53 protein-coding genes and 2 tRNA genes (2 of these 55 running past the window's edge) are annotated in these 57,671 nt (G+C 42.9%); 22 read left to right on the forward strand and 33 right to left on the reverse strand.

Annotation, left to right across the window (positions count from 1 at the left end):
* Positions 1-679, forward strand: partial view of a 2,3,4,5-tetrahydropyridine-2,6-dicarboxylate N-succinyltransferase gene (gene dapD / locus TAO_RS06640; protein ID WP_096527175.1) — the 3' portion only. 143 nt of this gene lie to the left of the window's left edge; 679 of the gene's 822 nt are visible here — the last part of the coding sequence; its start codon lies off the left edge, out of view; its stop codon occupies positions 677-679.
* An 87-nt stretch (positions 680-766) separates the two neighbouring features.
* The gene (dapE, locus tag TAO_RS06645) at positions 767-1,897 is read left to right on the forward strand and encodes a succinyl-diaminopimelate desuccinylase (protein WP_096527176.1); all 1,131 of its coding nucleotides are present in this window, start codon (positions 767-769) and stop codon (positions 1,895-1,897) included.
* An 18-nt stretch (positions 1,898-1,915) separates the two neighbouring features.
* Here dapE and TAO_RS06650 read toward each other — a convergent pair whose 3' ends face one another.
* The 3 genes from TAO_RS06650 to TAO_RS06660 form a co-directional block, all read right to left on the reverse strand.
* Positions 1,916-2,959 carry a chorismate transformation enzyme, FkbO/Hyg5 family gene (locus tag TAO_RS06650; RefSeq protein ID WP_231910614.1) on the reverse strand — a complete coding sequence of 348 codons (1,044 nt, stop codon included), beginning with the start codon at positions 2,957-2,959 and terminating at the stop codon, positions 1,916-1,918.
* A 28-nt stretch (positions 2,960-2,987) separates the two neighbouring features.
* Complete coding sequence (locus TAO_RS06655; RefSeq protein WP_096527177.1) at positions 2,988-4,163, reverse strand: pyridoxal-phosphate-dependent aminotransferase family protein; 1,176 nt, start codon at positions 4,161-4,163, stop codon at positions 2,988-2,990.
* Positions 4,164-4,306: 143 nt separating this feature from the next.
* The gene (locus tag TAO_RS06660; protein WP_096527178.1) at positions 4,307-5,404 is read right to left on the reverse strand and encodes a kinase; all 1,098 of its coding nucleotides are present in this window, start codon (positions 5,402-5,404) and stop codon (positions 4,307-4,309) included.
* 55 nt (positions 5,405-5,459) lie between these two features.
* On the opposite strand from TAO_RS06660, the gene TAO_RS06665 reads away from it, so the two are divergent.
* Entirely contained in the window at positions 5,460-6,947 is a 1,488-nt protein-coding gene (locus TAO_RS06665; RefSeq protein ID WP_096527179.1) for an FAD-linked oxidase C-terminal domain-containing protein, read from the forward strand.
* A gap of 5 nt (positions 6,948-6,952) precedes the next feature.
* Here TAO_RS06665 and TAO_RS06670 read toward each other — a convergent pair whose 3' ends face one another.
* The 3 genes from TAO_RS06670 to TAO_RS06680 form a co-directional block, all read right to left on the reverse strand.
* Positions 6,953-7,858: a 5'-nucleotidase gene (locus TAO_RS06670; protein ID WP_096527180.1), complete on the reverse strand. Its 906-nt coding sequence runs from the start codon at positions 7,856-7,858 to the stop codon at positions 6,953-6,955.
* Positions 7,859-7,933: 75 nt separating this feature from the next.
* Positions 7,934-8,248 carry a hypothetical protein gene (locus tag TAO_RS06675; RefSeq protein WP_096527181.1) on the reverse strand — a complete coding sequence of 105 codons (315 nt, stop codon included), beginning with the start codon at positions 8,246-8,248 and terminating at the stop codon, positions 7,934-7,936.
* On the reverse strand, positions 8,238-8,495 hold the full coding sequence (locus TAO_RS06680; protein ID WP_096527182.1) for a hypothetical protein: 258 nt from the start codon (positions 8,493-8,495) through the stop codon (positions 8,238-8,240). Before TAO_RS06680 ends, TAO_RS06675 begins: the two co-directional genes overlap by 11 nt.
* Before the next feature lie 389 nt (positions 8,496-8,884).
* On the opposite strand from TAO_RS06680, the gene TAO_RS06685 reads away from it, so the two are divergent.
* The 8 genes from TAO_RS06685 (at position 8,885) to TAO_RS06720 (ending at position 19,192) form a co-directional block, all read left to right on the forward strand.
* Positions 8,885-9,976 carry a phytoene/squalene synthase family protein gene (locus tag TAO_RS06685; RefSeq protein ID WP_096527183.1) on the forward strand — a complete coding sequence of 364 codons (1,092 nt, stop codon included), beginning with the start codon at positions 8,885-8,887 and terminating at the stop codon, positions 9,974-9,976.
* 16 nt (positions 9,977-9,992) lie between these two features.
* Positions 9,993-12,002 carry a squalene--hopene cyclase gene (shc, locus tag TAO_RS06690; RefSeq protein ID WP_231910615.1) on the forward strand — a complete coding sequence of 670 codons (2,010 nt, stop codon included), beginning with the start codon at positions 9,993-9,995 and terminating at the stop codon, positions 12,000-12,002.
* Positions 12,002-12,763, forward strand: a complete 762-nt coding sequence (locus TAO_RS06695; protein ID WP_096527184.1) for a phosphorylase family protein — start codon at positions 12,002-12,004, stop codon at positions 12,761-12,763. Before shc ends, TAO_RS06695 begins: the two co-directional genes overlap by 1 nt.
* Positions 12,764-12,896: 133 nt before the next feature.
* Positions 12,897-13,463: an NADPH-dependent FMN reductase gene (locus tag TAO_RS06700; RefSeq protein WP_096527185.1), complete on the forward strand. Its 567-nt coding sequence runs from the start codon at positions 12,897-12,899 to the stop codon at positions 13,461-13,463.
* 243 nt (positions 13,464-13,706) lie between these two features.
* On the forward strand, positions 13,707-14,168 hold the full coding sequence (locus tag TAO_RS06705; RefSeq protein ID WP_096527186.1) for a hypothetical protein: 462 nt from the start codon (positions 13,707-13,709) through the stop codon (positions 14,166-14,168).
* A gap of 269 nt (positions 14,169-14,437) precedes the next feature.
* Positions 14,438-15,592, forward strand: coding sequence for a phosphonopyruvate decarboxylase (gene aepY / locus TAO_RS06710; RefSeq protein WP_096527187.1), 1,155 nt, complete (start codon positions 14,438-14,440; stop codon positions 15,590-15,592).
* Positions 15,593-15,670: 78 nt separating this feature from the next.
* Positions 15,671-18,322 (forward strand): aminopeptidase N, encoded by a 2,652-nt coding sequence (gene pepN, locus TAO_RS06715; RefSeq protein ID WP_096527188.1) that lies wholly within the window; start codon positions 15,671-15,673, stop codon positions 18,320-18,322.
* 21 nt (positions 18,323-18,343) lie between these two features.
* Positions 18,344-19,192 carry a M48 family metallopeptidase gene (locus tag TAO_RS06720; protein WP_096527189.1) on the forward strand — a complete coding sequence of 283 codons (849 nt, stop codon included), beginning with the start codon at positions 18,344-18,346 and terminating at the stop codon, positions 19,190-19,192.
* Positions 19,193-19,283: 91 nt separating this feature from the next.
* On the opposite strand, the gene TAO_RS06725 is transcribed toward TAO_RS06720, so the two are convergent.
* Entirely contained in the window at positions 19,284-19,535 is a 252-nt protein-coding gene (locus TAO_RS06725; RefSeq protein ID WP_456297764.1) for a hypothetical protein, read from the reverse strand.
* A gap of 295 nt (positions 19,536-19,830) precedes the next feature.
* A complete protein-coding gene (locus TAO_RS09660) occupies positions 19,831-20,055 on the reverse strand; it encodes a PEP-CTERM sorting domain-containing protein (RefSeq protein ID WP_172419078.1) in 225 nt (74 codons plus the stop codon).
* A gap of 225 nt (positions 20,056-20,280) precedes the next feature.
* Between TAO_RS09660 and TAO_RS09665 the strand changes: the two genes are divergently transcribed.
* Together TAO_RS09665 and TAO_RS09670 are read left to right on the forward strand one after the other, a co-directional pair.
* Entirely contained in the window at positions 20,281-20,439 is a 159-nt protein-coding gene (locus TAO_RS09665; protein WP_172419079.1) for a hypothetical protein, read from the forward strand.
* Positions 20,440-20,448: 9 nt separating this feature from the next.
* Complete coding sequence (locus TAO_RS09670) at positions 20,449-20,646, forward strand: hypothetical protein (protein WP_172419080.1); 198 nt, start codon at positions 20,449-20,451, stop codon at positions 20,644-20,646.
* Positions 20,647-21,166: 520 nt separating this feature from the next.
* Here TAO_RS09670 and TAO_RS06735 read toward each other — a convergent pair.
* Together TAO_RS06735 and TAO_RS06740 are read right to left on the reverse strand one after the other, a co-directional pair.
* Positions 21,167-22,906 (reverse strand): NADPH-dependent assimilatory sulfite reductase hemoprotein subunit, encoded by a 1,740-nt coding sequence (locus TAO_RS06735; RefSeq protein WP_096527191.1) that lies wholly within the window; start codon positions 22,904-22,906, stop codon positions 21,167-21,169.
* A 13-nt stretch (positions 22,907-22,919) separates the two neighbouring features.
* Entirely contained in the window at positions 22,920-24,743 is a 1,824-nt protein-coding gene (locus TAO_RS06740; RefSeq protein ID WP_096527192.1) for an assimilatory sulfite reductase (NADPH) flavoprotein subunit, read from the reverse strand.
* Positions 24,744-25,035: 292 nt separating this feature from the next.
* Here TAO_RS06740 and TAO_RS06745 point away from each other — a divergent pair, with 292 nt between their 5' ends.
* Positions 25,036-25,308, forward strand: coding sequence for a DUF2024 family protein (locus tag TAO_RS06745; protein ID WP_096527193.1), 273 nt, complete (start codon positions 25,036-25,038; stop codon positions 25,306-25,308).
* A 132-nt stretch (positions 25,309-25,440) separates the two neighbouring features.
* On the opposite strand, the gene TAO_RS06750 is transcribed toward TAO_RS06745, so the two are convergent.
* From TAO_RS06750 to TAO_RS06760, 4 genes are all read right to left on the reverse strand, one after another.
* Positions 25,441-25,914 (reverse strand): BsaWI family type II restriction enzyme, encoded by a 474-nt coding sequence (locus TAO_RS06750; RefSeq protein ID WP_145955151.1) that lies wholly within the window; start codon positions 25,912-25,914, stop codon positions 25,441-25,443.
* A 40-nt stretch (positions 25,915-25,954) separates the two neighbouring features.
* Entirely contained in the window at positions 25,955-26,122 is a 168-nt protein-coding gene (locus TAO_RS09675; RefSeq protein WP_172419081.1) for a hypothetical protein, read from the reverse strand.
* 48 nt (positions 26,123-26,170) lie between these two features.
* Positions 26,171-27,229 carry a DNA (cytosine-5-)-methyltransferase gene (dcm, locus tag TAO_RS06755; protein ID WP_096527194.1) on the reverse strand — a complete coding sequence of 353 codons (1,059 nt, stop codon included), beginning with the start codon at positions 27,227-27,229 and terminating at the stop codon, positions 26,171-26,173.
* 238 nt (positions 27,230-27,467) lie between these two features.
* Positions 27,468-27,728: a hypothetical protein gene (locus TAO_RS06760; protein ID WP_096527195.1), complete on the reverse strand. Its 261-nt coding sequence runs from the start codon at positions 27,726-27,728 to the stop codon at positions 27,468-27,470.
* A 515-nt stretch (positions 27,729-28,243) separates the two neighbouring features.
* Here TAO_RS06760 and hrpA point away from each other — a divergent pair.
* The 4 genes from hrpA (at position 28,244) to TAO_RS06780 (ending at position 35,986) form a co-directional block, all read left to right on the forward strand.
* Positions 28,244-32,134, forward strand: a complete 3,891-nt coding sequence (gene hrpA / locus TAO_RS06765; protein WP_269459387.1) for an ATP-dependent RNA helicase HrpA — start codon at positions 28,244-28,246, stop codon at positions 32,132-32,134.
* Between the two features lie 18 nt (positions 32,135-32,152).
* Complete coding sequence (locus tag TAO_RS06770) at positions 32,153-34,045, forward strand: RelA/SpoT family protein (RefSeq protein WP_096527197.1); 1,893 nt, start codon at positions 32,153-32,155, stop codon at positions 34,043-34,045.
* Between the two features lie 37 nt (positions 34,046-34,082).
* Positions 34,083-34,586, forward strand: a complete 504-nt coding sequence (locus tag TAO_RS06775) for a YchJ family protein (protein ID WP_231910616.1) — start codon at positions 34,083-34,085, stop codon at positions 34,584-34,586.
* Positions 34,587-34,702: 116 nt separating this feature from the next.
* Positions 34,703-35,986, forward strand: coding sequence for an APC family permease (locus TAO_RS06780; RefSeq protein WP_096527199.1), 1,284 nt, complete (start codon positions 34,703-34,705; stop codon positions 35,984-35,986).
* A gap of 10 nt (positions 35,987-35,996) precedes the next feature.
* Here the strand turns inward: TAO_RS06780 and TAO_RS06785 are convergent, their stop codons facing one another.
* The 3 genes from TAO_RS06785 to lpdA all read right to left on the reverse strand — a co-directional run bounded on the left by TAO_RS06785 (position 35,997) and on the right by lpdA (position 38,143).
* Complete coding sequence (locus tag TAO_RS06785) at positions 35,997-36,374, reverse strand: YajD family HNH nuclease (RefSeq protein WP_096527200.1); 378 nt, start codon at positions 36,372-36,374, stop codon at positions 35,997-35,999.
* An 81-nt stretch (positions 36,375-36,455) separates the two neighbouring features.
* Complete coding sequence (locus TAO_RS06790) at positions 36,456-36,689, reverse strand: hypothetical protein (RefSeq protein ID WP_096527201.1); 234 nt, start codon at positions 36,687-36,689, stop codon at positions 36,456-36,458.
* Positions 36,690-36,724: 35 nt separating this feature from the next.
* Entirely contained in the window at positions 36,725-38,143 is a 1,419-nt protein-coding gene (gene lpdA / locus TAO_RS06795; protein ID WP_096527202.1) for a dihydrolipoyl dehydrogenase, read from the reverse strand.
* Positions 38,144-38,447: 304 nt separating this feature from the next.
* Here lpdA and gndA point away from each other — a divergent pair, with 304 nt between their 5' ends.
* Positions 38,448-39,899: an NADP-dependent phosphogluconate dehydrogenase gene (gndA, locus tag TAO_RS06800; protein WP_096527203.1), complete on the forward strand. Its 1,452-nt coding sequence runs from the start codon at positions 38,448-38,450 to the stop codon at positions 39,897-39,899.
* A gap of 6 nt (positions 39,900-39,905) precedes the next feature.
* On the forward strand, positions 39,906-41,423 hold the full coding sequence (gene zwf, locus TAO_RS06805; protein ID WP_096527204.1) for a glucose-6-phosphate dehydrogenase: 1,518 nt from the start codon (positions 39,906-39,908) through the stop codon (positions 41,421-41,423).
* A gap of 24 nt (positions 41,424-41,447) precedes the next feature.
* On the opposite strand, the gene TAO_RS06810 is transcribed toward zwf, so the two are convergent.
* Both TAO_RS06810 and TAO_RS06815 read right to left on the reverse strand, forming a co-directional pair.
* Positions 41,448-42,731: an alpha-amylase family glycosyl hydrolase gene (locus TAO_RS06810; RefSeq protein WP_096527205.1), complete on the reverse strand. Its 1,284-nt coding sequence runs from the start codon at positions 42,729-42,731 to the stop codon at positions 41,448-41,450.
* Positions 42,732-42,824: 93 nt separating this feature from the next.
* Positions 42,825-43,139 (reverse strand): TrbM/KikA/MpfK family conjugal transfer protein, encoded by a 315-nt coding sequence (locus TAO_RS06815; protein WP_096527206.1) that lies wholly within the window; start codon positions 43,137-43,139, stop codon positions 42,825-42,827.
* 239 nt (positions 43,140-43,378) lie between these two features.
* On the opposite strand from TAO_RS06815, the gene TAO_RS10090 reads away from it, so the two are divergent.
* Positions 43,379-43,513: a hypothetical protein gene (locus tag TAO_RS10090; protein ID WP_269459388.1), complete on the forward strand. Its 135-nt coding sequence runs from the start codon at positions 43,379-43,381 to the stop codon at positions 43,511-43,513.
* Positions 43,514-43,662: 149 nt separating this feature from the next.
* On the opposite strand, the gene TAO_RS06820 is transcribed toward TAO_RS10090, so the two are convergent.
* Together TAO_RS06820 and TAO_RS06825 are read right to left on the reverse strand one after the other, a co-directional pair.
* Entirely contained in the window at positions 43,663-45,087 is a 1,425-nt protein-coding gene (locus TAO_RS06820) for an ATPase domain-containing protein (protein ID WP_096527207.1), read from the reverse strand.
* Between the two features lie 18 nt (positions 45,088-45,105).
* The gene (locus tag TAO_RS06825) at positions 45,106-45,510 is read right to left on the reverse strand and encodes a DUF3293 domain-containing protein (protein ID WP_172419082.1); all 405 of its coding nucleotides are present in this window, start codon (positions 45,508-45,510) and stop codon (positions 45,106-45,108) included.
* 164 nt (positions 45,511-45,674) lie between these two features.
* Between TAO_RS06825 and TAO_RS06830 the strand changes: the two genes are divergently transcribed.
* Positions 45,675-46,874 carry a class I SAM-dependent rRNA methyltransferase gene (locus TAO_RS06830; protein ID WP_096527209.1) on the forward strand — a complete coding sequence of 400 codons (1,200 nt, stop codon included), beginning with the start codon at positions 45,675-45,677 and terminating at the stop codon, positions 46,872-46,874.
* Between the two features lie 5 nt (positions 46,875-46,879).
* Here the strand turns inward: TAO_RS06830 and TAO_RS06835 are convergent, their stop codons facing one another.
* The 12 genes from TAO_RS06835 to uvrB form a co-directional block, all read right to left on the reverse strand.
* A complete protein-coding gene (locus TAO_RS06835; RefSeq protein ID WP_096527210.1) occupies positions 46,880-48,076 on the reverse strand; it encodes an O-succinylhomoserine sulfhydrylase in 1,197 nt (398 codons plus the stop codon).
* A 266-nt stretch (positions 48,077-48,342) separates the two neighbouring features.
* A tRNA-Pro gene (locus TAO_RS06840) sits at positions 48,343-48,419 on the reverse strand.
* 48 nt (positions 48,420-48,467) lie between these two features.
* On the reverse strand, positions 48,468-48,824 hold the full coding sequence (locus tag TAO_RS06845) for a MerR family transcriptional regulator (RefSeq protein WP_096527211.1): 357 nt from the start codon (positions 48,822-48,824) through the stop codon (positions 48,468-48,470).
* Entirely contained in the window at positions 48,808-49,104 is a 297-nt protein-coding gene (gene ihfA / locus TAO_RS06850; RefSeq protein WP_096527212.1) for an integration host factor subunit alpha, read from the reverse strand. Before ihfA ends, TAO_RS06845 begins: the two co-directional genes overlap by 17 nt.
* Before the next feature lie 3 nt (positions 49,105-49,107).
* Complete coding sequence (pheT, locus tag TAO_RS06855) at positions 49,108-51,492, reverse strand: phenylalanine--tRNA ligase subunit beta (RefSeq protein WP_096527213.1); 2,385 nt, start codon at positions 51,490-51,492, stop codon at positions 49,108-49,110.
* 26 nt (positions 51,493-51,518) lie between these two features.
* Entirely contained in the window at positions 51,519-52,541 is a 1,023-nt protein-coding gene (gene pheS / locus TAO_RS06860; protein ID WP_096527214.1) for a phenylalanine--tRNA ligase subunit alpha, read from the reverse strand.
* A 95-nt stretch (positions 52,542-52,636) separates the two neighbouring features.
* Positions 52,637-52,996: a 50S ribosomal protein L20 gene (gene rplT / locus TAO_RS06865; RefSeq protein WP_096527215.1), complete on the reverse strand. Its 360-nt coding sequence runs from the start codon at positions 52,994-52,996 to the stop codon at positions 52,637-52,639.
* A gap of 11 nt (positions 52,997-53,007) precedes the next feature.
* Positions 53,008-53,205, reverse strand: a complete 198-nt coding sequence (gene rpmI / locus TAO_RS06870) for a 50S ribosomal protein L35 (protein WP_096527216.1) — start codon at positions 53,203-53,205, stop codon at positions 53,008-53,010.
* A 77-nt stretch (positions 53,206-53,282) separates the two neighbouring features.
* Complete coding sequence (gene infC, locus TAO_RS06875; protein WP_096527217.1) at positions 53,283-53,801, reverse strand: translation initiation factor IF-3; 519 nt, start codon at positions 53,799-53,801, stop codon at positions 53,283-53,285.
* Positions 53,802-53,804: 3 nt separating this feature from the next.
* On the reverse strand, positions 53,805-55,739 hold the full coding sequence (thrS, locus tag TAO_RS06880; protein WP_096527218.1) for a threonine--tRNA ligase: 1,935 nt from the start codon (positions 55,737-55,739) through the stop codon (positions 53,805-53,807).
* A gap of 80 nt (positions 55,740-55,819) precedes the next feature.
* Positions 55,820-55,896: transfer RNA gene (locus tag TAO_RS06885), tRNA-Val, on the reverse strand.
* Between the two features lie 62 nt (positions 55,897-55,958).
* Positions 55,959-57,671, reverse strand: partial view of an excinuclease ABC subunit UvrB gene (gene uvrB / locus TAO_RS06890; RefSeq protein WP_408607634.1) — the 3' portion only. Its footprint extends 264 nt past the window's final position; only the last 1,713 of its 1,977 coding nucleotides appear in the window; its start codon lies beyond the right edge, outside the window — the gene reads right to left on this strand; it ends in the stop codon at positions 55,959-55,961.

The following is a 57,671-nucleotide window of genomic DNA, read 5'->3' on the forward strand; positions in this document are numbered from 1 at the left end:
AAAAAATGGTCAATGGGAAGTCAACGAGTGGCTGAAAAAAGCAGTTCTTCTCTCGTTTCGTCTCTCGGATAATACTTTTATCAAAGGTGGCTTTACAAATTACTTTGACAAAGTTCCTTCAAAATATGCAGATTATAGTTCCCGAGATTTCCGCAAAGATAGTGTTCGTGTTGTACCGCCTGCCGCTGTACGTAAAGGTGCTTTTATTGCCCCTAGCGTCGTTCTGATGCCCTCTTACGTGAATATTGGCGCTTATATTGATCAAGGAACCATGGTAGATACTTGGGCAACAGTAGGATCTTGTGCTCAGATTGGAAAAAATGTACATCTCTCTGGAGGTGTTGGTATTGGGGGTGTACTGGAACCTCTCCAAGCTAAGCCTACCATTATCGAAGATAACTGCTTTATTGGTGCTCGATCAGAAGTTGTAGAGGGAGTCATTGTAGAAACGGGATCAGTACTTTCAATGGGAGTATTCATTGGCCAAAGTACTAAGATCTACAATCGAGAAACAGGGGAAATTAACTACGGCCGTGTTCCTGCAGGATCAGTGGTTGTACCAGGCAATCTACCCTCTCAGGACGGGAAATACAGTCTTTATTGCGCAGTTATTGTCAAACAAGTTGATGAGAAAACCCGTAGTAAAGTAGAGATTAATGATCTGCTTCGGGATATTTAGGTATTTAACGCTCATAAAACTTAATTAAAACCCATTAATACTATCTTTACTTTATTTCTTTACGTAATCCACTAATTACCCATCCATATGTCTGCTACCCTAGATCTCACTAAAAAACTCATTGGCTGCGCTTCTGTAACCCCTAATGATGCGGGCTGCCAAACCATTTTAGCTCAACGTCTAATGGCTATAGGTTTTCAGGCTGAACCTATGCCTTTTGGTGAGGTGGAGAATATCTGGCTACGACGCGGCCAAAAAGCGCCATTATTTGTTTTTGCAGGCCATACTGATGTTGTACCTTCTGGGCCGCAAAATAAATGGCTGACTGATCCTTTTATCCCAAAAATTCATGATGGAATGCTCTATGGTCGTGGGGCTGCGGATATGAAAGGAGGTCTTGCGGCTATGATAACTGCCAGCGAGCAATTTATTACTACCCATCCAGATCATCTAGGATCTATCGCTTTCCTGATTACTAGCGATGAGGAAGGTCCAGCAATCGATGGAACTGCTAGGGTGGTGGAAATCTTAGAAGCCCGGGGTGAAAAAATCGACTATTGCTTAATAGGAGAGCCTACGAGCTATCTACAAGTAGGAGATAGGGTTAAAAATGGACGACGAGGATCTCTCAATGGCCGACTAACCATACAGGGAATACAAGGCCATATAGCTTACCCACAACTTGCTGATAATCCAATACATCATTTCGCGCCAGCCTTGGTGGCGCTATGTGCAACTGAATGGGATCAAGGAAACAAGGATTTTCCTCCAACAAGTTTCCAAATTTCAAATATTCATTCAGGGACAGGGGCTGCTAACGTCATTCCGGGGGAGTTAGAGGTATTATTTAATTTTCGCTACTCTACTGAGGTCACTTATCAGCAGCTCCAAGAGCGAACTGCTGAAATATTATCCCAATACGATCTTAAATATAAAATTGACTGGGCTTTATCTGGTAAACCATTTCAAACCAAGGAAGGTAAACTGATAATTGCAGTATCCCAAGCTATAAAAGATATTACTGGACTTAAAACAGATCTCTCTACAACCGGAGGTACTTCAGATGGAAGATTTATCGCCCCCACAGGCGCTCAGGTCATAGAACTTGGGCTGGTTAACGCCACTATTCACAAAATAGACGAACATATTGCTATAGCCGATCTTGATAAATTATCGCAAATTTACCATCGTATACTGGAAATCTTGCTGGCTCATTAAAAGATTTGAAATAAGATACTATTTATTTACTATTAGCGACTCTATATAAAATGCTTCGATTTCTAGCAGCAAATCATGTCTACAGATATCCCCTTGAAGAAATAATGCAGGCACACTATCGCCAAGGCGATCCTGTAAACGATGGGCAACGGATACCCAATCCACTCCCTGCCGTAAATATACCTTTAATGGACCAAGATCATTCAAGGTTTTAATTTTTAACCCATGCAACCGCTGCGCATTCTCTACTAACGCCTGTAGGTTATTAAGTGTCTCATCTAATTGAGCTATAGGATCGCCCACATGTTGAGTTTCATGTCCAACAATACTCGCTGTTCCAGAAACATAGAGATGAACCTCATTGCTCCATTGTTTTAAGGTAGCACGGGAAAAAGAAGGGCTGCGAGGCGCATAACGAAATGGATAATGAAAGGCGCTAACTTGCCGTGGGTTTTCCACTCGAATTCCTGGCTCAGTAGCCGCCAAAAAATAAATCAGCATGCGCGAGGCTTCAGTGCCTATTGCGGTCGCTGCTACCAAGTAACGCTCAAAATTTGGAGTTGTTTCAAGAACTTGATAGCGACCTAGGCAAAAAGCACGGTAGCGCTCCAATCCCCCCTCCTCTCGATGAATATCAGGCAGGTAATTCCATATCCGCAAAAGATAAGGATAGCCTAAGCGTTCCTGGCAGCTAAGAATTGATTGGTAAGCATCATAAGCCGCCTGCTCTAGCCCAGAGAATTCATTTTCCTCAAACTGCAAGTAACCAAACAATATTGAATCCGTTCGGCTATAGTAAATGCCTCCCTTGCTATCATACCCTATCTCCGGTATGGAGGGGGCTCGCCAGACTTCCACGTTACCCCCCTCATTTAACTCTGGTAATTCAACAGTGATTATTCGAGGATCATATATTTCTGTCTTCTGGCGACCAAAGTAAATAAGCCCTAAAAGACACCTCTCCTTTAGAATATCCGGGATATGGGCTATATTTTCATAGCTGATCTGGAACGGAGATTCATGGGCGCTTAAAGTTTGCAGCGGATGATTATTGCTCCCCACCGGCAATCTCCTCCTAGAGAAGGTATTTCTAAGCTGCCTCAGCAGCTACTCTAGTTGCAACTCCAAGCTCAATATTAGCACCTAATTCCTTAAGCACTGTTTCCAGTGCACTTAGAAAGATCAAAACATTACGTAGATTAGAGCCATAACCCATGATCCCAATCCGCCAAATTTTCCCTGCCATTTCTCCTAACCCTGCACCAATTTCTAATCCATATTTCTGTAGCAACTGCGTACGCACTACAGCATCATTAATACCCTCAGGAATAATAATAGCATTGAGCTGAGGAAGACGGCTTTCTTTCTTGACCGCAAACGCTAATCCCATTGCTTCAATCCCAGCCCGTAGTGCTTGATGGTTACGTTGATGCCGTGCCCATGACTCCTCTATTCCTTCTTCTTGTAAAATAACCAAAGCCTCATGTAATCCATAAAGGGCATTAATAGGCGCCGTATGATGATAAGCCCGTTTACCTGCTCCTCCCCAATAACTCTTAACCAATCCTAGATCAAGAAACCAACTTTGTGCTTTAGTCTTTCGAGCTTGAATACGCGCCACAGCCCGTTCATTGAAACTCACTGGGGATAACCCTGGTGTACAGGAAAGACATTTCTGGCTACCTGAATAAACCGCATCAACACCCCATTCATCAATTTTCACTGGACTACCCCCCAAGGAAGTCACGGTATCTACAATGGTCAGACAGCCATAACGATGAGCTAGTTCTACTAAAGTTTTTGCATCAGATTGAGCGCCAGTAGAGGTCTCTGCATGGACAAAGGCAACTACTTTGGTATCCGGGTGAGATTTAAGCGCCTCTTCAAGCTTATTAGGATCTACCGGATCTCCCCAAGAATCCTGAACCATAATGGGAATAGCACCGCAGCGCTCAGCGTTCTCCTTCATACGCCCGCCAAATACGCCATTTTGGCAGACAATCACCTTATCACCCGGCTCCAGTAAGTTTACAAAGCAGGTTTCCATTCCAGCGCTACCCGGTGCGGAAACAGCAAAAGTCAGATCATTTCGAGTTTGAAACGCATACTGCAACAAAATCTTCATTTCATCCATCATTGTAATGAAAGACGGATCTAAGTGGCCAATAGTGGGACGAGACAAAGCCTCAAGAATCCGGGGATTCACATCAGAGGGCCCTGGTCCCAATAAAATACGAACAGGTGGATGAAAGGAAGTAATAGGCATTGGATTCTCCTCTAATCTGATAATAATTGCTAAAAATTAAATAATTGCACTCTAATAAAAATGCTTTACCATAATACTCATACTGGATAGGTTAATTTACCATGGATTGAGCTGTCCTATGAAAACAAATCCCCAACGCTCTGTTAAGATAATATTCTTTTCCGAGCCTTAAGAAACTGCCGATCTGCATTAATCTTTAGAACCAAATCAGCACGCACCGACATCTCATCCAGCATATATTCTGTCAGCCGCTGAAAATGCATGATAAATCGCTTCAGTTCATCCGTATCCATTATTCGTCGTGCAGAATTTGCCCCACCCTCTTTCAAAAGCCTACGAGCAAGCTGCTGCTCCTGCTCCAGCCGCTGGGCATAAGCCACCTTAAATTCTGGTATCTCAAGTAAAAGAAGCTTATCTAATAGGCTGAATAACTGAGCATATTGCCTTCCCAAAGCTCGATTTACATAATATCGCCATACTCCATCTGGATCCTCTTCTGCTTCTAATCTATTGATCGATCTTGCTAGCTGATGATCAGGTTCAGGTCGAGCACCCACGCACCATCCTTCAAATAAAACAATATCTGGTCGCCCCTGAAAAATAAGCTCTTTTTCCTCGGGTAACTGATCATCTAACGCTTTATCAAAAATGGGTAGCCTAATTGAAGAATTTGGGCGCGCTGCTTTTAGTGATTTAAAAATGCTAATAGCAAGCACTACATTATGAGTACCCGGAACCCCTCTGGTAATCAATAACGGATGAACTTCAGCTGCTAACCGTTGGCGCTCAGATCGAGTAAGATAAAAATTATCAATCGATACGCTGACCGCCCGCTGGCTAAAACCTGTCTCAAGAATCACCTGGAGCAAAGCACAGAGCGTTGATTTTCCAGACCCTTGAGCACCATTAATACCTAATATAAATACATCTTTCAAAACTCGCTTTCGTTCTTCAACTACCCATTCAGCCAATGGTAGATAAACGCGCCATATCACCTGTGGGTCTATGGTTATCCCTAGCTGTTGGCATTTCGCTTCAAAAACGGGATAAACACACTGTAATTGCTGGCATTTTTGCTCCAACTTATGGTAGATATTCGCATATGTACCCCAGAAATTATCAGTAGCAGCCTCTAAGCGCTCTAAAGCATATCGGATAGTGTGGTCGTTGAAATTCCTTTCTTTTCTTCCTAACTGGTGAAGGATATTAGAGATAGATGGGTATATACTTATGGCTACCATAGATAAGTTATCGATTATAGAATAAATTATTCACTACCTCATAGGAGGGTAAAATCTGTTATCTATATTAGAGCCTGCTATCCATAACATAGATAGAAAGAGGCTAATTAAAGAGTTTTGTACTTTTCTCCCAGCGGGGGCTATCTTCTCTGAAGAAGAAGATTTACGACCCTATGAGTGCGATGGACTTTCCGCCTACCGAACTCTTCCATGGCTAGTAGTACTACCAGAAACCATAGCCCAAATCCAGAAGATCTTGCAAATTTGCCATCGCTGGAATATTCCCGTAGTACCTCGGGGGGCTGGTACTGGGCTTTCTGGCGGCGCTCTACCTTTAAGTAATGGTGTGCTGTTAAGCTTAGCTAAATTTAATCATATTCTTGCCATTGATCCTCACAACCGTACCGCCAAAGTACAACCGGGCGTACGTAACCTAGCTATTTCCAAAGCAGCAGCACCTTATAAACTTTATTACGCCCCCGATCCCTCCTCGCAAATCGCTTGTACTATTGGCGGTAATGTAGCCGAAAACTCCGGCGGTGTTCACTGCCTTAAATACGGGCTTACGATCCATAATGTTTTAGCGCTCAAAATACTCACCATGGCTGGGGATCAGATCTCTCTTGGTGGGACAGCTTTAGATTCCCCAGGCTATGATCTGATGGCTTTAACGATGGGATCAGAAGGATTGCTTGGGGTGATTATTGAAGTTACAGTAAAACTACTCCCTCTTCCTGAGCGCGCTCAGGTGATTTTAGCTGCCTTTAATGAGATAACTAAAGCAGGGGCTGCTATAAGCGGTATTATTAGCGCAGGGATTATCCCAGCTGGGCTAGAAATGATGGATAATTTAGCTATCCGTGCAGTTGAAGACTTTGCTCATTCTGGCTACCCGCGGGATGCCACTGCCATATTATTATGTGAATTAGATGGCAACAATGTAGAAGTTTCCTATCAAGTCCATAAAGTCAAAAAATTATTATCTCATTATGGGGCAACCGAAATTCGAATTGCTAAAGACGATCAGGAGCGGGCAGCTTTATGGAAAGGACGTAAATCCGCTTTTCCTGCTATGGGTCGAATTTCGCCTGATTATTATTGTATGGATGGCACTATTCCTCGCAAACGTTTACCTGAAGTTCTAGCGCAAATTAATAAACTGTCACAAGAATACAAATTACCGGTAGCTAACGTATTTCACGCGGGTGATGGGAATTTACACCCACTTATTCTTTACGATGCCAATCAACCCGGAGAATTAGCCCGCGCTGAACAGCTAGGGGCTAAAATCCTAGAACTTTGCCTTGCTGTTGGCGGTACGATTACCGGTGAGCATGGGGTGGGTATAGAAAAGATAAACCAAATGTGTATTCAGTTTAATGCGGATGAGTTACAGCAATTTCATGCGCTAAAAGCGGCCTTTGATCCTAAAGGGCTGCTAAATCCAGGAAAAGCGATCCCTAGCTTACACCGATGCGCTGAATTTGGAGCTATGCATGTACACCAAGGTAAGATTCCCTTCCCCGATTTGGAGAGATTTTAAATCCTTTAAGACTGGTTAGCGATCCCATGGGGCACGTGACCCGTTGCCACATGCTGGCTAGCAGAATCGCAATGCTTTTGTTGATCATCAAAAAAAATATCAGCGCCAAAAGCTTTAAGAAAATCGCCTTTATCTAATCCACCTAGAAATAAAGCCTCATCAATACGAATATTCCAAGCACGTAGCGTGCGGATCACCCGTTCATGGGCAGGGGCCCCTCGCGCTGTGACTAAGGCCGTTCGAATAGGTGATTTCTCTGGCGGGTATTCCTGCTGAATACGCTGTAGTGCTGTTAAAAAATTATGAAATGGTCCATCAGAAAGCGGCTGTCGGGCAGAAATTTTCTCACTTGTTTGGAAAGCAGCTAAGCCTTGCTCCTTAAATACGCGCTCTGCATCATCAGAAAATAAAACAGCATCACCATCAAATGCAATCCGAAGCTGCTCCGGATAGATGAACTGCTCTACTTTTGAACGAACAATCGTTGCAGCTGCCACCCCCGCCTTTAATGCCTTTTTAACATCGCCCGGATCGGCGGAAAGAAACAGATGAGCACCAAATGCAGAAACATAACGATAAGGGCTTTCTCCAGAGGTAAAAGCTGCACGAGTCACCTCAAGCCCATGATGCTGAATAGAATTAAACACACGTAATCCCGTATCTGCACTATTTCGGGAGAGTAAAATCACCTCTACTCGCGGCCGATCTAAACGGCCTTGGTTAAGTGCGAGCAATTTACGCACCAAGGGAAAAGCTACCCCAGGTTCTAAAAATACGTCCTCCCGCTCAATCTGATATTGGCAATATGAATCAATGCCCTGTTCTTCAAATACTTGATGACTCTCATCCAGATTGAATAAAGCCCTCGAAGAAATAGCAATGACTAATTTATCATCCAGCGCTGTAGGCATAGCTTTGGCCGCCTAATATAAAGATAATACAATTTTTATACTTATCAGCGAATAAATCATCTCGCACCAGTAACACTATTTTGGCTCCACATCGCTATCTGTCCAACTGTAAATTAGCGCTCGCCCCTTGGTATGATGAGATCTTCCATAAATAGGGCCGGAGAAAGTATTTAACACACCGTTTTTAACATCATAGGCAAAGAGTGAAAACCTAACGATTACACGCAGATTCACCGTTTTATACAAGGCAATTTCTGGAAATTTAAAACTTCCCGCCAAAGGAATTGGAATAGAAAAACTTGGAATACCCAATAACCGTTCTACCCTATCAATAGAAAGCGCGCCTGAGCGAACTTCTACTATAAGATCGGCTTCCTTTTTATCTAACATCAAGAGCTCTTTTTTTTAACAACTGTTCCTTGATAGCGCTAATGGCGTATTTATCATCTCTATTTTTAGGATCAGCCCTTACAAAATTGCTAGAATCAAGATAAATTTTTACCCCTAGAGGAATATTCGTCAGAGGTAAACGCTCTACAGCCTGCTCTATAGCAACAGAGGTTAATAACTGTTCAGTTGCCGTCCGTGCCGGCAAAGCTTCGCGTATAGTGATTGTACAGCTAGTCACCAGTATCATCAGAGCTAAAGTAATAACGCTAGCAGAAAAAACATATAGGCTATATAGAATAGCGAGCTTTTATTAAAGTAAAGTTTAAGGTTAAAATAAGAAATACAGTTTCAGTATACTTATAAGCTATTGCTAAACTTACACATTACTAAATATTAGTTTTTTTTAGCGAATAGAAAAGGGTAGTAAGTGGTTTTAAAAACGTTACATCGCAAAAAACGGAAAGGCTGATCTTGAAATACTTGCAGCTTAGCTATAAATCTATATCCTACAAATATTGACAAAAATTTAGTATCCCAACCTTGCGCATATCCTGATACCTAGGGTTTGAAATAAATTTTCATACACTCTACTCTTAAATTACTAACAAGAAAAATCACCTCCTTGTAAAGATCAACATGAGTTCTTATAGCGTAAGCTACGATACTCTTGACGATAAAGCTTATCAGAACCATATTCTCTTAGGCGTCTCTCGTACATTCGCACTTACCATACCGCAACTGCCCCCTAAACTAAGAGAAATAGTTGCTAACGGCTATTTACTATGCCGGATTGCTGACACTATTGAAGATGAACCTACTTTAACCCTTGAGCAAAAGAAATCCTTCTCTAACGCTTTTACCGCAGTGGTCAAAGGGCAAACCTCTGCCCAATCCTTTGCCCAATCTTTATATCCTCTCCTATCCGATCGTACCTTAGCGACTGAGCGAGAGCTGATTAAAAACACCCCCCGTATTATTCAGATTACGCACGGCTTTACTCCTCGCCAACGTACTGCTATAGAGCGTTGTGTACGTATCATGTGCGAAGGCATGCCTCAATTTCAGAATACAGCCAGTCTACGAGGGCTAGCTGATATGGAGGCTATGAATAAATATTGTTACTTTGTGGCTGGTGTAGTTGGGGAAATGCTTACCGAGTTATTTTGCGACTATTCTCCTGAAGCTAATCATCACTGTGAGGAACTACGCCGGTTAACCCTCTCCTTTGGCCAAGGTTTACAAATGACCAATATTCTCAAAGATATCTGGGACGATCGAGAAAGAAGGATCTGCTGGTTACCTCGCAGCATCTTTGAGCAAGTGAATTTTGATCTAGAAAATTTGAATCCAAATCACTATCACCCGGCTTTTGGTGATGGCCTCCAATATCTTATTGGTATCACCCATACCCATTTACGCAACGCACTCACCTATACCTTACTTATTCCTCCTAAAGATGTAGGTATCCGACGTTTTTGCCTCTGGGCTATCGGGTTTGCCATTTTAACTTTACGCAAATTACATCAAAATCTGGATTTCTCAACGAGCCAGCAGGTTAAAATCTCTCGCCGTAGTGTAAAAGCTACCATACTCCTAACAAACATTGCCGCTAGCCATAATAAAGTATTAACGCTTTTATTTAATCTTGCTGCTAGAGGCATACCGTTAATACCTTTAGATGCTACCAAAATTGACGGTAAACAATCATCGGTATTAAAAGCCCCATAATAAAAACAGGAATCTAATGGAACTAAACGCAAAAAACCCAACTGCTATGACTCGTACCCTTAAACAAACTTTAGACTCTAGCGATACTTCAAATATCACTACAACTTCTTCAGTAGCTGAGGCTTTACTCCAAGGAATAAGTCATAACGAATTAAAGGCCGCTATCACTGCCGCTAAAGATGCGCTACTTAAACTACAGCATGCAGATGGCCATTGGTGTTTTATGCTGGAATCAGATTGCACAATTCCAGCTGAATATATTATTTGGACTCATTTTACTGGCGAGCTAGAACCTGAGATTGAGCGTAAATTAGCTGCTTTTTTACGCACTAAACAAGCGACTCATGGGGGTTGGCCGCTCTACCATGGAGGGGATCTGGATATCAGTTGCTCAGTAAAAACCTATTACGCCCTTAAGCTGGCGGGCGATGATCCAGATGCCCCTCATATGATTAGGGCTAGAGAGGCCATTCTTACCCATGGAGGTGCTGCCCGCGCTAATGTATTCACTCGTTTTATGCTTGCTATGTTTGCCCAGATTCCCTGGCGAGGCGTTCCCTTCGTGCCAGTAGAAATCATGCTTCTTCCCCGTTGGTTTCCCTTTCATTTAACTAAGATCTCTTACTGGTCACGGACAGTTGTAGTTCCTTTATCCATTCTCTATAGCTTAAAAGCTCAAGCTAAAAACCCTTTAAAAGTAGATATTCAAGAGCTTTTCACTACCCCACCAGCGCAAGAACGTCATTATTTTCTGATCCGATCACGCCTTAATAAAATATTGCTGTATATAGAGCGTAGCGCCCGCTTATTTGATCCCTTGATTCCCTCTTCTCTACGACAACACGCGATCAAAAAAGCAGAATCTTGGTTTATAGCCCGTCTAAATGGCGAAGATGGCCTCGGCGGCATTTTCCCAGCCATGGTAAATGCTCACCAATCCCTTATCTTACTTGGCTATCCTCCAGATCACCCTGACCGGATACAAGCGAAGAAATCTATCCAAAACCTTGTCATCGATAATGGGGATTCAGTCACCTGCCAACCTTGCCTCTCGCCTGTTTGGGATACCGCCCTTGCTTCTCTCGCCCTCCAAGAAGCTGAAGAAGGACATACCAGTGTATCGGTAACTCAAGCTCTCGATTGGCTCAAGGATAGGCAAATACTCGATCACCCCGGAGATTGGCAGGATCAGCATCCAAATCTCAAAAGTGGGGGCTGGGCTTTTCAATACAACAATAGCTACTATCCTGATCTTGACGATACCGCAGTAGTCGCTTGGGCCATGGATCAGGCCGCAGCTCCAAATCGCTATCAAGAAACCATACAGCGGGCAAGCGATTGGTTATGTGGCATGCAATCTTGCAATGGCGGGTTTGCCGCTTTTGACTCTGATAATACCTATTATTACTTAAATGAAATTCCATTTGCAGATCATGGTGCCCTTCTAGACCCCCCCACTGCTGATGTCAGCGCCCGCTGTATCGCCCTGCTAGGACGGTTAAATCAGCCTCAGTGTGCAAAATCTCTAAACCGCGCCCTAAAATATATCCGTCAAGAACAAGAACCTAATGGCTCCTGGTTTGGGCGTTGGGGAACAAACTATATTTACGGCACTTGGTCAGTGCTTACGGCATTAGAGCAAGCCAATATCAACCCTCAAGAAGCATTTATTCGCAAAGCCGTGATCTGGTTAAAACGAATCCAAAATTTAGATGGCGGTTGGGGCGAAGATAACTATTCCTATTTCGATCCTACTTTCGCCGGTCGCTATCAAGAAAGTACGCCGGTTCACACTGCTTGGGCCTTACTTGCTTTAATTGCCGCTGGTGAAGTTCGTAGTACCGCAGTGGATAAGGGGGTTGAATACCTGTTACAAACCCAGCAAGAAAATAATCTATGGGAGCATCCTGCGTTCAATGCTCCTGGGTTTCCTCGGATATTTTATCTTAAATACCACGGCTACGATAAGTTCTTCCCCCTCTGGGCCTTAGCTAAATACCGCAACTGTATTCATCATCCGTATTAATGCCTAGTGTTAACCGTACACAACCTCAAGCTATAATTACACTCTCATCTCCAATTCGAGCCGGTATCATCGCTGCCCTACCTATGGAGGGGCGTTGTCTGACAAAGCAGTACTTACCTCCCCAGGGTGATGCCCAGCTACCAGAGTCCCTTTATTTACAACTCTCCGGCATAGGCCCAGATCATGCCTACCGAGCCGCCGAAATGCTTTTATCTGCGGGCGCTAAAGCCTTAGTGAGTTGGGGAGTAGCCGGCGGCTTAGCGCCTCAACTAGCACCGGGTACTTTGCTCTTGCCAAAACAAGTGCAGAAGATTAACGGAGAAACGTATTATCCTGATTCACAATGGCGACAACGTATTATCAACTACTTAAACTATAAATTACCTTTCTCCGGCGATACACTTTGCCATACAGAAACTGTCATCGCCTCAGTGGCAGAAAAAGAGCGCCTCTACCATCAAACCCAATGTGTAGCAGTGGATATGGAGAGCGCAGCAGTGGCCAAGGCGGCCACCGATGCCAAGGTTCCGTTTATTATTATCCGGGCCATTGCTGATCCAGCTGGGATCTCTTTACCCATCACTGCACTCAAAGCCCTTAACACTGAGGGACAGTTACAGAGATTAAGCTTGCTGATAAGCCTGCTTAAAAACCCAAAAGATATAATTGCTTTATGGCAGCTCGCTAAACATTCCCGCGCCGCATGCACCTCATTACGAACAGTAGTGACCCATGTAGGCCCTGCGCTGCTAGCCCCGTAAAGTTTAGAAACTGTTTAGATCATAAAATACCAAGTTGCTGCTACACTACTCTGCTGATAGTTAATCCCTACTCTCTTTAACCCTCGGGGTCTTTAAAACTAACTCCGAACGTTCCTCACAAGGAATAAAATCAATGACACTCAAACTTCATATCATTATTTGCAGCACCCGCCCTAGACGCATAGGTCCTTCAGTAGCCCATTGGTTTCATGAATTTACGCAAAAACATGGGAAGCTCAACGCTGAACTCATTGACCTAGCCGACTTTAAACTGCCTTTGTACGATGAACCCGTGCATCCCCGCATGCAACAGTATGAACACGAACATACTAAACATTGGAGTAAAAGCGTAGCTGCCGCTGATGCCTATGTATTCGTCACCCCTGAATACAACTATAATCCTCCCCCTACCTTAGTCAATGCTCTAGATTTTGTGTATAAAGAATGGAACTACAAACCCTGCGGATTCGTCAGCTACGGAGGTACTTCAGGGGGATTGCGTGCCGTCCAGATAGCAAGGCTACACGTCACCACCCTGAAGATGGTGCCTCTGATGGAAGGCGTGGCCATACACATGGTCGCTCAAAAAATCGGAGATGATGGGGCATTTATATCTAACGAATCCATTGAATCTTCAGCAACGACAATGCTAGATGAGCTACTACACTGGGCTAGAGCCCTAAAAACTATGAGAGCTTAAAAATATACTTATTGAAATTAAATAAGGATGTTTAATTCCATAGATTATGTGACACCGCTCACATTCTTTATATCTTTATATCTTTATATCTTGATTCTTGTGATAAGGCGCTTAATCATGTTCTTTGTAGAGAAAATTGCTATTTTTATAATTTTTGAACAGTTTTTTGACTAACACTATATCACTATATTGAATTATGCTTACTAGCATATAAAAGGATAGAAGACATACAAGGAGAGTTAGATGACTACAATGCATGACAATGAGTTCGATTTTAATGCATCAACAAATGTTACTTCTGTTTCATTCAAATTCAGCGGTGAGTATATTATTACAGATGGTCAGCCATGGGGGGGAGTCTCAGCAAACAGCGGTAAGATTACAGTAAAAGCTGGTAGAAAAGGGTCAGAAAAATGCGCTAAGTGGTTTAAAGATTATGTTGCTAGTGAATATCAGAACATGATTCATACTGTTGGCGGTGATAATCTTCCAGATGAGCTAAATTTCGCAATAAAAGGAGTTCTTACTATTGACGGAGCAGATTATGAAATATGCTTAGGGCAAGGGCATCGCTCAAGCACTGGGCAAAACAATTGGCATATTGCATCAAAAAGCATTATAGCTGACCAAGACGCTAAAAATGGGACACTTGGAATTAGAATGCTACAGAATGGAACGCATGCTTTTGATCTATCTAAGGGCTAATATTATCAATAGAAACAGGCTACTATAGAGTCCAGTTTTTTAATTAAGCTATAAATTAATTCTCTTTTCTCGGAGGTGACAGCTCTCGCACTTGCATCCCTTGGCTGTCACCTACACATCATCAAACCACTCCACTAAAATATCTGTTTTATTTGGCTCTCAATATAGGTAGCTCGTGAGCTGAAGGAGATTGAGAGGCGACTATCCCATGATAATATTCTAAAATAGATTATTTTATTCACGATCCTCAATCATCATTTTGACTCACCATGATAGAAGCCCACGAGTTTATCGATAGCGCCCGTAAATTTGGCTATAGCTACTATGCGGGAGTGCCCTGTCCTTTTTTAGATCCTTTTATTAATTATGTCACCGAATGTCACAACCTCACCTATATTTCTTCGGCCAATGAAGGAGATGCTGTTGCCTTAGCAGCAGGGACTTACTTAGGTGGGCAACCCGCTATGGCCATCATGCAAAACTCTGGTCTTGGCAACGCCATTAACCCGCTGACCTCCTTAACCCATACCTTCCGTATCCCCGTACTGCTTATCATTACCTTAAGGGGAGATCCGGAGCTTAAGGATGAACCGCAACATGAGCTGATGGGACGCATTACTGGATCACTATTAGAGTCTATGAAAATTCCGTGGGAGTATTTTCCCACAGCATCGGATCAAATTCTCCCAACGCTAACCCGAGCGAGCCAGCATATACAAAAGAGCAATCGACCTTATGGGTTGATTATGCGTAAAGATTCCCTAGCGCCTTATGAAAAAAAGGGCAGTAAAACTCAGGGGCGCACCTTACATTTAAAGCATCAAACTTCATCCTATTACCTTCAAACTGGCGCTCTTTATTCCCGCACTGAGGCTTTGGCTTATCTTCTCCCCCAGACAACCCCACAGAACAACACGGTGCTCATTGCCACTACGGGCTACACGGGTCGGGAGCTATTTGCCCTTGAAGATCGACCGAATCAGCTGTATATGGTGGGATCTATGGGGTGCGCTTCATCCCTTGGGCTTGGGTTATCGCTAGTTCGTCCTGATTTAAAAGTGATAGTGATAGACGGAGATGGGGCTGCATTGATGCGAATGGGGAACTTTGCCACTATTGGTATGTATGGTGGCTCCAATCTGATTCATATCTTACTGGATAATGAGGTCCATGATTCCACCGGGGCACAAGCTACCATTTCCAGTAATTTCTCTTTCGCTCAAGTCGCCAGTGCTTGTGGTTACCCTCTAGTTTTAGAAGGTAATCAGTTAACATTAATAGATGAGCTGCTTGCCCCCTCAGCTGGAAAAGGCCCTCGGTTTGCCCAACTCAAAATACGCTCGGGTACCCTTGAGGATCTTCCCCGCCCTAGGCTTAGTCCTCCAGAGACTAAACAGCGGTTAATGGCCTACTTACAACTATAAAATTGTTACCTATTATTATCTCGCTAGGCTTAAAATTGAGCCCTCCGATTATTGATAAGTAAACTTGGGAGTATATCCGTGCTAGAGACAAAAAATCTCAACTCACCGAAAATCGTCTATCTAAAAGACTATAAAATCCCTGATTATCAGATAACTACTATCGATCTGCATTTTCACCTTAAAGCAGAACATACAACTATTCGCTCTCAGCTTGCTATCTCTCGCTATCTAGGCGCTAAACCCTCCCCGTTAGTGCTTGATAGCGAGGAGTTAGAACTGCTGTCTATTAAATTAAATGGCCAAATCTTAACTGAAAAGGATTATCAACAAGACACAAAATCCCTCACCCTTCACTCAGTACCTGATCAGTTTACGCTAGTGATTGAAACTCGGATTTATCCCCAGCATAATACCGCTCTTTCCGGCTTATACATTTCAAGTAATAACTTTTGCACTCAATGTGAGGCGGAAGGATTTCGCCGCATTACTTATTTCCTTGATCGCCCGGATATTATGGCTCGCTATACCACTACGATTGTCGCTAATAAGGCAAGCTACCCCGTATTACTCTCTAATGGCAATTTAATTGCCCATGGTGATCACGCCCATGGCGATCACTTTGCCAAGTGGGAAGATCCTTTCCCCAAGCCTTCCTACCTTTTTGCTTTAGTGGCGGGTACTTTATCAAAAATTGAAGATGAGTTTATAACTTCATCAGGCCGTAAGGTTACGCTATCTATCTATGTACAACCCCACAATATTGATAAATGCGAACACGCCATGGCTTCCCTTAAACGGGCAATGGCTTGGGATGAGCAAGTGTATGGTCGGGAATATGATCTGGACAACTATATGATCGTAGCGGTAGATGACTTTAATATGGGTGCCATGGAAAACAAAGGGCTTAATATCTTTAATTCTAAATATATATTAGCAAAACCAGAAACAGCTACTGATACGGATTACCAGTACATTGAAGGAGTCATCGGTCATGAGTATTTTCATAACTGGTCAGGTAATCGAGTCACTTGCCGTGATTGGTTTCAACTTAGCTTAAAAGAAGGCTTTACTGTGTTTCGCGACCAACAATTTAGTGCTAGCCGAGGATCGCCCACTGTTAAACGCATCCAAGATGTCAACCATCTACGCACCTACCAATTCAAAGAAGACTCTGGCCCCATGGCCCATCCTATACGCCCTGAATCCTATGCAGAAATCAATAATTTCTATACCACCACCGTATATGAGAAAGGGGCTGAAGTCGTTCGTATGCTGTATCAATTATTGGGGCCTAAAGGTTTTCGTAAAGGTACAGATCTCTACTTTAACCGCCACGATGGTCAAGCAGTTACTACTGATGAGTTTGTGAGATCTCTTGAAGACGCTAATAACGCCGATTTTTCTCAATTTCGGCTTTGGTATCGCCAAGCGGGGACACCTGAATTACACGCTAGCGGCGTTTATGATCCTAAAAAAAATACTTATACCCTTACCGTAAAACAAACTTGCCAGGCTACCCCAAGTCAGTCCCATAAAGATCCTTTTCACATCCCGTTAGCCCTAGGCTTACTCGATTCCAAAGGCAATGATCTACCCTTACGTCTTGCCGGAGAATCAACACCCATTGCGGGCACTCGGGTTATGGAATTACGCCAAGCGGAGGAAGTCTTTATCTTTAAGGATATCCCCCACAAACCAATCCCCTCTTTGCTACGGAATTTTTCTGCACCCGTTAAACTCCACCTTAACCTGAGCGATGAAGAACGCTGCTTTCTGCTAGCCCATGACAGCAATAACTTTAATCGCTGGGAAGCCGGCCATCAGCTCGCGGTCAAGATATTGCTTAATCTCATCCGGGATTATCAACAAGGAAAACCCTTTCAGCTTAACTTAACCTTCATCGCGGCTATTGGCAAGATTCTCACTGGCAATGAGCCTGATAAAGCCTTTGTAACCCACGCTTTAACTTTGCCTTCAGAACATTACCTTTCCGAGTTCATGGCGATCATCGATCCAGAGGCTATTTATCAAGCCCATCGTTTCCTTCGTCAAAACCTTGCAGAAAATCTAAAAGATTCTTTTAGCGCTATGTATGAAAGCCTGAGACAAACTGATCCCTATCGCTTTACTCCTAAAGATATAGGGCGGCGGGCACTACGTAATACCTGCTTAGGCTATCTAATGGAACTTAATGATCCTGATATTTATCACCAATGTTTTCAACAGTTTATCCAAGCTGATAATATGACGGATACTATCGCGGCGCTCTCTACTCTCGTCCATACAGAAAGCCCAGAGCGAGACAATGCGCTTCATATTTTTTATGAAAAATGGCATCAGGACCCCCTCGTTATGGATAAATGGCTCAGTATTCAAGCCATTTCCAGACGGCCGGATACCCTCAAGATAGTCAAACAACTCACGCAGCGCTCGGTCTTTAAACTCACTAACCCAAATAAGGTTCGGGCACTTATTGGTGCTTTTTGCCAGCATAATCCCGTTAACTTTCATGCCACTAATGGCGAAGGTTACAGTTTTCTTGGGGATTATATCCTTAAACTTGATCCCCTAAATCCTCAAATCGCAGCTCGACTCGTTAGTGTGTTTAATCTTTGGCGACGTTACGATAACAAGCGACAAATACTCATGAAGGAACAGCTGGAGCGCATTGCTAACGTGTCAAAAATTTCAAAAGATGTGCAAGAAATTGTAATAAAAAGCCTAAATTAACGATGAAATCCCATTTCCACTATGAGATCAAAGATAAATATGGCGCGTAAGACCATTAAAATTATTCTTGCAAACTTGACCGGCTTATTCTTGGTGATAGGGTGTACAGTTTCGCCCACTGGCCGCCATCAACTTGCTCTATTTCCGACTAAACAAATGGCTGAGATGGGAAATACTTCTTATGCAAAGATTAAACAAGAAACCCCAATCTCGGAAGATCAAGGCGTTAATCAATACGTGCAATGCATCGTTAATGCTTTAACAGCGGTAATACCCGCACCCCCCAGCGGGGATCAGTGGCAGGTGACCGTCTTTCAACAGGATCAAACCGTTAACGCTTTTGCGCTACCTGGGGGAAATATTGGGGTTTATACGGGTATTCTCAAAGTAGCTAAGAATGCGGATCAGCTGGCTGCCGTCATTGGCCATGAGCTGGGCCACGTGATTGCCCAGCATGGTAACGCGCGCCTATCAACTCAGTATGCAACACAAACAGGGCTAGAGCTTATCCAAGTTCTTACAAGAGGCGCTGGGGGTGCTGCTGAAAATCAGCTCATGGCTTTATTAGGAGTAGGTGCTCAAGTGGGTATTACTCTCCCTTTCAGTCGTGCCGATGAAAGTGAGGCTGATCTACTGGGTTTACGCTATATGGCTGAAGCCGGCTTTGATCCATCCCAGAGCATTGTACTCTGGCAAAATATGACTCAAGTAGAACACTCGGCTCCTTCTGAATTTCTATCAACCCATCCATCAAATCAAAACCGCATCAAGAACCTAGAGCGGCACTTACCTGAGGCAATGGAGCTCTACCAACAAGCGCTTACTAAAGGTAAACGGCTAAAATGCAATCCACCGAAAGGAGGAGGATGAAACATGATAAATAGCTAAGTAAGCTGGAATGAACCTAGCTACCCGGCGTTTATCAGCGAGTAAGGTATCCTAAAAAGCAGGCATTTGCCTTTCAGCCGTATTGATTACTTACTTTATTAGGCCGCAAGGTCATCCGTAGCAAGTAGGGCTTGGTTTCCTTGTAGCCCTTGGGGAATTTCTTTTTAAGAACTTCCGGATCTTTAATTAATGGAGAGAACACGCAATCATCACCATCTTCCCTATTTACAGGCATCACCACACTATAATCATCTGTTAATTGCAACGAATCTATTACTCGTAGGATTTCATCAAAATTGCGCCCTATGCTAGGGGATAACCGCACGTACCTTTATCAACACTCAGAGCTACCACTTTGACTTTACGCTTTTTAAGTTTTTCTGCCAGTTTAGTTACCCAACTCTGTGGTGCGCAATACTCAGATCAGAGCAGTTGCCAAAGTAAAATCACGCTGAAACTTAAGCCTAACTGAGCTGAGCCGCAACCCGTGGTACCTAGGATGCGGCCCAACCTGTTATTGCGAACTGCCTGCTTCTTTACCGGAAGCAGACAAATTAGACTAGATGGGAGAATTCATTCGTGCTGACAGTGATCAACGAGCAGCGAAGGCGCTAAAGACTCTAGGCTAGCCCCTCGGTGCGTGATAGCCCCTCTGGTGAGCCAACAACAAGCGTATAGCTCAGTAGCGCCGCAAGTCCAATTACCAGCAGCGCAATGCTCGTGGGCTCGGGTACTGAGTTTACCGCCACGATCTCGCCCGCAGCGATTGGTAGCAGCGGATCGTACACCATAGGGCCACTACCCGTTATTCCATCGACCTTCGCTATACTTGAGGGTACTGTCATGCCGTGCAGCGCGATCTCACGGAAGTTCAACGGCATAAGATCCGCCTTGGTGAAACTATCCGCGAAGGTCTTGGGATCATTGAGGTCATAAGTTTGCATAAAGTTAATGGTACCGGTGGATGATGCAGTGGGGAAGTTCGCCAATGCCCCACCCGGTGGCGAGGTCAGCGGGATCATAATGGGACCATAAGCTATCGCCCCCTCGGCCATCTCAATGTAACCATCGTGATTCGTATCATCCTGAGCCAACGTGGGGGTAGTCGACTTTATAATCTTGCCGTTTACGTCGAAGAACCCATGGATGTGCTGTGGATGGATCTCATTGGGCTCCAAGCCAGTCGCATTGATTTTCACCGTGAGCTCATTACCATCCAAGGTAAGTAATGCAGAGCCTTGAACACCGGAGCTGTTGAGTGGCGTAAAGTCCGCCTTGAACAGCATCGGCACAGCAAAGGCGATGGCCGGGAGCAAGCCAGCAGCAACTGCAAGCGCAGCAGCCCAAAGAGATCTCATAGGCATCCCAGTTCTCTTTTCCGTTCCCCATTTATGGGGATAAGTTTTTCTCCTGCACATCCAGTCATCAAAGTGTAAGTCCATTGTCCATCGTAGATTCTTGGGTGAAATTGGTATGATATCGCTAATGGATAGTATCATGATGTTTTCCTCCGTTAGATTATTTCCTATTAGTTATCTCTAGATACTAGCCTTAAAAATATAGCCTAAAATTATTGCTATGCTACTGATCTTGTCTTGTTTAACAAATTTACGGAATTCCTCATCCATAGGAGCATTAGGTAGCTTGATGTTTTGGATGGAAAAAAGGCTCTGCCAAGAGCGCTAGGCAAAAGCGGAAGGTTGCTATCGTCCATGAGCGTATAGCTAATCGCCACTACGGCTTTATGCGATCAGGGAACGATAAAGCAAGCTATCATCAGTTGTAGGGTATTTCTCTTAACATTAGAGTATAAGTATCGCTGTAACAGTAGGAGCCTGATTCATAATGGCCGATCCAACCAAGCGCATAAGTTTGTAATGGTTATGGCTATGAATCTGAATCAATACCCTTGGCAATTCGTAAATGGAAGGGCTTCATCTGTTATCAAATAGCAGATTAAGCGATTTGCACTGTTTTTTCCGGCCGAATACTATGGAATTCTCGTCCAGCCTTAACCTCATCAACATAACCCGCCCGAATTACAAAATCTCCAAAATGCTCACCTTTTTGCCGATCTTGGGCATAGTGAGCCAAGATAGGCGTTAGTACAGTAATAATGTCATCTTCTGTGAGGGACTCTCGATATAACTTATTCAGACGTTCACCCGCAAAACCGGCTCCTAAATAAAGATTATAATGGCCTAATGATTTACCCACCAAAGCAATTTCGCTTATATAGGGACGGGCACAACCATTTGGGCAACCAGTAACACGAACCGTGATCGAATCATTAGCAAGCCCTACCTTCGCCATGACTGCCTCTAGTCGCGTGAGAAACTCTGGTAACATGCGCTCACTTTCAGCCATAGCCAAACCACAGGTAGGTAATGCTACGCAGGAGACTGCATCTCGCCATACGGCACTAAACTGATCAGGCGTAGGAACACAGTGTTGCTCTAGTAGGGCCTCAATGCGAGGTTTATCTGCTTTAAAAATATTAGCAATAGTTAAGTTCTGGTTGGTCGTGAGCCGAAAATCCCCTCGATGGATTTTAGCGATCTCTCGCAGGCCGGTCATTAAAGGCTGATCAGGTATATCTCTAATACGGCCACTTAATAAGCAAAGTGTCAGATGCCAGTATCCTCTGGTATCCTGAACCCAACCAAAAGAATCGCTATTACGCTCAAAATAAAACGGATGAGCAGGCAATAAAGCCCAGCCTAATCGCTGCGCCAACTCCGCTTTAAACCAATCAATACTACGGCTATCAATTGTATATTTCAGCCTTGCCTGCTTACGATCCGAACGATTACCAAAATCACGCTGAATCTTAACTACATTTTCAGCAATTTCTAATAACTGATCAGGGGTACAAAAGCCGATGATATCTCCTAAGCGTGGGTAGGTGATCGGCTCGCTATGAGTCATCCCCATTCCACCTCCAACACAAACATTAAATCCTTCAAGGCGCTCATTTTTAGCAATGGCAATCAGCCCAAGATCTTGAGAAAAAACATCAATATCATTGCTGGGAGGAAGGGCAATACCTATTTTAAACTTACGAGGCAGGTAAGTTTCACCATACAGGGGTTCCTCCTTCTCAGGGAAAGTGCCTACTACCTGTTCTTTATCCATCCAGATCTCATGATAGGCATGAGTTTTGGGCAAAAAATGATCACTTAACCGTTTTGCCCACTCATACACTTCTCCATGAAGAGGTGAAAGATAAGGATTATTGTGGCAAACCACATTACGGTTAACATCACCACAGGCAGCGATAGTACTGAGTAGCGCTTGATTAATCCCGGCAATAGTAGATTTCAAATGGCGCTTAACAACGCTATGGAACTGAAAAGTCTGCCGAGTAGTAATACGCAAAGAGTTATTAGCATATTTAAGCGCTAACTCATCGAGTTGTAACCATTGCGTTGGCGTACAAACGCCCCCAGGCATCCGAACACGCACCATAAATGAATAAGCTGGCTCCAATTTTTGCCGCATCCGTTCTGTGCGCAGATCTCTATCATCCTGCTGGTAAGTACCATGGAATTTAAGCAGCTTAGCGTCATCTCCGGTGACAGATCCGGTCACTGGATCAGCTAAACTTTCTTTAATCGTTCCTCGCAGATACCGACTTCCTTCCTTGAGTTTTTCTTCTGCGCTAAGTTTGCTTTTTTGCTGCAAGTTATGAGTCATCGCCCTTACCTCGTCAATATACATCCCGTTGATAGCGCCTGCCTTGCTGTAAATCTCTCATATACTCAATGGCTTTATCGCGAGAAACCCCTCCTTCCTTTTCAACAATAGTCAATAACGTTTCGTGCACATCTGGCGCCATACGTTCAGCATCTCCACATACATAAAAATAGGCACCCTCCTCTAACCATGCATAAAGTTCTCGGCTATTTTCAAGCATTCGATGCTGAACATAGGTTTTTTTCGCTCCATCTCGCGAAAAAGCCACATCAATTCTGGTTAGCAAACCGTTTTTGCGATAATCAAGCCATTCCTGCTGGTAGAGAAAATCAGTATGAAAACATCTATCTCCAAAAAATAGCCAATTTTTACCATAAGCTTCAGTGACTTCCCGCTCTTCTAAAAAAGCGCGAAAAGGCGCTACTCCCGTTCCCGGGCCTACCATAATGATAGGGGTATTAGGATCTTTTGGCAGGCGAAAATTTTTATTACTATCCACATAAATAGGTACTGCTTCATCTTCAGGCACCCGTTCTGCTAAAAAGGTAGTGGCAACCCCTTTGCGAAGGCGCTCATGGCTTTGATAGCGAACTACAGCTACCGTCAAGTGAACTTCATCAGCGCTGGCTTTATAGCTAGAAGCAATAGAGTAAAGTCTTGGGGGGAGCTTCCGCAGCAACCCCACTAACTGCCCAGCGGTAATTCCAAGCAAAGGATACCCATAGATAACATCAATAATCTCTCGGCCATAGAGAAAATCCCGAAGCTGAGCCCGATTCTCTTCTTCTAATAACTTACTAAGTTCTTTAGACTCAGTAAGCGCCGCATATTTCTCTAAGAATGGTCGGGTAATTGTCGTGATTTCATAATCATGGAATAAAGCATTCTCTAAAGTCTGAGTTTCTCCTTTAGCATCTGAAATAACTGATTTAGAATCAAGTTTTACCGCGTCTATAAATTCTGCAACTAATTCCGGGCAATTACTCGGGACAATTCCCAAGGAATCCCCAGGTTCAAAAGAAAGCGATGAACCTTCTATTGATAACTCAATATGCCGAACATCCTTACTAGAGCCTCGCCCGGTAATTTTAAGATTTTCTAGTAAACTGGCTGGAAAAGGGTTTTTTCTAGAATAATGAGCGCTCTCGGCCTGATCTAATACCCTCGCACCAGAGATCACCGTAGCGGAGCTGCTAAATTCTTTAGCAAGGGCTTCCACGATTCCGGTAACCCAAGCCTCAGCAACATCATCATAATCCACATCACAATCCACACGCTCAAAAAACCGCCGACCACCTAAAGTATCTAGGCAGATATCAAAATCCCGGCCCGTCTTGCAAAAATGCTCATAACTACTATCTCCAAGGGCTAAAACGGAAAATTGCAAGCCTTCTAGTTTAGGCGCTTTTTTACTATGAAGAAACTCATAAAATACCTCAGCATTATCTGGTGGATCTCCTTCTCCATGGGTACTGACAATAATAAAAAGATAATTTTCCCGTTTTAGCTGCCGACTCTTATAGCTTCCCATGCTTTGTAAGCTAGGCGCAAAACCGGCTTTTGAAAGCTGCTGGTGTAATTTCTCTCCTAATTTTTCAGCATTTCCAGTTTGAGAGCCAAATAAGATAGTAATTGCTTGCGTAGCATCAACACTTGTAGTTGCTATTGCTAATTGTGCTGCTGATGCTGTAGAGCTGGCTGCTGCATTAAAACCAGCAAGATAACCACTTACCCATGTAAGTTGTTCCGTAGAAAGCGCTGAGATCAGCCGGTTTAGAATTTCTGCCTGTTCTGCAGTAAGAGGACTATTTTGAACACTAAATAAATCGTTTCCCATGACAATGTTAAAGCCAGCCTCTTAGCAGTCCCTGTTCCTAACTCAATTTAATGATGATAATTAAGAATTATAAAAAAGTACCACTAAAAAATAACAGATGCTTTTTATAATGTAAAAGAATAAAAAATTATTTATTATGATATTTTTTTATATAACTATATCAGACAATCTCTAAAGATTTCTACCGAAGAAAATAACTATTCACTTACACCAGCATTGCTAAATAGTAGATAATTTAAACAGAACTGCCTACCCGTCTTAAGATTATTTTCTATCCAAAAAGGAGGTTTTTATGCAAATTGATGTATACGATACTTATGTAACCACCACAGATAATAAGCGGCTTCATTTTGATGTCTTCCTTCCTACAGGAAAACCAGAAGAGATAGCACAGCAGCACGCCAAAAAATGGCTTGAAAGTATCGGTATTCAAGCGAAAGATATACGACAGGAGTCCTGTCGTTATTGTCATAGTGAGACCGCTAAGCCTCATGTACAGGAGCATATTAAACAGCATGGGCACTATATTTATCAGATGGAAGGCTGCCCATCACCGGCTCGATAGTTTCAAACTCCTTAAAGTCTAACTAACTGAATCAGGCCCTAGCTTATGAAGCTATCCTCGCTAGGGCCTAACAGACCTTTCCTTCAAAGAAAAAAAGAAAAATTGAATTTAAAGATCTCGTACTGAATCTAGCTAGCTAAGTTTATTATTCGCAAAATCTATAAGACTAGACAAATTATCTATAAAATCTGCTTTGATGGGCTTCCCAATAAATGATTTATCGAAAAATTTGAACATACCTCTATGCTGCGGGTTGTTTATTTCGTTATAAAAATTAATGGTTGCGAAACATACTATGGGGATCTTATTGAGAGGATAGTTAATATTGTACTTAGTTTTTATTGGATTATCAGAAGTGGCAATCTCAAGTAACAGTTTCCATTTATACGTTTGACCTGCCCGTTCTCTCAAAGAAGTTTTCAACGAAATTATCATCAGGTCTTTAATTGCATCATCCTTACCCACCCCATATAGCACCAAATCCATATCTGGCTTTTGGGTTTCTCCATCAACATGGATCGCAACTAACTTTTTAAACTTGCTCAGCTTAGTGGTAATAAATACGTTTTCTTTTATTAGCCCTGCTTCTTTGGCTTTAATGAACAAATACACAATCGAATTTGAGAAAACGGCACCTACTACTGTTTTACTCGCTTAAGAAACATCTCGAATAACCCCAAGTATCCCTTCTAGCGCAGATAATATCCATTACCGCTTCTCTAGCGTCCAATATAGAAGCGTGCAAGAAGGACATCGCTTCTTTAGGGCCTTTTTCAATCATCAGCTGATCTAACCTTACAAGTACGGGAGGCATATAGTATTTATGCCTTTATTTCTTCTAAAGTTTTTAATTCATCAGTATTTAGCATATAACAGCGCCCTCGCCAAATAGAGTGAGCTGTTTACTTGCCACAAACCCTTTATCTTCCACTATCTTTGCCCCGCCTAATTTATATTCTTTTATGGTTTTTATTATTTGTTCAGCAGTATGGGCTATTGCCGGAACAATGACGCTATTGCCAAATTGCCTATAAGCTTGCGTATCTGACACCGGTATCACGAAATCATCAGGATACCCAAAGAGCTTTCTGGCTTCATTGGGAGTCAGTCTACGCGGATTTTTATTGACCCCTTGATAAATCAATATCTCTGATCCGTCCTTGTAGTAACGGGCGCTCATGGTTCTGGTCCACATATCATTTTTCGGATCAATTAAACCATAACCAAAACCGTTACCCTTCTTAGCGCTATTTTCCTTATGCTGCTGCAAATATGACCAAAGTTTATCTGATAGCGTATATTTATTATCAACGTGCTTCTCAATCACATCTTGTAGCTCAAGCTTGCGCTTAGCGGGGTATTCAGGAAAATCAAATTTAATATTAGGAAATACCTTTCTATCAAAGCAGACCATAAAAACACGCTGTCGTTTTTGGGGTACATAATAACTACCGTCTACCACCTTAAAAAATACTACGTAATCATTCTCCAATAACGTATTGTAGATAACTTTCCATGTATTGCCCTTATCGTGAGATTTTAAGTGCTTAACATTTTCAAGAAACATTATTTTGGACCGCTTCATCTGAGCAATCCGAATAATCTCAAAAAACATATTGCCCTGTATCTTATCTTCAAAGCCGTGCTTTTTTCCTAATGAATTTTTTTTAGAGACACCCGCTATTGAAAAAGGCTGGCAAGGGAATCCGGCACAAAGTACATCGTAATCTGGTAGCTGAGCAGCCGTAATTTGCTGAATATCTCCGAGAGGAGTCAGAGAATAATTTACTTCATAGGTTTCCCTTGATTTATCATTCCAGTCGCAAGCCATCGCACACTTTCCCCCTTGATTTGCAAGCGCTTGATGAAAACCGCCTATACCAGAAAATAAATCAATAAACTTAAAATTATGTATATCCATACACTGATAGGGCTAGATAGAGATATTTATCATCCCTTTTTGTAACAAGGGGCGTAATAGCTCTTGGTTTAATCACCCATTAGCCGTGTTTGAAATATAATTAAGAATAACCGCTTAACAAAAAAGCGGTTATTATGAGCAGAATAATTACAGTAAAAACTTCTAAGCGTTTATGTAGTAATCATATTTTATAAAGATAAAGTAAAACACTGGGCTAAAACCCCTCAGGGTAAAGAGGCTAAGAGAAAGCCCTTTTCCATTTCTTTATCTTTTTTTTCTTTCTACAGCGTTTCTGTTTTAGAGAAGTAGTAGAAGAAGGCAACTGGCGTATCACGCCTACTGCCCACATTCCCCACGAAAAAACTTTCGCGGCTATTACAGCAAATGCAACTTGCTCTAATTTCCAAGTAAAAATAAGTAATGTCGTCACAGCTGAAAATACCCATGCCAGTGCACCGAGAGGGCCGCCAATCATTATTTTTATCTTATTTTTACTCATATAATTAGTTTCCACTTCTAATTCACTAAAAATCCATACTGACCATGTAAAATCCTATTATTCCCATACTAATCTAAATCATTAGGTTATTTGTTATCTTGGCTAAGTCAATCAGTCTAAGCCGATATGAGCTAGATAGCCAGTGGATATAATGGAATATTATTGTAAAATAAGCGCTGGCTAAATTATCAATATTTTTTAACCCTTTAGAATATTTTTTCTAACCTTAGCTGGGTTTATCTTTAAAGCTAAATAAGATCAAACCCATCGCCCGTATTATCAGGGTAAGTGGCTTTCCAAATTATAACTTTTGGTATGTAGGGATAAAATATTAATACCTCCCTATAATACCTATGGGAAGAAATATTTAAATCTGCAGAATCTTAAGCTTAAGCGATCTAGATAGTTTCTTAAATGCTTAGATTTTATTGATAGTTTTATAATAAACCCCTTTCTTAAATTCTCTTAAGATCATAGAGTTAACTTAGGCTTTCAGATTTATTGGTTATATTATCTTGCAGCAACAACTACATACCTTAGCATCAAAAATTCCTTACTGCATGCAACGGGATCAATATCCATTGGAACGTCGCTTGCAGCAATTAACTAAGAAAAATTCAGCTCAAAGCTTAAATGCTTTAGCTCAGGCTATTGAGCATTCTTGTGTACAGCGGGAACAGCGTCAAAAACGACTACCCATACCCATCTTTAATCAACCACTACCTATTATCGAGCGACGAGCAGAGATTAAAGCGGCAATCCATGATCACCAAGTCGTCATTATCTGTGGTGAGACCGGATCGGGAAAAACTACTCAGTTACCGAAAATATGCTTAGAGCTAGGCCGTGGTATTACTGGACTCATCGGCCATACTCAGCCACGCCGAATTGCAGCTCGCAGCGTGGCTACTCAAATTGCAAGAGAGCTTAACAGCGATCTAGGGCAAATTGTGGGCTATAAAGTACGGTTTCATGATCGTATCAGTCCAAATACCTATATTAAATTAATGACAGACGGTATCCTCTTGGCTGAAACTCAAGGAGATCGTTTTTTAACTCAATACGATACCCTAATTATTGACGAAGCCCACGAGCGTAGCCTGAATATTGATTTTCTCCTTGGGTATCTAAAACAGCTACTCCCAAAACGATCCGATCTTAAGGTTATCATTACCTCTGCCACTATCGATACTGAACGGTTTTCTAAGCACTTTAATCAAGCCCCTATCCTCGAAATTTCTGGTCGCACCTACCCAGTTGAAATCCGTTACCGTCCTCTATGTCATCAGCAAGAGCGAGATTTATCACAGGCTGTTTTAGACGCTGTTGACGAGTTATCTCGCTTAGGATCAGGGGATATTCTGGTTTTCCTCCCCGGAGAGCGAGAGATTCGCGAAACCACCGAAGCATTACGTAAGCATCACCCTCCCCATACAGAGACATTACCTCTCTATGCTCGGCTTTCCGCTGCAGAGCAAAATAAAATCTTCAAACCCCATCTGGGAAGACGCATTATTCTAGCTACTAATGTAGCTGAAACTTCCCTCACTGTACCTGGCGTTCATTACGTGGTGGACTCAGGACTAGCCCGCTTAAGCCGCTATAGCGTACGCAGTAAAGTACAACGATTACTGATTGAAAAAATATCCCAATCCAGCGCTAATCAGCGCTCTGGTCGCTGTGGCCGCATTGCTAAAGGGGTTTGCATCCGGCTTTATGATGAAGAGGATTTTCTAAACCGCCCTATATTTACTGACCCTGAAGTCCTAAGAACCAGCCTAGCTTCAGTCATTCTGCAGATGAAAACCCTAAAACTAGGGATGCCTCAGAATTTTCCTTTTATTGATCCCCCGCCGATTAAAATGATTAACGATGGGTTACGACTATTGGAAGAAATAGGTGCACTGGATAAAACTCAAAACCTAACCTCTATAGGTCAGCAGCTAGCGCAATTACCCATTGACCCTCGAATTGCTAGGATGGTCATTGCAGGCGGTGAATTTCATTGTCTAAAAGAAATTCTCATTATTGCCAGTGCACTGAGTATTCAGGATCCTCGTGAACGCCCCTTAGATAACCAGCAAGCCGCTGATAACGCCCAGACTCTTTTTCAGAATGAACGATCGGATTTCCTTTCCTATCTAAAATTATGGGAAAATTACCATCATCAACGAACCCACCTATCGCGAAATAAGCTGCGAATTTACTGTCGGGTACATTTTCTCTCCTATCTACGTCTGCGAGAATGGCAGGACATCCATCAACAGCTGCAGCTACTCGCCAACAGTCTCGGTCTTCGTTCTAATCAAGTAACTGCTGAATATGAGGCCATTCATCGGGCACTACTCTCTGGGCTACTCAGCAACATTGCTTTTAAATCAGAGAAAGAGATCTATTTAGGGGCAAGAAACATTAAATTCCAGATCTTTCCCGGATCTACACTTTTTAAAAAAAATCCTCCATGGATCATGGCTGCGGAGTTAATAGAAACCACGCGGCTTTACGCTCGCTGTGCTGCTAAAATTGAGTCAGAGTGGATCGAACCCTTAGCCGCTCATTTAGTTAAACGCAGTTATTTTGATCCTCACTGGGAGAAGCGCCCAGCTCAAGTAATGGCTTATGAGCAGGTTACTCTGTATGGCCTCATCATTACTCCCAAGCGTCGTATTCACTATGGACCTATTGATCCAAAAGAATCTCGGGAAATTTTCATTCATCAAGCATTGGCTAACGGCCATTATGAAACCCAAGCACCCTTTTTTCATCATAACCAGCAGCTACTGCAAGAAATTGAAACGCTAGAGTATAAAAGCCGTCGACGAGATATATTAGTTGATGAGGAAACCCTTTACCAATTTTATGAAAACCTAATTCCGCCAACTATTTATAATGGGGTTAGTTTTGAGCAATGGCGCCAACAAGCTGAACTAAAATCTCCTCAGCTACTGTTTCTTAGCCGAGAAGATTTGATGCGCCATAGCGCAGTAGCCGTAACAACAGAGCAATTTCCTGACCAACTTCTCATAAAAGGCATTCCTCTTGCCCTTTCTTATCACTTTGAACCTAATCATCCTTTAGATGGCCTCACGCTCACTATTCCCATTGCCATACTTAATCAGCTTGAACCTAGCCGCTTTCAGTGGCTAGTTCCTGGGTTGCTAAAGGAAAAAATTACTCACCTCATTAAAGCCTTACCTAAAACCCTGCGCCGTAATTTTATCCCAGCTCCTGATTTTGCTGCAGCTTGTACCCAGGCCCTTCACCCTGATCAAGGACCGCTGTTAGAAACATTAGCTCGCCAGCTTCAGGGAATGACTGGAGTACCGCTCTCTGCTACCGTTTGGCAAGATACAGCGCTACCCCCTTATCTATTAATGAATTTTCGCCTCATAGACGACGCAGGGAAAGAGCTAGCCATGGGTAGGGATCTTATTGTGCTACAACAGGAATGGGCTGATAGAGCTCAGCGTAGCTTTCAGGGACAAAGTAATCAAGATTTCATCCGAGATGGGATCACGCAGTGGGATTTCGGTCCTCTACCCGATCAGATTGAATTAGATCACCATGGACTAAAACTTATTGGTTATCCTGGGCTACAGGATAAAGGAAATTCTGTCTCCTTAGTCATGATGGATTCGGCTGAGGTGGCTCAGGAGATAACTGTCTTAGGGTTGCGGCGCTTGTTTATTTTATCCCTACCTCAGACAATCAGCCGCCTACGAAAAAACTTGCCAAATCCTCAAGGAATGTATCTACACTATGCCCGTATTCCTCCTGCACCTTGGAGGCAAGATCATTCATTTCAACCCACTTATGAGCACTTTAAAGAGGAATTACTTCAAGGAGTAATAGATAGGGTTTTCATTCTAGATCAGCTGCCAATTCGTAGCAAAGAAGCATTTACCGCGCGTAAAGAAAAAGGCACCGGTAATCTACTGGCTGCAGCGAATGCCTTTTGTCATTTAATAGGGGAGATCTTGTCTGAATACCATCAAATCTGTAAAAAGCTTAATAGTAATCTTCCTCTGGCATGGCTAGGTTCTATTAACGATATGAGATCACAGTTGAATCACTTAGTTTATCTAGGCTTTATCAATCAGACCCCCGCGACACAACTACCGCATTTTCTACGTTACCTCAAGGCTATAAAGCTAAGACTTTCCAGATTGGAGGAAAACCCTAGCCGAGATCAACAACGGCAAACAGAAATCAAACCCTTATGGTTAAATTATCAACAAAAACTAGAGACACAATATAAAGATAAAGAAGATAAAACGAGCGCTGCATTGGCAAATTATCGCTGGATGCTTGAGGAATATCGCGTTTCCCTGTTCGCCCAAGAGCTTGGAACCTTATACCCAATCTCAGCTAAGCGGCTAAAAAATCAATGGCAAGAGATCAAGTAACTCACATTATACAAAAATATGATCTCAAAACGGCATCATTTCAACAATATGCAACCTCAGATCTCTTTCAAGTTAGATGAGGCTAGGCAATTACTAATACATAAAACAGAAGGCAATCAAACGCTATTAGCGCAGGGCAATGCCCTTATAGAATCCTTAGCTCATTTAGAAGTAGATACCGCAACTCAAATTGCTGGATTACTACTACCCGCTGTAGAAAGCGGGCGGCTTGACTATGCTAGCATTACCCACACATTAGGATCGACAATTACCAAGCTGCTTCAAGGTATTGAGCGTCTAGGAATACTTAGGCATTATCACAGTGGCATAAAATCACCTACCCAAACCGAAAAACTTCGGAAAATGCTATTGGCTATCGTAGAAGATCCACGAGTCGTCTTAATAGGGTTAGCCGATCATCTCTACCGTCTACGTAGCGCTAAAAATGCAGCCGAAATAACCCGCCAGATTTTAGGCCAAGAAACATTGGATATCTTTGCTCCGCTCGCTAACCGTCTAGGTATTTGGCAACTTAAATGGGAGCTTGAAGATCTTGCGCTATATTATCTAGAGCCTAAAGTTTATAAAAAATTAGCTAAGGCGCTTAATGAGCGACGAGCCGATCGAGAACAATACATTGCTCAAATAAAAGAGCAACTCAGAAACGCTTTAGCCCGAGAAAATATTTATGGTGAAATTAATGGCCGTCCTAAGCATCTCTACAGTATCTGGAAGAAGATGCAGGCTAAAAACCTAGATTTTCATCAATTATTTGATGTACATGCATTTCGGATAATCGTTGAGGATGTTAACACTTGTTATGCTGCGCTAAGCGTAGTTCATACCCTCTGGCAACCCATTTCCAAAGAGTTTAACGATTATATTATTCATCCTAAACCCAATGGCTATCGCTCTTTACATACAGCCGTTATCGACTCAAAAGGAAAGCCGATGGAGGTTCAAATTCGTTCTTTTCAAATGCATCAGGAGTCTGAGCTGGGTATTGCTGCTCATTGGCGTTATAAAGAAGGAACTACCTTAGATAAGGGTTTTGAGCAACGTATCGCTTGGCTCAGAGCCTTCCTAGACCAAAAAGGAGGAAACTCAGCAAATCACGATATCATCGAGCAGTTTAAATCTAAAGCTTTCCATAATCGAATTTATGTACTTACCCCCCGGGGCCAAGTTATCGATCTACCAGAAGGGGCAACACCTCTAGATTTTGCCTATGCTATTCATACCCAAGTAGGCCATCGTTGCCGAGGCGCTAAAGTAGATGGGGTAATAACCACCTTGACCCAACCACTCACTAGCGGCCAACAAGTAGAAATCCTGACTACTCGAGAGGCAAATCCAAGTCGAGATTGGCTTAATGCACGCTTAGGCTATCTACATACCTCTATAGCTCGGGCCAAAATTCAGCGCTGGTTCAAACAGCAAGATTATAGCTTACATATAACTAGAGGTCGTGCTTTACTAGAGCGGGAGCAGCAGCGGGTTGGGCTTGCTGAAATAGATTTTAAACCACTGTTAAAGCGATTCCATCATCATCACTCAGATAACTTACTTGCAGCCCTAGGGTGTGGTGATATCAGCGCTAACCAGCTCCATGCTGCAATGCGAGAACAGCTGCCTAAAACGTCCATATCTACTCTACCTGCTCCAAGTATCCATCCTGTTCCAATTCCACCTGTTGAACCAGCCATTCAAATACTAGGCGTTAATAACTTACTATCTCGACTAGCTCGCTGTTGTAATCCAATTTCAGCTGATAAAATTATCGGCTACCTTACCCATGGAGGAGGGATTACTATTCACCGCTATAATTGCTCTAATATCACAAAACTCCCGGTAGAACGCCAAAATCGCTTGGTAGAGATTACTTGGCATAATCAGGTGACAAAAAAATAAAATTACTTTCTTTATTTGAACGAATTTATTAATAATAGTGAAAACAAATTTAGACCCACAAGCAAACTGTATCTGTGGTACTAACATCGCCTTCGAGCAATGCTGCGACATTTACCTCTGTGGAGAAAAACCGGCACCTACAGCAGAAGCACTCATGCGTTCACGCTTCACGGCATTTGCTATTAAAGATCAAAATTATATCTTAAAAACATGGGATCCAACGAAACAACCCGCAAAAATAGAATTCTTGAAAGAAACCATTCAGTGGAAGCAATTAGAAATCATTGGAAAGAAAAAAGGGGGAGAAAAAGACGTTAAGGGAATCGTTGAATTTAAAGCTTATTACTTACTAGAGAGCCATCAATATAGAATGCACGAAATCAGCCGCTTTCACAGAAGCCAAGGATACTGGTATTATCTAGACGGTACCGTCAAATCCATTGCTAAGGTAGATCAAGACACTAATAAAGGAAAAAACGCACCTTGTCCCTGTGGAAGCGAAAAAAAATATAAGCGCTGCTGCGGAAAAGCGAGCTTTTAAACTATTTCTGATCAAAATACCCACTTAAAGTACTTACTAGTAGCCTGCTTCAAGCACGGCTCAGTATGATCTATCTCTAAATTACGTGCATACATTAAATTCCCTCATAAACACCTATGGCTGAGGCAAAGTTAGTTCGAAGCCTTGGTCTAGGCACACTAATTTTTTATGGTATAGGCGATATTCTTGGGGCAGGGATCTACGCGTTAGTGGGTAAGGTCGCTGGTGTAGCAGGTAATAGCGCTTGGGTTTCTTTTATGGCTGCCGGTATTTTAGCGCTCATTACTGGCTTAAGTTACGCTGAGCTAGGCGCGCGTATCCCCCACAGCGCTGGAGCTAGTGCTTATTGTGGCTATGCTTTTAAACAACCCTTCATTTCATTTCTCATTGGGGCTCTAGTATTATTTAGCGGAATTGCTTCCACAGCAACAGCAGCCCTTGCTTTTCAGGGTTATCTCTCTGTACTTGCTAATGTTCCAACTATTATTGCCGCCCTGCTATTGATTACCGCGATTAATAGCCTAAGCTTTATCGGTATCCGTCAATCTGCGCTTACCAATAACTTATTTACTATTATTGAGTTTGCAGGCTTATTATTTTTTACCACAGTTGCTCTACAGTACGCCTTTTCAATTCATACACCAACCCAGATGGTAGAGGCGCTTACCCCTGATGGCGATACAACCTCAATCATCACCGGGGTAACTATTGCTTTCTACGCCTTTATTGGTTTTGAAGATATGGTCAATCTTGCCGAAGAGGCCAAGAATCCCACCCAAGATCTACCCCGCGCCATTTTGATTGCCATTACAGTGACCAGCCTACTCTATTTGCTAGTGATCATCGCTGTGCAGTTGACGATGACTCCAGAAGCGGCAGGAGCTTCAGATCGGCCTCTATTATCCGTATTGGAGCTTGCAGGGTTATCCATACCGGCTTGGGTATTCGCCCTAATTGCTATTATCGCTATTTCAAATACTGCCCTTGCTAACAGTATCATGGCCTCACGTCTGATGTATGGTATGGCACGACAAGGTCTGTTACCCCAACCTTTAGCTTGGATTCACCCTCATCGTCATACCCCTGGGTTAAGCATTCTAGTGACTGTACTCTTAACATTAATCTGGGTAATTACTGGGGGAGTTACGCTCTTAGCACAGACCACAGGATTCTTATTAGTTAGTATCTTTCTATGCGTGCATTTAAGCCTGATCCGTATCCGCCAGCGAGAGGGTAGATTAACTGATCGTTTTACTGCTCCAGCAGCTAACCCCTATCTGGGAGTATTATTGTGCTTAGCTTTGATTTATCAATTCCCCAGCGCAGTGTACATTAGGATGGCTGTACTTCTCTTTGCTATCGGCATCTTGTTTAAACTTATAGCTTACCAGCAGAAATAAAAGCGTTTATTTAATCCTTCTTGCTTTTCACTAATTCCGCTAAGACTGCAAACGGATTATGGGTAGCCCCGTGATCTTCCTCACTGACAGAGGTAATCCCTTCTCCAGTCATAAATCGAGCATGCTCGTTATCATGACAATATAAACAAAGCAATTCCCAATTACTTCCATCAGCTGGGTTATTATCATGGTTATGATCCCGATGGTGAACTGTTAACTCATGCACGGTTGCTTGGGTAAATTCCCGAGTACAGCGCCCACAAACCCAAGGATACATCCGAAGTGCTTTGTCCCGATAGCCTTGCTCGCGCTTTGCTCGGTTTTTTTGGGCTTCAGCTACAATATTATCCAGCTTATTAGCGCTAGATCGTGGTTTTTTAGTTATCATTTTTCAGCCAAAACTTCAGTAACTATTTGTTATTAATAAAATAATACCCTCTTAGATCCAATATCATAGAAACCCGTCATTCTAAATATAAAAATTCCCATCATCTACTTCTCGCTCAAATTCTAAGGACTCTATCTGCCCTAAGGCAAAACCAACGAGATCCCCCTCTGGCGTACCCGTTGGTGCCGTAAAATGGCCGCAAAACTGCCAAATACCGTTAAATCCATCATTAACCAACTCAAATAAATCAAACTGTATACCTTTATTATTCAGATACTCAGTTTGGATATTACCTGCTCGATACTGTCCGTTCATTTTTTTACCCCTATTTATTTTTTAGATAAATAATCCTATTTCCTAGCAGGACGATAAAGATGAGTACTTTGACCGAAAAAGACCTCCGCAGCCTCCATTACTGTCTCTGATAGCGTTGGATGGGGATGAATACTCAGCTTAATATCTGAAACCACTGCTGCCATCTCTATCGCAAGTACCAGCTCGGCAATCAGCTCTCCAGCTCCAGCTCCGACAATTCCAGCTCCAAGCACCCGCTCTGTCTGTGAATCAATAATAAGCTTCGTTACCCCATCAGCACGATGTAAAGTCATCGCTCGGCCAGAAGCCGCCCAAGGAAAGCGGATCACCTGAATATCTTGTCCTTGCTGTTTAGCTTCCGTTTCAGTGAGTCCACACCAAGCGATCTCCGGATCAGTAAATATGACCGCCGGAATAGCTTGAGGCTCAAAGAAAACCCGGCGCCCAGCAATCACCTCAGCCGCAACCCGGCCTTCATGACTCGCTTTATGCGCTAACATAGGCGCTCCAGCGACATCACCGATAGCAAAAATTGCTGGATCTGTAGTTCTCCGTTGATGATCAACTTGGATAAAACCCCGCTCATTGACAGATATCTGAGTATGTTCAATTCCATGAATAGCTGAATTAGGTTTACGTCCTATTGCAATTAATACTTTTTCAAATAGCGCCTCTTTTTCCTCCGCTCCCTCCAAACGCACTCGGATACCATTAGCTTCCTCCTTAAGGTCAACCACTTTAGTATTCAACAATAACTGATGTAAAATCCTTTCTATCCGTTTGGAAAGCACTGAAACTAAATCCCGATCTACACCAGGGAGTAAACCTTCACTCATCTCCACTACAGTCACTTGAGATCCTAAGCTCGCGTAGACAGTGGCCATCTCCAAACCAATATAACCACCACCGATAACCAGTAAGCTTTTAGGGATATCTTGTATTTCCAAAGCTGAAGTTGAATCCAATAAACGTGGACTATCTAGAGAAATGTTAGGCAATACAGCTGGATAGGAACCTGTTGCTAAGATAGCGTTTTGAAACTTTAACTGGATTTCACCACCCTGTTTTTTAAGCTGCAAGGTTCTAGAGTCAATAAATCCTGCTTGCCCTTGAATATAGGAAATTTTTCGCTGCCGAGATAACTGACCTAGTCCGCCTGTAAGCTTACCTATCACCTGGTCTTTCCACGCTCTAACCTTACTTAGATCTATTCTTGGATTGGAAAAACTGACCCCCCAAGCATCAGCTTCCCTCGCTTCATTGATGACTTTTGCTACGTGTAACAAAGCCTTTGATGGAATACAACCTCGATAAAGACAAACACCACCAGGGTTAGGTTCTAAGTCAATCAAAGTAACTTCTAGACCCAGATCGGCCGCTAGAAAGGCGGCAGCATACCCTCCTGGCCCTCCGCCAATAACGGCTAACTGCGTTGATTCCATATCTCCAACCATGCTTATTCCCTCTTACCCATACCTGTTATATCCTGAATGATGAGGTTTTACGGCGCATTAAATAAAAGCTTACGGTTATTCTAGGATTTAAGCAACAATGCTCATAAAACAAAGGTTTTCCATACATGAAGTCTTATTACCTACCCACAAACCCGTATTTTCTCGTTAGTTTTACTATACTAAAAGCCAACACCTGCAAATTAATTTTCAAGATTCCCTTGACTAAACTTTAAATTTATCCTTGACTAACCATCATGTGAAATACTTTTTTAATAGCCTACTATAATTAACGTTAGGGGAAACTATGACCGATCCAAAAAAACAAACACTAGCGGACATTGGTATTATCGGCCTTGGCGTTATGGGTGCTAATTTAGGCCTCAATATTGCCGAACATGGATTTACAGTCATTGGCTATGATCGTGATGCTACTAAAGGAAATCTTTTAACTAGCGCAGCAGAGGAGCAACTCTCAGATCCTGAACGGGTTAGAGCCTACAGCGATCTAGCTCAATTTATGGCAGCCTTACGTCGGCCACGGGCTATTATCACCTTGGTTCCTGCTGGTGCCCCAGTAGATGCGGTGATCGACGCTCTTTCTCCTTATCTTGAACAAGGTGATGTCCTAATTGATGGCGGGAACTCCTATTTTCATGATACTGATCGCCGAATTGAAGCACTGGCAAGAAAAAATATCCATTTTATGGGAATGGGGGTTTCTGGTGGTGAGAGCGGCGCTCGACACGGGCCGAGTTTAATGCCCGGGGGTGATACTGAAGCTTGGAAACGCCTTCAGCCTTTATTAGAAGCCGCTGCAGCTAAGGTAAAAGACGAACCCTGTGTGGGCTGGCTTGGGAAAAAATCCGCAGGCCACTACGTAAAAATGGTTCACAACGGCATTGAATACGGGTTAATGCAGCTTATTACAGAAAGCTACGATCTCATGTATCGTGGTTTGGGCTTTAGTCCAGAGAAAATGCACCAAATTTACAAAGATTGGGCTGAAGGTCCCATGGGTGGGTTTCTGCTAGAAATCACTGCAGATATTATGATTCAAAAAGATCCTCTAGGGGACGGCTACCTATTGGGTAAAATCCTTGACACTGCCCACCAAAAAGGTACAGGATTATGGACTTCCCAAGAAAGCCTGATCCTAGCCCCTACCCCTACCATTGATGTGGCCGTTACTCAGCGAGTACTTTCAGATGAAAAAGCCCAGCGCAAGCAGGCTAGCCAGCAATTAGAGGGCCCTCGAAACCCCATTTCCCTTGATAGAGAAACGCCTGATGCTTTCCTTACGCAATTAGGCAATGCACTCCATGGGGCGATGCTACTGACTTACGCACAAGGCATGCATTTATTACAAGTAGCTAGCCATCACTATAACTATGGGCTTAATTTAGAGACTGTCGCTACTATCTGGCGTGGAGGCTGTATTATTCGTTCTCAACTGCTACAAAATTTGCGTGATGCCTACCGAAGCAAGCCGAATCTAATCAACCCTATTCTTGATACTCATTATGGCACTGCTATTACCCATACTCACACTAGTCTTCGTAAGATAGTCTGCACTGCTGCCACTTGGGGGATTCCTGCCCCTGGATTCATGAGTGCGCTTGGCTACTATGATACTTACCGTAGCGCCCAGCTACCTGCCAATCTACTGCAGGCACAGCGGGACTATTTTGGTGCCCATACCTTTGAACGCACTGACCGAGAAGGGAGTTTTCATATACATTGGGATTCAGCGGAGTAATTAGCCATGGATCCTAATCAACAGCTACTACACCAGCCTACTGTTCTTGTTCTTTTTGGTGCTGGAGGTGATCTTTCTTGGCGGCTCATCGTCCCAGCAATATTTGATCTTTATGTCAACAAGCACTTACCCGAAAAATTTATGCTTATTGGCGTCGACCGCCAGGATTACAAGCAGCAATCCCTAGCTGATCACTATCGGGAAGCTATCAAACAATACTCCCGCTATGGCATCCCCAATGAGCAAACTTGGCAATCTTTTGTTCAATTGATTCATTACTACCAAGGAGATATCACTGATCAAAACTATTATACCCAGCTAGCAGAAATACTAGCAGAACAGGATAGGGCTTGGGATCAGCTGGCTGAAAAAGTATTTTATCTCGCCACCCCTCCCTTCTTGTTTGCCAGCATCGCTAAAGCCCTAGGCGTGGCAGGACTGGGTAAAGAGCGATCGGAAACCAGAATTATTTTAGAAAAACCTCTAGGCCGAGATTTAGTCACTTTTCACGAAATCAATGAGACCCTAAGTGCCCATTTCCACGAACAGCAAATCTATCGGATTGACCATTTCCTTGGTAAAGAGACTGTGCAAAATATCCTTGCGCTACGCTTTGCCAACCCCATTTTTGAGCCTATCTGGAACCAAGGCTACATTGACAGCATCGTTATTACTGTAGCTGAAACCCTAGGGGTAGAACATCGCGCTAGCTACTATGAGCGGGCTGGAACGCTGCGGGATATGGTACAAAATCACTTACTTCAGCTATTATTTTTAGTGGCTATGGAGCCACCTGTTACCTTTGATGCTGATGATGTACGCAATCGTAAAATGGACGTCATGCACGCCTTGCGGCCTATTCTGGAAAATGAAGTACAACGCTATGCTGCTCGAGGTCAATACGGACCAGGATGGGTTGAAGGAATTAAAGTACTTGGCTATCGTGAAGAGGAAGGAGTTTCTCCTGATTCCAATATCGAAACCTATTGTGCCCTAGAGCTACACGTAGATAATTGGCGCTGGCAAGGCGTACCCTTCTATCTACGTACGGGTAAACGCATGCCGATGAAAGTCTCAGAGATTTCTATTCGATTCCGAGATGTTCCCCATCAGGCTTTTCCAGCTTCAGCTGGGCTTAATGCCCAACCCGCCCGGCTGATTATCAGGTTGCAGCCCGAGGAAGGAATCGTCCTTAAGTTCCTAGCTAAACAGCCAGGCCAGCATTTAATCTTGCGTCCGGTAGAAATGCGTTTTAGCTATAAGGAGACTTTCAGCCTTCCCTCGCCTACTGCCTATGAAACCTTACTTTGGGATATTATGCGAGGCGATGCAACCTTATTCACTCGGGCTGACCAGTTAGAGGCCGCTTGGCGTTTATTAATGCCGGTACTAGATGTTTGGGAATCCAACCCCGGTGTTAATTTCCCCAATTACAGCGCTGGGTCTTGGGGGCCAGATTCAGCTGGGATTTTAATTACTCGTAGTGGCAGAAGCTGGCTTACTCCTACCCTACATGATAAATAGATAATTATCTCTTTACCCCAAACTTCAGCTGAGGAATACCCGCATACTATAAGGGGTTACCTGAGTTTTAGGAGTCTCTGCTGAGATTTGGGGTGTAATTTCCTTAATAGCTCCGACAGAAATCCCCATCACTTCTGCTAAATGAGCCAGTTCAAAATCATGAGCTTTTTCAGTATCCGTATTTATTAGCCCTACTGCGCAAGTAGATCCTTGTTCACCATGGCGTAATAGCCCTACTAATGGAGATTCTGGCCGCGTAAAACACCTTTGAGGACCCTCCTCGTTAAGTACTGGTGTCTCAGCTTTCATAGTATTAACCTGAGCAATAAAAGTACTTAAATCAAATAAAGATGGTTCCCAATCTTCAGGTCTAGTTTTAACCACATGGAGCGGACGACGAAAACCATATTCATAACCAATAGGTATCATCACTCCCGTTGAAAAAAAAGCAGTAAATAAATACCACAAACGGGAGCGCTGCTCTTCGTTCCCTTCTTTAGCGGCTAAACGCTCTGTATCATGGCTTTCTGGAAAAGCAATCGAGGGAGCAATATGCCGAAACTGTTCATACTGATCCAGCAACCAGCTTCCACGAAAATCCCACCATTTAGCGCTATTAAAAAAATAATCAAACCCTACTGAACGAAGCTGATCAATTTGATTCAAAGGAGCACCTAGAGTTTCAGCAAAAAAACGAATTTCCGGATTAATCTGCCGAGCAAATTCGATAAGCTCTGCCCACACGTCCCCTGGAATCTTATAGGCCGCATCACATCGAAACCCATGAAATCCCAGCTGGATATAATGTGCTAAGAGTTTTTTCCAATAGCTCAAAAGATTCTCTCGTTCCGGGTTTGATTGATAATTAATTTCAGCTAAATCCCCCCAAACCGTTATTTTATTTGAATCACTTGGATCCACTACAAAAGGAGAACGTACTGAGCCATCTGTTTCATGGTAATACCATTGAGGGTGCTGAGAAACCAGTGGCGAATCCTTGGCTGTATGATTGATAACTAAATCCATCATTACAGATAAATTCTGCTGCTCAGATTTTTGAACAAACTCCTGTAGTAATTTATCTGGCCTCTCCCGATTATTTCCCTGAAATAAAGGACGTAGTTGATAATAATCTTTAATTGAATACAAACTCCCTGAAAATCCAGACGCTTGAATAGGGTTTAGATATATCCAATTAAACTTCATGGCAGCAATCTTAGGAAGGCATTTTTCCCAGTCTGCCACTGAGCCTACTAATAAAGGAAACAGATTATAGATACGTGGGCCTAGGGATATTTTTTTATTCATAGCCTTTTTTAGTAGTGTTTATAAAAAATTATATACCCCTCGCGAAGTAGATCCTCTGCAGCAAAATTTTAATAGCTATTAAATAAAGTAACTTTACTTTCGATGCTGTTCCCAAGCTTTTTGCCTCTCAGCGTAATCTTCAGCCTTTACCCAATATCCGCCTTTCTCCGGTACCCCTACATAGCGTATCTGCTGCGCCTGATCCACACAGTGGGCAGGTATCTGATCTCTAATTAACAAATCCTTACCTTCCCAATAAGTTAAGGTAGCATTCAGGGTATCCGCATCGCAATGGCTATCTTTAAGCTTGATAGGTGTGGGGCTAGTAGAAATGAAGCTTCTCACCGCCACCCCCAAAACGATGATAGCGATAATACTACCAACTATTATAGAAAGCTTAATATTCAAATTATCCTCAGTCCAATTAGTTAACTTCGCTTATAACATCGATAATTTAGCATCTAACTTAAGTTTAGGTCTATTTTACGATATTTTCATCCCCTCTTCATCAAATCTAGGCTTTGGCTCACTTTAATTTTTTTATTTTTAAAGGATATTTAAAAGAGTAACTGTTTATCTACAAACACAAGAAACATTTTTTATGGCATCTGGATATGCTTCAGCTACCAAATAGTGCTTGCTCATGTGTGTTTGAATTACATCAAGGTTATGAAAGCCTACAAACAGCGATTTTACCCCGTCCTTCTTACCCAATATCGGCAGCTAGTCAAGGAATTCAGTACTCACCATTACGTCTGGAATTGAGCCTTACCTACTCGTAGGGATACTTACAAAGAGCATATAGAGAAGCTTAATTATAAGGCCGATCTATCAACCTTTTGAAGAAGGTTTCAGATAGATAGGGTAAAAGTGATCTATCAACTATAAAAAAGATTTAAGAAAAACCATTACTCGCTTTTTCGATGACAACCTAAAAACTGAGTGTCCCCTGTTTTACTACGGAATCCCCAATTGATAAAGTCGTTGGACCAATTTCATAAATATATATTCGGGTATCAAATGGGCTGAGCCTTTTTTTCAATACCCCTAATGATTTTTTAAGCTCCCCCTCAATTTCTACATAGCGCAGAAATATCACATTATCTGATAGATAACTAATACCGCTTTCAGAAATTCTAAATTGCTCAGATAGAGACTCAATCTCATTAATTAATATAACAGATAGCCCTCGGCGTGATAGATTTTTGACAAAAGCATGTAAGGCTATCTTAGCCTTTTCGTTTCGATTAAGAGTAAGCTCAAGGCCAGCAACACTGTCAAGTATGATCAGTTCTACGCCTTCCTCCTCCACTTTCTGGTTAACCCACATAGCAAACTCGTCGGCAAGACAGTGAGAAGGTTCAATCTGCTCGATACTCACTCGGCCATTGTTAAAAGGTTCTTTCAAATTTATTTTTAAGGAACTAGCACGATGTAACAATGAGCTGATCTCCTCCTCAAATAAATAAATGACCACTTTTCGTCCATGGGCTACTGCTCGAGCAGCAAAGAGTGAAGCAAGCGTAGATTTACCCACCCCAGAGGGTCCCGTAATCAATGAAATTGTTCCCGCTTCAAGACCGCCATAAAGCATCTTATCTAGTTTTTCAACTCCGGTACTCCAACGCCAACGCTCTTCCTCAGCAAGATTAGCTTTAGGGGGTAAAAGGCGAGGAAAAACCTCTAAGCCATGGCTATCAATACGCATTTGATGTGCGCCATGTAAAAAATCAGAGCCGCGAAATTTTGATACCTGCAAGAAAGCACCTGCTGTTCCAGTATCTAATATAATCACCCCATCAGTGAGGGACTGAAGATCCTCATCTGGAATCTCAGTACTGATCTCTGAGGTAAGTAGCACAGTTATATTTTGCTTCCGAAAATAATAGAACAGGCATAAAACCAGCTTTCGATATTGGTAGATATCGGTTGCTAGAAACCGTAGCTGGGTTATAGAATCAATAAAGATCTGAACAGGGGCTAACCGCTTTACTGTCTCGATAATTTGCTTTAAAAGTGGATTTTGTTTTCCATTGCTCTCAGCGAAGAAAGCATTGCTATCTTGTTGGTGAGTAAAAAAATATTTATCAAGCGTTAAATTCAAAAATTGAATATTGGATACATCGATACCCATCAATTCGGCATTGTGCTTAAGCTGATCTTCGGACTCTTGAAAACCAATAAAAAGCGTACGCTCCTGTTTGCCCACAGCGGAAAGAAAATGTAAGCCTAGCGTTGTTTTTCCCTGACCTGAACCACCGCGCACCAAATAAACGGACTGCTGAATAAAACCACCAAGGAGAATACGATCCAGCCCTAAAACCCCAGTAGAGATTCGTTTAGCAGTATCATTCATCTTTTTCTCCTTATTTTTTTAAATTTTTCCTAAATGCACCCGTGAGCGGAAACAGCCTACAGGTATTTGCGTCCGTCGATGATCACAAAAACTAACGTGTAATATATCGCCCACTACATAATAAATAGCCTCTTGGTAAAATTCTTGCCCCAGATTACAAGCAGTATCAAAACTTAGAGCCACTGCCCAACCCGGCTCCGAGTGGCCAGTCACCGGTGAGTAACCGATCAAGCGCTGCAGCCAAGCTTTTTGCTGCTTTAACTTTACGGCTAACTTCCTATCTGCTGCTTCATTCTTTGCGCTACTCCATACTTCTCCAGTAGTGGCATAAGCAGTAATAATCGCAAAAGCACGGGGCCAATCTTCCCAAGAAAGCAGGCGCCGAAAATGAGTTTCAAAATAGACAGGGTTTATTGAAATCATGGGCATTTACGCCTGTGGCTACCTAGCTTAAAGGTACTCTCATTCCTGCTCGGGTACTGTTAATACTAACAATATAGGAAAAATCAGGTTTTGAACCTAAAAAGCAGTTGTAATTTTTTTATTTTTCTAAGCTAAAAAATGATAGATTCTATATAATCTAACCTATGGAATTTCAATCATTATACCTAAAAAAAGGAGAAGAACGCCGCCTACAGGCTGGACATTTATGGGTATTTAGCAATGAGGTAGATACTCATCGAACACCTATTACTAATTTTAGCGCTGGCACCCCTGTTACAATTACTACTCACAATGATAAAGTGATCGGCACAGGTTATGTTAATCCTCACTCCCTTATCTGCGCTCGCCTAGTAAGCCGTAACCTAGATCATCCTTTCGGATTCTCTTTACTAATACAGCGGCTTAAATTTGCTTTATCATTCCGATCCTCTTTATTTTTAAACCCCTACTACCGCCTGATCTTTGGTGAAAGCGACGGCCTACCTGGACTGACGATAGATCGTTATGGCAATATTTTGATCGCGCAAATCACAACCGCTGGAATGGAAAGGATTAAAGAAACCATCATCGCTGCGTTAAATAGCGTACTACCTGGTAGTGCCATTATTCTACGTAATGATAGCTCTTTTCGTCGCCAAGAAGGGTTAGAATCTTATGTTGAAGTTGCACAAGGTCAGATCCAAGAGACAATTAGGTTAGCTGAAAATGAGGGACATTTTTTAGTTCCCCTCATTAATGGGCAGAAAACAGGCTGGTTCTTTGATCATCGTTTAAATCGGGCACGAATGCAGCACTATGTTAAAGACAAGCGAGTACTTGATGTTTTCAGTTATTTAGGTGCTTGGGGCATTCAAGCTTCAGTAGCGGGTGCTCGCCAAGTGATAGGAGTAGAAGGATCAGAAACCGCTATTGAGTTTATTCGCCACAATGCCAAACTTAACTCAAAAGCTAACAGTAGTTTCACCGCCCTCCATGGAGATGCCTTTTCTACTTTAAATGCTTTACAAGCAGATAAGGAACGGTTTGATGTCATTATTTTAGATCCCCCCGCCTTTATTAAGCGTAAAAAGGATCTTAAGCAAGGTCTTATAGCCTATCAGCGCTTAAATGAATTGGCCATTCGCTTACTCACTCAAGATGGGATTTTAATTTCTTCTTCCTGCTCTAGCCATTTGCAATGGGATATTTTTCGGGATATTTTACGCCGCTCCGGACGACATCTAGATCGAAGCATTCAAATACTTGAGCACGGCCACCAAGGCCCAGACCATCCTATTCATCCAGCAATACCAGAAACCGAATATCTTAAGACCTTTATCTGTCGAAGCCTATATGGTGCTTAATGATATTATTTAGCTATCGCTTCAAAACCCCGTTGTAAGTCTCTCTTAATATCCTCTATGGCTTCCAAGCCTACAGAAACCCTCACTAAACTATCGCTAATCCCTGCCGCTGCCCGCTCCTCAGTTGTTAAACGGCCATGAGTTGTAGTGGCTGGGTGGGCGATAGTAGTTTTAGAGTCGCCTAAATTAGCGGTAATAGAAATAAATTTAACTGAATCAATCACAGTCCAAGCTGCCGTTTTCCCGCCTTTTAATTCAAAAGCAATAAGGCCCCCAAATCCAGATTGCTGCCTAACAGCTAAGGCATGCTGGGGATGAGAAGGTAAACCCGCATAGTATACTTTCGATACCTCTGGTCTTTCCTTTAACCATTCAGCTAATAGTTGGGCACTCTGGCTAATGGCTTCCATGCGCAGTACCAGAGTTTCCAGACCTTTAAGAAAAACCCACGCATTAAATGGACTCATACTCGGACCGGCAGTACGCAAAAAACCGAACACCTCTTCTCCAACCCACTGTCTATCACCTACTATAGCCCCTCCTATACATCGTCCTTGGCCATCGAGATACTTAGTTGCAGAATGGATAATAATATCTGCCCCTAATTTTAAAGGACGTTGTAAGGCTGGAGTACAAAAACAATTATCTACTACCAGCAGACACTGATGTGCTTGTGCTAAATTAGAGAGCTGCCCTATATCGGCTATTTCATTTAACGGATTAGAAGGGGTTTCGAGAAATAATAACCGAGTATTGGGGCGTAAAGCACTTTCCCAAGCCGCTAACTGGGCTAAGGGAACAAAGGTAGTTTCGATTCCAAGACGGGCCAGATATTTATTAAAAAGCACTCGGGTTGTTCCAAAAATATCCTTAGAGGAAACAATATGATCACCCGACTTTAACAGCGATAGGCAAGTTGCAAGAATAGCCGCCATTCCCGATGAGGTTGCCACACAGCTCTCACCGCCTTCTAAAGTAGCCAGCCGGTTCTCAAAAGCACGCACAGTAGGATTCGTAAAACGAGAGTAAATGTTACCCGCTTCCTCACCGGCAAAGCAGGCAGCCGCTTGAGCAGCGCTTGTAAATACAAAGCTTGAAGTAGGAAATATAGGCTCAGACTGCTCGCGCTCACCCGTACGCTGCTGTCCTGCTCGCACAGCTAAGGTAGCAAACTCATATTCATCTTGATCATTAGTGAACATTTCTTTCCTCATTACAGAACAGATTCCGTGCTGAAATAAACCAACGGCGATAATTAAAGCCTATATTACTCCTCTTTACATATATAAGAGAACTTATAACGCTTCTAAAATTGAAAACGAAACCCGAATAACAAAGTATCCCGATTTTCTCTTAGGATAGCAGCTACCATTTGCAGCTCGATAGAGGGTTTAAAAACTAAAATTAGCTTTGATTATTTTAAGAGAAGTCGCAAAACTTTTAACAAAGAGAAAACCATCACTATTGATGGTCGGGGCGAGAGGATTTGAACCTCCGACCACTTGAACCCCATTCAAGTGCGCTACCAGGCTGCGCTACGCCCCGAAAACCTTGGGTGATGATACTTTAAAGCTCTTTAAGATTTAAAGAGTTTTAAATTTTAAGAAACCCGGCAATTTCTTCAAGCTCTAGCCGAATTTGATGTATGATTTGCCTACTCTGTAGGCTATCTTCTTTTGCGCCTACGCCAGAGAGCTGCTGCTTTGCCCCTCCTATAGTAAATCCTTGCTCATAGAGCAGGCTTCTAATTTGACGAATTAAAATAACATCTTGTCGCTGGTAATAGCGACGATTACCACGCCGTTTAGTGGGTTTAAGCTGGGGAAATTCTTGCTCCCAATAGCGTAGAACATGGGGTCTTATATAGCATAACTCACTCACTTCACCGATAGTAAAGTAGCGTTTTCCGGGAATTAACGGGAGCTCATTATTATTACTTGCTTCCAGCATAAGCTTCTACCCGCGCCTTAAGTTTCTGCCCAGGGCGAAAAGTAACCACTCTCCGCGCAGTAATAGGAGCTTCCTCTCCCGTTTTAGGGTTACGCCCTGGCCGCTCTCTCTTACTACGAAGATCAAAATTACCAAAGCCTGAAAGTTTAACTGATTCTCCCTGCTCCAAGGCACAACGAATAACTTCAAAAAACATTTCTATGATTTCTTTAGCTTCTCGTCTATTGAGGCCAAGCTCCTGATGAAGGATTTCTGCCATATCTGCCTTAGTAAGCGCCATAAGTTACTCCCTAATAATGGCACTTAGATCAGTGGTTAACATTGTCACAACTCGCTCCATAAAAACTTTTATCATATCGTCAGTTAACGTACAGAAAGAATGCTGTAGGATAAACTTTAAAGCAAAACTCTTCTTATCAGGAGCAACCCCTTTACCACTATAAAGATCAAATAAATAATACTCTCTAAGAATATCTGATTCAAGTCTTTGAAAACAATCAAAAATCGCTTGTGCTGGAGTATCTTTACTCACTAAAAAAGCGATATCCCTACGAATAGCTGGAAATTTAGATAAAGGCTGAAAAAGAGATAAATTATAATTTTCAATTGCTCCAATCTGTAAAGAAAATAGGTAAACATGTTGAGCCAAATCTAAATCTTTTACCAGCGCAGGATGTACAGCGCCTAACCAGCCTACGCTCTGGCCTCTTCGACTAATTCTAGCACTCTGCCCTGGGTGCAAAGCAGGATGTCTATCCGCTATAAACTCAAGCTGACCTCGATTATGCCCTAACCCCAAGATAGCTTCCAAGTCTCCCTTAAGATCAAAAAAATCAGCCTCTTGTGATATTAATCCCCATTGCTCTGGATACCAGCTTCCTGAAACAATACCTGCAATTGTCTTTTCCTGTCTAATATTAGGCAATCGACCATTAAATGTAAGACCATACTCAAAAAGTCGAACTCTTTCCTGTTGGCGATGTAAATTATACCGTAGCGCTTGAATAAGTCCCGGCCATAGGGTGGTTCTCATCACTGCCATATCTATAGAGATAGGGTTGGCCAAAATTACAGAATCCCCCTTAGGATCCAATTGTTGCTGTAACTGTGGATCTACAAAACTATAAGTAATCGCCTCCTGATAGCCGCGGCTAGCCAATATTTTACGGATACGATCAGCTGGAGTTTCGGTCTCAATTCTTAATGGTGGCCTAATTTTACTTATTGGTTGCGTGCTAGGAAGGCGATCATAACCATATAAACGTCCTAGCTCTTCAATTAAATCTGCTTCAATAGTCAGGTCAAAGCGAAAGCTCGGTACTTTTACCCGCCAACCTTCCTCAGTAAGATCTAGTTCTAGACCAAGCCGTGTTAATTGTTCAATAATTTGTTTTCTACTAATCTCAATTCCAAGTACTCGATGAATACGCGCCAATCGTAAATTAATTGTTATCTGAGGTGGAAAACAAGCAGAATTTGTCACTTCAGTCACCGGCCCTGCCTGACCACCTGCAGCTTGAATTAATAAAGCAGTTGCTCGCTCTAAAGCCCGTCTTGGTAGTACTGGATCAACGCCGCGCTCAAAACGATGAGAAGAGTCGGTATGTAAGCCATAAAAACGCCCTTTACTTGCAATGATATTAGGGGTAAAAAAAGCGCTTTCCAGAAATACATGCCTTGTCTGCTCGCTAATAGCTGACCCTACCCCCCCCATAATCCCCGCCAAAGCAAGCGCTCGCTGTCGATCTGCGATTACTAACGCCTCTGCATCTAGCTGCAATTGAGTACCGTCCAAGAGAATTAGCGTTTCATTTGGAAATCCATAGCGAACTTGGATACCTTCATCCAGTTTTTCTAGATCAAAGGCATGCATCGGCTGTCCCAGCTCTAGCATAACGTAGTTAGTAATATCAACGACTACTCCTAAGCTTCGAAGCCCGCTACGCCGAAGCCGCTCTCGAATCCACCAAGGAGTCTGGGCTTGGGGATTAATGCCTCGTACAATTCGGCCTAAATACCTTGGACAAGCCTCCGGTGCTGTTACAATCACTGGAAGAACATCTTCGATTTCAATAGCAGCAGATTCTATTGTAGGTTCCATCACTATACACTGGGTAAGCACCCCCACTTCACGAGCAATACCTACTATGCTAAGACAATCGCTACGATTAGGGGTTAGCTCAATCTCAATACTGACATCATTAAGCTGCAAAAACTTATCAAGATCCATTCCCAAAAACTGAGCAGCGTCGCTGGAAAACACCAATAATTCTGCTGACTGCTCTCCAAACCCCAATTCCGCGGCAGAGCAGAGCATCCCAAAAGATTCTATCCCATAAAACTCAGCCCGATCGATCTTCTCACCCGTAGATAGCTGTGCTCCAACAATAGCAAGAGGTGCTAACAATCCCGCCTGTACATTAGGAGCGCCAGAGACTACCTTCAATAGAGAAGACTCTCCTATATCTACTTGACAAACCTTTAAATGATCCACCTCGGGATGAGGGGTTACTGCTACTATCCTAGCTACCTTAACCCCCTTCAAAGGAGAGGCAACGGGATGAATATCTCCTACCTCTAACCCGGCAAGGGTCAAACGTTCAACCAATACCTCTGTACTCAGATCTGGATTAACCCATTCCCGTAGCCACGCTTCACTAAATTTCATGATTTACCTGCTATCTGCTTAAATTTTTAATTAAATTGACGTAGAAAGCGTAAATCATTTTCAAAAAACAGGCGCAAATCATTAATGCCATAGCGAAGCATCGCTAAACGCTCAACGCCTAAACCAAATGCAAACCCTAAGTATTGTTCGCTATCGATATTCAAATGCTCAAAGACTTTAGGGTGTACCATCCCACAACCTAGTACTTCTAGCCACCCGCTGTGACTACAAACACGACAACCTTTACCACTACAATTAACACATTGAATATCTGTTTCTGCTGATGGCTCTGTAAAAGGAAAATAAGAGGGACGAAAGCGAACCTTTAAGCTTTCTTCCTCAAAATAAGCTCGAAGGAAACTTGAAAGAATCCCCTTAAGATCAGTAAAGCTTACCTGCTCATCTATTAATAATCCCTCGACCTGATGAAACATCGGAGTATGAGTAAGATCAGAATCTCGACGATAGACTCGTCCTGGGGCAATAATACGCAAGGGCGGCCCTTGATTCTCCATTACTCGAATTTGTACCGGCGAGGTATGGGTTCGCAGTAGATGATGAGAATCAAAATAAAAAGTATCATGCATCGCCCTAGCTGGATGTGAAGAGGGTATATTAAGTGCCTCAAAATTATGGTAATCATCTTCAATTTCGGGCCCTTCATGCACTTCGAACCCCGCTTGGCGGAAAAAAGCTTCGATACGTTTAAGGGTTTGGGTAACCGGGTGCAATCCTCCTACATCGAGCCCTCGGCCTGGCAACGTAACGTCGACAGACTCAGTAACTAACTTAGCTTCCAGTAATGCTTGATTTAGAACTTTGCGGCGAGATTCAATTTCATTTTGTAGTGTTTCTTTAGCCTCATTCACAGCCTTACCAAAGGCAGGGCGATCTTTAAGGCTAAGCTGACCTAGCTCTCTAAGATAGCTCGTAAGCTCCCCTTTTTTACCCAAATAGTGAACTCGTACCTTATCTAAGGCTTCTAGATCAGCAGCACTTAAAACATCCTGACGGGCTTTTATGATTATTTTATTTAATGATTGCTGCATCAAAACTTTCTTGTGTTCGTAGTGCAATAAAATATAAAGAGGGGTAAATAACTTACCCCTCTTTAGGTGGGCTATAGATAATTATCACAAATATGTTAGCTTGCTAGGGCGGCTTTAGCCCGATCTGCAACAGCGATAAAGGCAGCTTTATCCCTAACTGCAAGATCAGCCAATACTTTTCTATCTATATCAATAGCTGCTTTCTTTAGCCCGTCAATAAGACGGCTATAAGAAAGACCACACTCACGGGCAGCTGCATTAATACGAACAATCCAAAGACTCCGAAATTGCCGCTTACGCTGGCGACGATCTCGATACGCATACTGGCCGGCACGAATAACTGCCTGATTTGCGATTCGATATACATTCTTGCGCCGACCGCGATAACCTTTAGCTTGAGCAATAACCTTCTTATGCCGGGCATGAGCCGTTACCCCACGTTTTACTCTAGGCATAATAATCTCCTTTAAGCATAAGGCAATAATCGGATTAAACCAATATTATCCGATGCGCTCGTCGTTATCAAAGGACGTAAATTACGTTTACGCTTACTGCTTTTCTTAGTAAGGATGTGGCTATGATGACTCTGAGCATGCTTGAATTTTCCAGTAGCAGTGCGCTTAAAGCGTTTAGCTGCACCACGATTGGTCTTCAATTTAGGCATTCTTAACCGTACTCCGCATTTAAAATTAATTAAAAAAATATCCTAGTAATAGGTCAATCTTTAGACCTAAAATACCATTATTGTTTTTTGGGGACTAAAACCATTACCATCTGCCGGCCTTCCCGTTTAGGGCTTTGCTCAACGATTCCGTGATCCGCTAAATCATCGCGAACCCGATCCAGTAGCTTAAATCCCAGCTCCTGATGGGCTAGCTCTCGTCCACGAAAACGTAAGCTTATTTTAACTTTATCTCCTCCCGTCAGAAAACGTACCAGGTTGCGCAGTTTGACCTGATAATCCCCTTCTTCAGTTCCTGGCCGAAACTTAATTTCCTTGATTTCTATCAGCTTTTGTTTTTTCTTCGCTGCCTGGCGCTTCTTACTCTCCTCAAACTGGTACTTGCCGTAATTCATAACTCGGCATACTGGAGGCTGGGCTTGTGGAGCAATCTCTACCAGATCTTCACCTGAATCCTCTGCTATGCGCAGCGCTTCCTCGATAGAGACAACACCAATTTGTTCACCATCAATCCCAATGAGACGAACCTCAGAGGCAGTAATCTCCTCGTTTAAGCGGGTACTCTTTTTTGCAACGATATCTTAATCCTCCTTATAAGTGCTATAACCAAAACGGGTGATATCGGCCCTAAGACGTTCTATAAAGGTATCTAAGCTCATTACGCCCAAATCCTCACTAGAACGTGTTCGTGCGGCCACTGTCTGACTTTCCATCTCCCGATCTCCAATAATTAATAAGTATGGAATCCGACGCAATGTATGCTCACGAATTTTAAAGCCGATCTTTTCATTTCTCAAGTCCAAAAGTGAGCGAAAACCTTCGCTTTTTAACACCTTTTCTACTTGATGAGCATACTCTGCCTGTCGATCTGTAATATTAATCACTGCAACTTGTATCGGAGCCAACCAAGGAGGAAATTTACCTTCATAGTGCTCAATCAATACCCCAAAGAAACGTTCCAGCGATCCTAATACTGCGCGATGAATCATAATAGGCCGATGGCGAGCGCCATCCTCAGCTACATATTCCATCTCAAAACGTGCTGGCAAATTAAAGTCTAGCTGTATAGTAGAACACTGCCATTTACGGCCAATAGCATCTTCAATCTTGATATCAATCTTAGGTCCATAAAAAGCCCCATCCCCTTCATTGATACTATAGGTTAAATGCCTTCGCTCCAGTGCAATACGTAGTGCTTGAGTAGCTCGATTCCAAATTTCATCCGATCCTACTGATTTCTCTGGCCTTGTAGAGAGATTAATTTCATAGCGATTAAAACCAAATGTGGCTAACATCTCTAAGGTAAACTCAAGAATAGCCAATACTTCACTTTCTATCTGTTCCTCACGGCAGAAAATATGAGCATCATCCTGAGTAAACCCCCGCACTCGCATTAATCCATGCAAGGCACCTGACATTTCATGTCGATAAACAGTCCCTAATTCAGCCCAACGCAAGGGTAATTCTCGATAGGAACGCAGCCGCCCTTTATAGATTAAAACATGAAAAGGGCAGTTCATGGGCTTAAGCTGATAGAGCTGCTGATCATCCTCCATGGGTTGGTACATGGATTCGCGATAAAAATCTGTATGCCCAGAAATTTGCCACAGTACTTCGTGGGCAATATGGGGAGTGTAGAGAATCTCATATCCTGCCGCCGTATGGCGCTCCCGCCAAAGATCCTCAATGACTCGTCGAATACGTGCCCCCATAGGGTGCCAAAAAACTAGTCCCCCGCCTGCCTCTTCCTGAATAGAAAACAAATCTAGATCTGTGCCAATTCGTCGATGATCCCGTTTCTCAGCTTCCTGAAGTCGGTGTAAGTAGGCTTTAAGCGCCTTCTTATCAGACCACGCGGTACCGTAGATACGCTGGAGCATTTCATTACGAGAATCGCCGCGCCAGTAGGCTCCTGCCACTTTAGTCAGCTTAAAAGCTTTAAGCTTTGAGGTTGAAGGAACATGAGGTCCGCGGCATAAATCTATAAAATCTCCTTGACGATAGAGGGAAATTTCCTGATCTTCAGGAATAGAGGCAATAATTTGAGCTTTGTACTCCTCCCCTATACTACGGAAAAAAGAAACCGCCTCTTCGCGAGAGCTTACTTCACGATGAACGAGGATATCCTGTCTGGACAGCTCTTCCATTCTGGTTTCAATTGTTTGAAGATCCTCTGGCGTAAACCCTTGGGGATAAGCAAAATCATAATAAAACCCATCTTCAATCACAGGCCCAATAGTCACTTGCGCTTCTGGATAAAGTTGTTTAACTGCCTGAGCGAGCAGATGGGCACAAGAGTGACGAATAATCTCTAAACCTTCAGGATCGTGCTCAGAAACAATAGCAAATTCAGCGTCCTCTACAATGACATGGGAAGTATCCACCATATAGCCATTAACCTTACCCCCAAGGGCAGATTTTGCTAAGTTAGGACTAATATCAGCCGCTACATTATAAACTGTAATCGGATGACTATAATGGCGTTGGTGGCCATCGGGGAGCGTAATTACAGGCATTTATGAAATCCCGTTCATGGCCAATACGAGAGGCCAGTTGAACAAAAAAGCCGCTAATGCGGCGTTTCTTTAAGCAAAAATGGTAGGCGCGATTGGACTCGAACCAACGACCCCCACCATGTCAAGGTGGTGCTCTAACCAGCTGAGCTACGCGCCTATATAGAAATTGAATATAGCATATTATGCTCAATTCTGTAAACCGACACAATTAGAGCGCCATCAATTTTTCTCAAGCGAAAATTCGGCTTTGCCAAAAAACTGACCCTTAATATTGATAATCTTATCCCGTAACTGTGCAGCTTTTTCAAACTCCAAATTTTGAGCATGCTGATACATTTCCCGTTCCAGCTGTTGTAGGCGTTTTTCTAGCTGCTTTGGCGATAAACTCGCATATTCAGCCACTTGCTCCGCAATTACGTCATTTAAACGGACATTATTCGGTGCAGAGGTATAAATTCCATCAATCATTTCACGCACAGCTTTTTGTACCCCATAAGGGATAATTCCATGGGTTTTATTAAAGGCAAGCTGTTTTTCCTGTCGCCGTTTAGTTTCAGCCATTGCCCGCTGCATAGAGCCAGTAATTTCATCTCCATAAAGAATAGCCTTACCATGAAGGTTACGGGCAGCCCGACCAATAATTTGAATCAGTGCACGTTCTGAGCGTAAAAAACCTTCCTTATCGGCATCTAAAACTGCTACTAAAGATACCTCCGGGATATCTAACCCCTCCCGTAGCAAGTTAATCCCTACTAATACATCAAATTCACCTAAACGCAGATCGCGGATAATTTCTACCCGTTCTACAGTATCAATATCCGAATGAAGATAGCGTACCCGTACCCTATGTTCTTGCAAATACTGGGTTAGATTCTCCGCCATCAGCTTGGTAAGCACAGTCACCAATACCCGTTCATTCGCCATTACTCGCTTACGAATCTCAGAAAACAGGTCATCCACCTGAGTGCTAGCGGGTCTTACTTCAACTTCTGGCTCAAGCAATCCGGTAGGGCGCACAACCTGCTCAACAATCGCCCCAGATCGTTGCTGCTCATAAGGGCCCGGGGTTGCAGAAACAAAAATGGTTTGTGGGGCTAAACGTTCCCATTCTTCAAATTTTAAAGGTCGATTATCCAAAGCAGAGGGTAGACGAAACCCATACGTGACTAATGTCTCCTTACGGGAACGATCCCCTCGATACATGGCCCCTAATTGGGGTACCGTTACGTGGCTTTCATCAATAATTAGCAAAGCATTCTTAGGCAGATAATCAAATAACGTGGGTGGCGGTTCGCCGGCTTGTCTTCCAGATAGGAATCGGGAGTAATTTTCAATTCCAGCGCAATAACCTAGTTCCAGCATCATCTCGATATCAAAACGAGTCCGCTGCTCTAAACGCTGAGCTTCAACTATTTTCTGAGCCGCATATAGCGCCTCTAGTTGCCCAGAAAGCTCTATTTTAATCGCTTCAATCGCACGCAGTAGAATTTCTCGGGGGGTAACATAATGAGTCTTTGGGTAAATCGTGAAACGAGGTACTTGACGTAGTACCTCCCCCGTTAAAGGATCAAAGCAAGATAAATCTTCTATTTCATCGTCAAAAAGCGTTACCCGAACCGATTCCCGCTCTGATTCAGCGGGGTAAATATCAATAATCTCCCCCCGTACACGATAGGTACCTCGATGCAGTTCAGTATCATTACGCTTATACTGTAACTCCGCCAAGTGACGTAATACATCCCGATGATCAATGGTTTCTCCTACCCTAAGCTGTAAGACCATATCCAAATAGGAATCTTTATCACCCAGACCATAGATAGCAGAAACACTCGCCACTACAATAGTATCAGCTCGCTCTAAAAATGCCTTAGTAGCAGAGAGCCTCATCTGTTCTATATAATCATTGATTGAAGCATCTTTGCTAATATAGGT

Source organism: Candidatus Nitrosoglobus terrae, from assembly GCF_002356115.1.
GTDB lineage: Bacteria > Pseudomonadota > Gammaproteobacteria > Nitrosococcales > Nitrosococcaceae > Nitrosoglobus > Nitrosoglobus terrae.

Bases quoted from the DNA above. Each gene is read 5' to 3' on its own strand.
- dapE (WP_096527176.1), top strand. From the start codon at position 767: ATGTCTGCTACCCTAGATCTCACTAAAAAACTCATTGGCTGCGCTTCT.
- TAO_RS06655 (WP_096527177.1), bottom strand. From the start codon at position 4,163: ATGCCTATTACTTCCTTTCATCCACCTGTTCGTATTTTATTGGGACCA.
- TAO_RS06660 (WP_096527178.1), bottom strand. From the start codon at position 5,404: ATGGTAGCCATAAGTATATACCCATCTATCTCTAATATCCTTCACCAG.
- TAO_RS06670 (WP_096527180.1), bottom strand. From the start codon at position 7,858: ATGCCTACAGCGCTGGATGATAAATTAGTCATTGCTATTTCTTCGAGG.
- TAO_RS06675 (WP_096527181.1), bottom strand. From the start codon at position 8,248: ATGTTAGATAAAAAGGAAGCCGATCTTATAGTAGAAGTTCGCTCAGGC.
- TAO_RS06680 (WP_096527182.1), bottom strand. From the start codon at position 8,495: ATGATACTGGTGACTAGCTGTACAATCACTATACGCGAAGCTTTGCCG.
- TAO_RS06685 (WP_096527183.1), top strand. From the start codon at position 8,885: ATGAGTTCTTATAGCGTAAGCTACGATACTCTTGACGATAAAGCTTAT.
- shc (WP_231910615.1), top strand. From the start codon at position 9,993: ATGGAACTAAACGCAAAAAACCCAACTGCTATGACTCGTACCCTTAAA.
- TAO_RS06695 (WP_096527184.1), top strand. From the start codon at position 12,002: ATGCCTAGTGTTAACCGTACACAACCTCAAGCTATAATTACACTCTCA.
- TAO_RS06700 (WP_096527185.1), top strand. From the start codon at position 12,897: ATGACACTCAAACTTCATATCATTATTTGCAGCACCCGCCCTAGACGC.
- TAO_RS06705 (WP_096527186.1), top strand. From the start codon at position 13,707: ATGACTACAATGCATGACAATGAGTTCGATTTTAATGCATCAACAAAT.
- aepY (WP_096527187.1), top strand. From the start codon at position 14,438: ATGATAGAAGCCCACGAGTTTATCGATAGCGCCCGTAAATTTGGCTAT.
- TAO_RS06720 (WP_096527189.1), top strand. From the start codon at position 18,344: ATGAGATCAAAGATAAATATGGCGCGTAAGACCATTAAAATTATTCTT.
- TAO_RS09660 (WP_172419078.1), bottom strand. From the start codon at position 20,055: ATGACAGTACCCTCAAGTATAGCGAAGGTCGATGGAATAACGGGTAGT.
- TAO_RS06735 (WP_096527191.1), bottom strand. From the start codon at position 22,906: ATGACTCATAACTTGCAGCAAAAAAGCAAACTTAGCGCAGAAGAAAAA.
- TAO_RS06740 (WP_096527192.1), bottom strand. From the start codon at position 24,743: ATGGGAAACGATTTATTTAGTGTTCAAAATAGTCCTCTTACTGCAGAA.
- TAO_RS06745 (WP_096527193.1), top strand. From the start codon at position 25,036: ATGCAAATTGATGTATACGATACTTATGTAACCACCACAGATAATAAG.
- TAO_RS09675 (WP_172419081.1), bottom strand. From the start codon at position 26,122: ATGCCTCCCGTACTTGTAAGGTTAGATCAGCTGATGATTGAAAAAGGC.
- dcm (WP_096527194.1), bottom strand. From the start codon at position 27,229: ATGGATATACATAATTTTAAGTTTATTGATTTATTTTCTGGTATAGGC.
- TAO_RS06760 (WP_096527195.1), bottom strand. From the start codon at position 27,728: ATGAGTAAAAATAAGATAAAAATAATGATTGGCGGCCCTCTCGGTGCA.
- TAO_RS06770 (WP_096527197.1), top strand. From the start codon at position 32,153: ATGATCTCAAAACGGCATCATTTCAACAATATGCAACCTCAGATCTCT.
- TAO_RS06780 (WP_096527199.1), top strand. From the start codon at position 34,703: ATGGCTGAGGCAAAGTTAGTTCGAAGCCTTGGTCTAGGCACACTAATT.
- TAO_RS06785 (WP_096527200.1), bottom strand. From the start codon at position 36,374: ATGATAACTAAAAAACCACGATCTAGCGCTAATAAGCTGGATAATATT.
- TAO_RS06790 (WP_096527201.1), bottom strand. From the start codon at position 36,689: ATGAACGGACAGTATCGAGCAGGTAATATCCAAACTGAGTATCTGAAT.
- lpdA (WP_096527202.1), bottom strand. From the start codon at position 38,143: ATGGTTGGAGATATGGAATCAACGCAGTTAGCCGTTATTGGCGGAGGG.
- gndA (WP_096527203.1), top strand. From the start codon at position 38,448: ATGACCGATCCAAAAAAACAAACACTAGCGGACATTGGTATTATCGGC.
- zwf (WP_096527204.1), top strand. From the start codon at position 39,906: ATGGATCCTAATCAACAGCTACTACACCAGCCTACTGTTCTTGTTCTT.
- TAO_RS06810 (WP_096527205.1), bottom strand. From the start codon at position 42,731: ATGAATAAAAAAATATCCCTAGGCCCACGTATCTATAATCTGTTTCCT.
- TAO_RS06820 (WP_096527207.1), bottom strand. From the start codon at position 45,087: ATGAATGATACTGCTAAACGAATCTCTACTGGGGTTTTAGGGCTGGAT.
- TAO_RS06825 (WP_172419082.1), bottom strand. From the start codon at position 45,510: ATGATTTCAATAAACCCTGTCTATTTTGAAACTCATTTTCGGCGCCTG.
- TAO_RS06830 (WP_096527209.1), top strand. From the start codon at position 45,675: ATGGAATTTCAATCATTATACCTAAAAAAAGGAGAAGAACGCCGCCTA.
- TAO_RS06835 (WP_096527210.1), bottom strand. From the start codon at position 48,076: ATGTTCACTAATGATCAAGATGAATATGAGTTTGCTACCTTAGCTGTG.
- TAO_RS06845 (WP_096527211.1), bottom strand. From the start codon at position 48,824: ATGCTGGAAGCAAGTAATAATAATGAGCTCCCGTTAATTCCCGGAAAA.
- ihfA (WP_096527212.1), bottom strand. From the start codon at position 49,104: ATGGCGCTTACTAAGGCAGATATGGCAGAAATCCTTCATCAGGAGCTT.
- pheT (WP_096527213.1), bottom strand. From the start codon at position 51,492: ATGAAATTTAGTGAAGCGTGGCTACGGGAATGGGTTAATCCAGATCTG.
- pheS (WP_096527214.1), bottom strand. From the start codon at position 52,541: ATGCAGCAATCATTAAATAAAATAATCATAAAAGCCCGTCAGGATGTT.
- rplT (WP_096527215.1), bottom strand. From the start codon at position 52,996: ATGCCTAGAGTAAAACGTGGGGTAACGGCTCATGCCCGGCATAAGAAG.
- rpmI (WP_096527216.1), bottom strand. From the start codon at position 53,205: ATGCCTAAATTGAAGACCAATCGTGGTGCAGCTAAACGCTTTAAGCGC.
- thrS (WP_096527218.1), bottom strand. From the start codon at position 55,739: ATGCCTGTAATTACGCTCCCCGATGGCCACCAACGCCATTATAGTCAT.